The organism is Cupriavidus sp. IDO, assembly GCF_000812465.1.
In the GTDB taxonomy this organism is placed as follows: domain Bacteria; phylum Pseudomonadota; class Gammaproteobacteria; order Burkholderiales; family Burkholderiaceae; genus Cupriavidus.
In genome coordinates this window covers 1-55989 of record NZ_JWMA01000145.1, presented here as the reverse complement: position 1 = coordinate 55989, position 55989 = coordinate 1, and the positions used below count along the sequence as shown (strand labels likewise).

The 55989-nt window shown below is 65.5% G+C and carries 52 protein-coding genes and 3 pseudogenes; 31 read left to right on the top strand and 24 right to left on the bottom strand.

Going from position 1 to position 55989, the window contains the following annotated elements; all coding sequences use genetic code 11:
- The first annotated feature begins 148 nt into the window (after positions 1–148).
- Positions 149–1141: a Bug family tripartite tricarboxylate transporter substrate binding protein gene (locus RM96_RS29205; RefSeq protein ID WP_039015217.1), complete on the top strand. Its 993-nt coding sequence runs from the start codon at positions 149–151 to the stop codon at positions 1139–1141.
- 419 nt (positions 1142–1560) lie between these two features.
- On the opposite strand, the gene RM96_RS29200 is transcribed toward RM96_RS29205, so the two are convergent.
- Together RM96_RS29200 and soxC are read right to left on the bottom strand one after the other, a co-directional pair.
- The gene (locus RM96_RS29200; protein WP_039015216.1) at positions 1561–2124 is read right to left on the bottom strand and encodes a c-type cytochrome; all 564 of its coding nucleotides are present in this window, start codon (positions 2122–2124) and stop codon (positions 1561–1563) included.
- Positions 2111–3352: a sulfite dehydrogenase gene (gene soxC / locus RM96_RS29195; RefSeq protein WP_039015215.1), complete on the bottom strand. Its 1242-nt coding sequence runs from the start codon at positions 3350–3352 to the stop codon at positions 2111–2113. Before soxC ends, RM96_RS29200 begins: the two co-directional genes overlap by 14 nt.
- Before the next feature lie 213 nt (positions 3353–3565).
- Here soxC and RM96_RS29190 point away from each other — a divergent pair, with 213 nt between their 5' ends.
- From RM96_RS29190 to RM96_RS29165, 6 genes are read left to right on the top strand one after another with little or no spacing between them, the layout of a single operon-like run.
- Entirely contained in the window at positions 3566–4705 is a 1140-nt protein-coding gene (locus RM96_RS29190) for an ABC transporter substrate-binding protein (protein WP_082016761.1), read from the top strand.
- A 4-nt stretch (positions 4706–4709) separates the two neighbouring features.
- Positions 4710–5546, top strand: coding sequence for an ABC transporter permease (locus tag RM96_RS29185; protein ID WP_039015214.1), 837 nt, complete (start codon positions 4710–4712; stop codon positions 5544–5546).
- Positions 5547–5557: 11 nt separating this feature from the next.
- Entirely contained in the window at positions 5558–6358 is an 801-nt protein-coding gene (locus tag RM96_RS29180) for an ABC transporter permease (RefSeq protein ID WP_039015213.1), read from the top strand.
- A 26-nt stretch (positions 6359–6384) separates the two neighbouring features.
- Positions 6385–7218: an ABC transporter ATP-binding protein gene (locus tag RM96_RS29175; RefSeq protein ID WP_039015212.1), complete on the top strand. Its 834-nt coding sequence runs from the start codon at positions 6385–6387 to the stop codon at positions 7216–7218.
- 36 nt (positions 7219–7254) lie between these two features.
- Positions 7255–8214, top strand: a complete 960-nt coding sequence (locus RM96_RS29170; RefSeq protein ID WP_039015211.1) for a TauD/TfdA dioxygenase family protein — start codon at positions 7255–7257, stop codon at positions 8212–8214.
- A 23-nt stretch (positions 8215–8237) separates the two neighbouring features.
- The gene (locus RM96_RS29165; RefSeq protein WP_052279822.1) at positions 8238–9635 is read left to right on the top strand and encodes an LLM class flavin-dependent oxidoreductase; all 1398 of its coding nucleotides are present in this window, start codon (positions 8238–8240) and stop codon (positions 9633–9635) included.
- 303 nt (positions 9636–9938) lie between these two features.
- Here the strand turns inward: RM96_RS29165 and RM96_RS39545 are convergent, their stop codons facing one another.
- The 3 genes from RM96_RS39545 to RM96_RS40330 are packed head-to-tail and all read right to left on the bottom strand — an operon-like array spanning position 9939 to position 12633.
- Complete coding sequence (locus RM96_RS39545; protein ID WP_039015210.1) at positions 9939–10838, bottom strand: T6SS immunity protein Tli4 family protein; 900 nt, start codon at positions 10836–10838, stop codon at positions 9939–9941.
- The gene (locus RM96_RS40335) at positions 10835–11926 is read right to left on the bottom strand and encodes a GPI inositol-deacylase (protein WP_238587465.1); all 1092 of its coding nucleotides are present in this window, start codon (positions 11924–11926) and stop codon (positions 10835–10837) included. The genes RM96_RS39545 and RM96_RS40335 overlap by 4 nt, the downstream gene beginning before the upstream one ends.
- 44 nt (positions 11927–11970) lie before the next feature.
- Positions 11971–12633 carry a hypothetical protein gene (locus RM96_RS40330; protein ID WP_238587464.1) on the bottom strand — a complete coding sequence of 221 codons (663 nt, stop codon included), beginning with the start codon at positions 12631–12633 and terminating at the stop codon, positions 11971–11973.
- 388 nt (positions 12634–13021) lie between these two features.
- Here RM96_RS40330 and pdhA point away from each other — a divergent pair, with 388 nt between their 5' ends.
- The 3 genes from pdhA to RM96_RS29135 are packed head-to-tail and all read left to right on the top strand — an operon-like array spanning position 13022 to position 16220.
- Positions 13022–14104, top strand: a complete 1083-nt coding sequence (pdhA, locus tag RM96_RS29145) for a pyruvate dehydrogenase (acetyl-transferring) E1 component subunit alpha (protein ID WP_039015208.1) — start codon at positions 13022–13024, stop codon at positions 14102–14104.
- A gap of 19 nt (positions 14105–14123) precedes the next feature.
- Positions 14124–15101 (top strand): alpha-ketoacid dehydrogenase subunit beta, encoded by a 978-nt coding sequence (locus tag RM96_RS29140; RefSeq protein ID WP_039015240.1) that lies wholly within the window; start codon positions 14124–14126, stop codon positions 15099–15101.
- A 12-nt stretch (positions 15102–15113) separates the two neighbouring features.
- The gene (locus tag RM96_RS29135; RefSeq protein WP_039015207.1) at positions 15114–16220 is read left to right on the top strand and encodes a dihydrolipoamide acetyltransferase family protein; all 1107 of its coding nucleotides are present in this window, start codon (positions 15114–15116) and stop codon (positions 16218–16220) included.
- A 9-nt stretch (positions 16221–16229) separates the two neighbouring features.
- Here the strand turns inward: RM96_RS29135 and RM96_RS29130 are convergent, their stop codons facing one another.
- Positions 16230–16436 (bottom strand): DUF6494 family protein, encoded by a 207-nt coding sequence (locus RM96_RS29130; protein ID WP_039015206.1) that lies wholly within the window; start codon positions 16434–16436, stop codon positions 16230–16232.
- 176 nt (positions 16437–16612) lie between these two features.
- On the opposite strand from RM96_RS29130, the gene RM96_RS29125 reads away from it, so the two are divergent.
- From RM96_RS29125 to RM96_RS29110, 4 genes are all read left to right on the top strand, one after another.
- Complete coding sequence (locus tag RM96_RS29125; protein WP_052279821.1) at positions 16613–18217, top strand: phospholipase D family protein; 1605 nt, start codon at positions 16613–16615, stop codon at positions 18215–18217.
- A gap of 84 nt (positions 18218–18301) precedes the next feature.
- A complete protein-coding gene (locus tag RM96_RS29120; RefSeq protein ID WP_039015205.1) occupies positions 18302–18496 on the top strand; it encodes a CopG family transcriptional regulator in 195 nt (64 codons plus the stop codon).
- A gap of 197 nt (positions 18497–18693) precedes the next feature.
- Complete coding sequence (locus RM96_RS29115; protein ID WP_039015204.1) at positions 18694–19131, top strand: universal stress protein; 438 nt, start codon at positions 18694–18696, stop codon at positions 19129–19131.
- A gap of 75 nt (positions 19132–19206) precedes the next feature.
- A complete protein-coding gene (locus RM96_RS29110; protein ID WP_039015203.1) occupies positions 19207–19863 on the top strand; it encodes a peroxiredoxin in 657 nt (218 codons plus the stop codon).
- A 373-nt stretch (positions 19864–20236) separates the two neighbouring features.
- On the opposite strand, the gene RM96_RS29105 is transcribed toward RM96_RS29110, so the two are convergent.
- The 9 genes from RM96_RS29105 to RM96_RS29065 all read right to left on the bottom strand — a co-directional run bounded on the left by RM96_RS29105 (position 20237) and on the right by RM96_RS29065 (position 29120).
- Positions 20237–21667 (bottom strand): aldehyde dehydrogenase family protein, encoded by a 1431-nt coding sequence (locus tag RM96_RS29105; RefSeq protein ID WP_039015202.1) that lies wholly within the window; start codon positions 21665–21667, stop codon positions 20237–20239.
- Between the two features lie 119 nt (positions 21668–21786).
- Complete coding sequence (locus RM96_RS29100; protein ID WP_039015201.1) at positions 21787–22701, bottom strand: LysR family transcriptional regulator; 915 nt, start codon at positions 22699–22701, stop codon at positions 21787–21789.
- 38 nt (positions 22702–22739) lie between these two features.
- Positions 22740–23075 carry a ferredoxin gene (fdxA, locus tag RM96_RS29095; RefSeq protein WP_039015200.1) on the bottom strand — a complete coding sequence of 112 codons (336 nt, stop codon included), beginning with the start codon at positions 23073–23075 and terminating at the stop codon, positions 22740–22742.
- The gene (locus RM96_RS29090) at positions 23075–23848 is read right to left on the bottom strand and encodes an enoyl-CoA hydratase-related protein (protein WP_039015199.1); all 774 of its coding nucleotides are present in this window, start codon (positions 23846–23848) and stop codon (positions 23075–23077) included. Before RM96_RS29090 ends, fdxA begins: the two co-directional genes overlap by 1 nt.
- Positions 23845–25011 carry a CaiB/BaiF CoA transferase family protein gene (locus tag RM96_RS29085; protein WP_039015198.1) on the bottom strand — a complete coding sequence of 389 codons (1167 nt, stop codon included), beginning with the start codon at positions 25009–25011 and terminating at the stop codon, positions 23845–23847. The genes RM96_RS29090 and RM96_RS29085 overlap by 4 nt, the downstream gene beginning before the upstream one ends.
- 20 nt (positions 25012–25031) lie before the next feature.
- Positions 25032–26417 (bottom strand): FAD-dependent oxidoreductase, encoded by a 1386-nt coding sequence (locus RM96_RS29080; protein WP_039015197.1) that lies wholly within the window; start codon positions 26415–26417, stop codon positions 25032–25034.
- A gap of 34 nt (positions 26418–26451) precedes the next feature.
- Positions 26452–27291, bottom strand: a complete 840-nt coding sequence (locus tag RM96_RS29075) for an ABC transporter permease (protein ID WP_039015196.1) — start codon at positions 27289–27291, stop codon at positions 26452–26454.
- A complete protein-coding gene (locus RM96_RS29070) occupies positions 27291–28085 on the bottom strand; it encodes an ABC transporter ATP-binding protein (protein WP_039015195.1) in 795 nt (264 codons plus the stop codon). Before RM96_RS29070 ends, RM96_RS29075 begins: the two co-directional genes overlap by 1 nt.
- Positions 28086–28088: 3 nt before the next feature.
- Entirely contained in the window at positions 28089–29120 is a 1032-nt protein-coding gene (locus RM96_RS29065) for an ABC transporter substrate-binding protein (RefSeq protein ID WP_039015194.1), read from the bottom strand.
- Positions 29121–29617: 497 nt separating this feature from the next.
- Between RM96_RS29065 and RM96_RS29060 the strand changes: the two genes are divergently transcribed.
- Complete coding sequence (locus tag RM96_RS29060) at positions 29618–30733, top strand: porin (RefSeq protein ID WP_039015193.1); 1116 nt, start codon at positions 29618–29620, stop codon at positions 30731–30733.
- 25 nt (positions 30734–30758) lie between these two features.
- Here the strand turns inward: RM96_RS29060 and RM96_RS29055 are convergent, their stop codons facing one another.
- The 3 genes from RM96_RS29055 to RM96_RS29045 form a co-directional block, all read right to left on the bottom strand.
- Complete coding sequence (locus RM96_RS29055) at positions 30759–31715, bottom strand: chemotaxis protein (protein WP_039015192.1); 957 nt, start codon at positions 31713–31715, stop codon at positions 30759–30761.
- A 174-nt stretch (positions 31716–31889) separates the two neighbouring features.
- Complete coding sequence (locus RM96_RS29050; RefSeq protein WP_039015238.1) at positions 31890–32150, bottom strand: MoaD/ThiS family protein; 261 nt, start codon at positions 32148–32150, stop codon at positions 31890–31892.
- A gap of 11 nt (positions 32151–32161) precedes the next feature.
- On the bottom strand, positions 32162–33352 hold the full coding sequence (locus RM96_RS29045) for a glycosyl hydrolase (RefSeq protein ID WP_238587463.1): 1191 nt from the start codon (positions 33350–33352) through the stop codon (positions 32162–32164).
- A gap of 249 nt (positions 33353–33601) precedes the next feature.
- Here RM96_RS29045 and RM96_RS29040 point away from each other — a divergent pair, with 249 nt between their 5' ends.
- Positions 33602–33787: a hypothetical protein gene (locus RM96_RS29040; protein WP_152624234.1), complete on the top strand. Its 186-nt coding sequence runs from the start codon at positions 33602–33604 to the stop codon at positions 33785–33787.
- 161 nt (positions 33788–33948) lie between these two features.
- The gene (locus RM96_RS29035) at positions 33949–34572 is read left to right on the top strand and encodes a hypothetical protein (protein ID WP_052279820.1); all 624 of its coding nucleotides are present in this window, start codon (positions 33949–33951) and stop codon (positions 34570–34572) included.
- A gap of 39 nt (positions 34573–34611) precedes the next feature.
- On the opposite strand, the gene RM96_RS29030 is transcribed toward RM96_RS29035, so the two are convergent.
- On the bottom strand, positions 34612–34815 hold the full coding sequence (locus tag RM96_RS29030) for a hypothetical protein (RefSeq protein WP_039015190.1): 204 nt from the start codon (positions 34813–34815) through the stop codon (positions 34612–34614).
- A 467-nt stretch (positions 34816–35282) separates the two neighbouring features.
- Between RM96_RS29030 and RM96_RS29025 the strand changes: the two genes are divergently transcribed.
- Positions 35283–36665 (top strand): NCS2 family permease, encoded by a 1383-nt coding sequence (locus RM96_RS29025; RefSeq protein WP_039015189.1) that lies wholly within the window; start codon positions 35283–35285, stop codon positions 36663–36665.
- 125 nt (positions 36666–36790) lie between these two features.
- Here the strand turns inward: RM96_RS29025 and pdxR are convergent, their stop codons facing one another.
- On the bottom strand, positions 36791–38227 hold the full coding sequence (gene pdxR / locus RM96_RS29020) for a MocR-like pyridoxine biosynthesis transcription factor PdxR (protein WP_238587462.1): 1437 nt from the start codon (positions 38225–38227) through the stop codon (positions 36791–36793).
- 149 nt (positions 38228–38376) lie between these two features.
- Here pdxR and RM96_RS29015 point away from each other — a divergent pair.
- Positions 38377–39084: pseudogene (locus RM96_RS29015) on the top strand (GNAT family N-acetyltransferase); the annotation flags it as partial.
- A 626-nt stretch (positions 39085–39710) separates the two neighbouring features.
- Positions 39711–40022 carry an H-NS histone family protein gene (locus tag RM96_RS29005; protein WP_039015186.1) on the top strand — a complete coding sequence of 104 codons (312 nt, stop codon included), beginning with the start codon at positions 39711–39713 and terminating at the stop codon, positions 40020–40022.
- Between the two features lie 90 nt (positions 40023–40112).
- On the opposite strand, the gene RM96_RS29000 is transcribed toward RM96_RS29005, so the two are convergent.
- Positions 40113–40571: a hypothetical protein gene (locus tag RM96_RS29000; RefSeq protein ID WP_338011439.1), complete on the bottom strand. Its 459-nt coding sequence runs from the start codon at positions 40569–40571 to the stop codon at positions 40113–40115.
- 396 nt (positions 40572–40967) lie between these two features.
- Positions 40968–41144, bottom strand: a complete 177-nt coding sequence (locus RM96_RS39540) for a hypothetical protein (RefSeq protein WP_193752547.1) — start codon at positions 41142–41144, stop codon at positions 40968–40970.
- A gap of 53 nt (positions 41145–41197) precedes the next feature.
- Here RM96_RS39540 and RM96_RS39535 point away from each other — a divergent pair, with 53 nt between their 5' ends.
- Together RM96_RS39535 and RM96_RS28990 are read left to right on the top strand one after the other, a co-directional pair.
- Positions 41198–41350 carry a hypothetical protein gene (locus RM96_RS39535; protein WP_193752546.1) on the top strand — a complete coding sequence of 51 codons (153 nt, stop codon included), beginning with the start codon at positions 41198–41200 and terminating at the stop codon, positions 41348–41350.
- A 59-nt stretch (positions 41351–41409) separates the two neighbouring features.
- Positions 41410–41889, top strand: coding sequence for a helix-turn-helix transcriptional regulator (locus RM96_RS28990; RefSeq protein ID WP_082016758.1), 480 nt, complete (start codon positions 41410–41412; stop codon positions 41887–41889).
- 142 nt (positions 41890–42031) lie between these two features.
- Here RM96_RS28990 and RM96_RS28985 read toward each other — a convergent pair whose 3' ends face one another.
- Positions 42032–43252, bottom strand: a complete 1221-nt coding sequence (locus RM96_RS28985; protein WP_039015183.1) for an NnrS family protein — start codon at positions 43250–43252, stop codon at positions 42032–42034.
- 245 nt (positions 43253–43497) lie between these two features.
- Between RM96_RS28985 and RM96_RS28980 the strand changes: the two genes are divergently transcribed.
- The 9 genes and pseudogenes from RM96_RS28980 to RM96_RS37875 form a co-directional block, all read left to right on the top strand.
- Positions 43498–44778, top strand: coding sequence for an MFS transporter (locus RM96_RS28980; RefSeq protein ID WP_152624233.1), 1281 nt, complete (start codon positions 43498–43500; stop codon positions 44776–44778).
- Between the two features lie 36 nt (positions 44779–44814).
- Positions 44815–46200, top strand: coding sequence for a NarK family nitrate/nitrite MFS transporter (locus RM96_RS28975; RefSeq protein ID WP_039015181.1), 1386 nt, complete (start codon positions 44815–44817; stop codon positions 46198–46200).
- Between the two features lie 186 nt (positions 46201–46386).
- Positions 46387–50136 carry a nitrate reductase subunit alpha gene (locus RM96_RS28970; protein ID WP_039015180.1) on the top strand — a complete coding sequence of 1250 codons (3750 nt, stop codon included), beginning with the start codon at positions 46387–46389 and terminating at the stop codon, positions 50134–50136.
- Positions 50133–51683: a nitrate reductase subunit beta gene (gene narH, locus RM96_RS28965; RefSeq protein ID WP_039015179.1), complete on the top strand. Its 1551-nt coding sequence runs from the start codon at positions 50133–50135 to the stop codon at positions 51681–51683. The genes RM96_RS28970 and narH overlap by 4 nt, the downstream gene beginning before the upstream one ends.
- A gap of 29 nt (positions 51684–51712) precedes the next feature.
- The gene (gene narJ / locus RM96_RS28960) at positions 51713–52378 is read left to right on the top strand and encodes a nitrate reductase molybdenum cofactor assembly chaperone (RefSeq protein WP_039015178.1); all 666 of its coding nucleotides are present in this window, start codon (positions 51713–51715) and stop codon (positions 52376–52378) included.
- 48 nt (positions 52379–52426) lie between these two features.
- Positions 52427–53110, top strand: coding sequence for a respiratory nitrate reductase subunit gamma (narI, locus tag RM96_RS28955; protein WP_039015177.1), 684 nt, complete (start codon positions 52427–52429; stop codon positions 53108–53110).
- Positions 53111–53141: 31 nt separating this feature from the next.
- Positions 53142–53894, top strand: coding sequence for a peptidylprolyl isomerase (locus tag RM96_RS28950; RefSeq protein WP_039015176.1), 753 nt, complete (start codon positions 53142–53144; stop codon positions 53892–53894).
- A 32-nt stretch (positions 53895–53926) separates the two neighbouring features.
- The gene (locus tag RM96_RS28945; RefSeq protein WP_052279819.1) at positions 53927–54682 is read left to right on the top strand and encodes a carbonic anhydrase; all 756 of its coding nucleotides are present in this window, start codon (positions 53927–53929) and stop codon (positions 54680–54682) included.
- Positions 54683–54763: 81 nt separating this feature from the next.
- Positions 54764–55246: pseudogene (locus tag RM96_RS37875) on the top strand (c-type cytochrome); the annotation flags it as partial.
- Positions 55247–55275: 29 nt separating this feature from the next.
- Here RM96_RS37875 and RM96_RS28940 read toward each other — a convergent pair.
- A pseudogene (locus RM96_RS28940) lies at positions 55276–55929 on the bottom strand (transposase); the annotation flags it as partial.
- Positions 55930–55989 lie beyond the last annotated feature (60 nt).

Here is a 55989-nt window from a genome sequence, read left to right as displayed (position 1 = left end):
CGGTTATCGCACAATGCATGGATAGCGCCCGCAATTCAGGCGCTTACTCCGTAATCCCTCGGTTCGCGCTCCCCCATAATCGTGGTGCCGGAACAACCGGCCGCAGAAGGCCCCGAAAAAGGGGCATGCGAAGAGACCATGGAAGGAGATGTCGTTGATTTTCAAGAATCGTGCACCGCGCGCCGCGCGTTTGATGGCCGTGGCCATTGCAGGGCTGATCGCCGGCCACACCGCTGTCGCTGCCGAAGCATGGCCGGCCAAGCCGATCAAGGTGATCGTGCCCTATACCCCCGGCGGGTCGACCGACACCGTGTCGCGGGTCGTTTTCGAGAGCGTCTCGAAAAAGCTTGGCCAGCCGATCATCATCGAGAACAAGCCCGGCGCGAACAGTACATTGGGCGTTGGCATTACCGCGCGTTCAACGCCGGACGGGTACACATTCGTGTCCGTCCTTGCGGCCTACAGCGCGAACATGTCGCTGTACTCGAAGCTGAGCTACAAGCCCACGGACCTGGTACCGGTAGCGGAAATGGCGGAACTGCCGCTCTTCCTGTTCTCGAGCAAGAAGCTGCCAGTCAAGACCGTCGCCGAACTTGTCGACTACGGCAAGAAGCACCCCGACACGCTGACCTTCGGCTCCAGCGGCGTCGGCAGTTCAGCGCACCTCACGGGCGAGCGGCTGGCGATGGAGTCGAAGCTCAGGATGACCCATATTCCGTACAACGGAAGCGCCCCGATACTGCCCGCGCTCGTGGCCGGCGAGGTCTCCGTGGCATTCGATCCGCTACTGGTTCCGATGCCGCATGTGAAGTCGGGAAAGATCAACGTGCTCGCGGTGGCGTCAGCGAAACGCTGGCCGGGCGAGCCGAATATCCCGACCATGGAGGAGGCAGGCTTTCCGGGCTTTGTGATGAGTTCCTGGACGGGGCTTCTGGCGCCCGCCGGCACCCCGCAGCCGATCGTCGCCCGCATGGCCAGGGAAATCGCCGCGGCAACCCGCAGCCCCGAGGTCGCGAAGAAGCTCACGGAGCTGGGCTTCGTACCGGTGGGTGGAACGCCCGACGAGTTCCGCAAGCTGATCGAGCGCGATACGGCACGCTATGCGGAAATTGTGAAGGCGGGCAAGATCACGCTCGACTGACGCTGGAGCCCGGCGACAGGATCCGGACATGAGAACGGCGAGCCCCCAGTGCTCGCCGTTTTTATTGGTTCTTCGCCGATTTGTGGGGCTGGGATTTTGGAGGGGCTGTTGCTGACGGGCCCGGGGTAGTGGCTGCGGCTTGACGCTGTCGATGGTTCGACGGCCCTGGCTTCGTACTTCGGTGCCTGCGGCTGGCCTCTGTCGAAGGCTCGACGGCCCCGTTTCGCCCTGCCGGGCGACTTCCTTTTTGACGGCGCCAAAAAGGAAGCAAAAAGCGCTTTCTTGAAGGCGCCTTTTGCCTCCTTTTGGGCGCCGTCCCAAAGGAGGTCGCCGGCTACGCCGGCGAAACAGCAGCGCATCCAAGAACCCATGTCCCGCAATCCGGCGAAGAACCTTTTTATTGCGCTTATCGAACCGCCCTATGGCCTGCCCACGCATCCGCTGCGACACGCCACATTCCCCGTATCCGGCCGCGTATCCGGCACGAAGCCGTCGCGGTTCGGCATCCGCACCTTCGGCAGCGTACGGGCATCCAGCACCGCGTCCGCCGGCAGGATGCCGTTCTGATGCAGCAGCCACGCCGTCACCGCATAGACCTCGTCCGGAGTCAGGCTCTGCGGCGCGTTGTACGGCATCGCGCGGTTGATAAAGTCGAAAACGGTGGTGGCATAGGGCCAGAAGCTGCCGATGGTCTTGACGGGGTCGGTTCCCTGCAGCGTGCCTCGCCCGCCGACCAGCGCATCGGCCGGCTTGCCCTCGCCATTGGCACCATGACAAGCCGCGCAGTGCTGCGCATAGACCAGCTTGCCCTGGGCCACCGAGCCTTTGCCGGGCGGCAGGCCCGCGCCGTCCGGCGTCACATCGATGTTCCACGCCGCCAGGTCGCGCTCGCTGGCTGCCCGGCCAAGACCAAACGTCTGCGCCATCGCGGGCGCTGCGGCTACCATGAGCACCACCGCGATCGTTCTCTTAAGCGCGCGCATTGGCAATGCTCCCGTCCGCGGCCACGTTCCAGCGCTGGATCGCGTTGTAGTGATAGGTCGATGCAAAGCCCCGCGCCGCCACCAGCTGGCCGGGTGTGGGCTGCACATTGCCCGCTTCGTCGATGGCGCGGCTCTGCAGCGAAGCGATCCCGCCATCCCAGCGCCACGGCAGCCGGAATCGCACCAGCGCGCGGTCGAGCACCGGCTCCTGCAACTGCGCTTCGCGCCAGCTGCGGCCGCCGTCGACCGACACCTCGACGCGCCGGACGCGTCCGTGGCCCGACCAGGCCAAGCCGGAGATCTCATAGAAGCCGGGCTCGCGCAGCCGGTGGTCCGGCGCCGGGAAGGTGATGACGGACTTCACGTCCATCAGGAACGTGAACTGCCGCGCCGAACCGTCCGGCAGCGAATCGGTGTACTTGGATGTCTCTTCACGCGACATGAAAGGCTCGCGCCCCAGCTTCAGCCGGCGCAGCCATTTGATGCTCATATTCCCTTCGTAGCCGGGCAGGAACAGGCGCAACGGGTAGCCGTGTTCGGGCCGCAGCATCTCGCCGTTCTGCGCATAGACGAGCAGCGCATCTTCCATCACCTTGGCAAGCGGAACGCTGCGCGTCATGGCGGCGCTGTCGGCGCCTTCGGCCAGCACCCAGGCAGCCTCGGGCGCTACGCCTGCCTCATCCAGTACCACCGACAATGGCACGCCGGTCCACTCGCAGCATGACAACAGGCCGTGGCTGATCTGCACCGACTTCGCGCTCGGCGCCTGCCACTCCCGGCCAGTATTGCCCGAGCATTCCAGGAAATGGATGCGCGACACCGACGGCAGCCGCACGATGTCGTCCAGCGTGAAGATGCGCGGGCGCGCCACCAGCCCATGCACCGCCAGCCGGTGCTGCGCGGGATCGATCAGCGGAATGCCGGCGTGATGGCGCTCGAACACCAGCCCGGTCGGCGTGATGATGCCGCGCAGGTCCTGCAGTGGCGTCATCGATGAATTGGCGCCGGGCATCGGCGCGGCGCCGCGGCTGCGGCGCACCACGTCTTTCTCGAAGAGAGACGGCTGGCCGTAGGCGTGCCAGAGCACCGGTTCACCGGGGGTGCGCGTCCATGGCGCTACTGTCAGCGGCTCTGCGCGCGCGGCAGCGCTGGCGCCCGCCATGGCGGCGCCCAGCATCGCGCCACGCCGCAGAAAGCGCCGACGGTCGGAGGGATTGTGTTTGCTCATGGGGATAGATCGGCCAGGGTGCGCAGACTGTAGGACAGCGCGGGCAGCAAGAGAACGAAGAAGTTCGCATGCCGATATGCCGCCGCTGCCGCGCCGTGGAAGCGGCCGCGCCATATGCGCGCAGCCAATAACCAATGCCGGAATCATTCGTTCAGTACGCGCAGCCGTGCCGCTTATCGTGGAGCCGTCCTCAATTCCACCAAGGTCCGTACGATGACAACGCAGCGCCCCCATGCAGGTCTTTCGCCATCGCCACTGCGCCTGTCGCGCCGCGAGATGCTCAGGTGCGTGGCATGGTCCGGGCTGGGCGCGGCTGCATCGCTTTGGCCGCTGAGCGCATTCAGTGCCAGTCCCTCGGCCCGGCCTGACGTCATCCGCATCGGCGTGGCCCAACCCGCTACCGGCACACCACCGACGTTTGCAGGCAGCTCGCTCTCCATCGCCCATGCACGCGGCTGGCTGGAGGAATCGTTCAAGCCGTCCGGCACGCGCGTAGAGTGGTACTTCTTCAAGGGCGCCGGCCCCGCCGTCAACGAAGCGCTGAGCAACCGGCAACTGGACTTCGCATTGCAGGGCGACCTGCCTTCCATCGTCGCGCGCGCGGCGGGGCTGAAGACGCGGCTGGTGCTGGCCACCGGCGTACGCGCCAATATCTACGTGGGCGTGCCGCCCGATTCGCCGCTGAAGACGATCGGCGACCTGCGCGGCAAGCGCGTATCGCTGTTCAAGGGCACCAATATGCATCTGCCCGCGCTGCGCCTGCTGGAGGCCAATGGCCTGACCGACAAGGACCTGCGGCTGCTCAACCTGGACACGGCCGGCTACCTGGCGGCACTGACCACGCGCGACATCGACGCCGCCATCGGTGCCATGGATATCCTGCGCCTGCGCGACAAGGGCGCGGTGCGCATTCTCTACTCCAGCAAGAACCAGTCGCCGATCTACACGCGGCAAAGCCACGTGCTGGTTTCGGACGAATTCGCCGGCCGCTACCCGGAGGCCACGCAGCATCTGGTCAGGAGCGCGGTGGAAGCGGCGCGCTGGGCCTCCGACGAAAGTCACCGCGAGGAGGTGCTGCGCACCTGGGCGCGCGCCGGCACGCCCTACGAGCACTGGAAGGAAGACTTCGACGGCGAACCATTGCGCGTGCGCCTGAACCCGAACTTCGACCCCTTCCTGATCAGCCGCTACAAGGACGCCGCCGAGCAGGCCTACCGCTTCAAATTGTGCCGTGCGCGCTTCGACGTGGACCAGTGGATCGACCAGCGCTTCCTGAAGAACGCGCTCAACGACCTGAGCCTGCAGAGCTACTGGCCGGTGTACCAGTCCAACGGCAAGATTCTTGGAGCCTGACGCCATGTCCGCCGCCGATTCGATTGCCCTGCCTGCCGGCGCGCCGCTTTCCGCCGGCTTCGCACGAAAGCCGCCGCGCTGGCGCGAGGCCACGTTATGGCTGCTGGCATGGCCGGTTCCGCTGACGCTGCTGCTGGTCTGGTACGTGGCGTCGCGCCATGAGTGGATTCCACCCCAGGTGCTGCCGTCGCCGGAAGCCGTGGCCCGGACGCTGGCCGACCTCTGGCAAAGCGGAGAACTGCAGGCAAACCTGACCATCAGCGCGCTGCGCGTGGCCGGCGGCTTTGCGGTGGGCCTGGCCGGCGGAATCGCGCTGGGCGCAGCGATGGGCCTCTCACCCACATTCCGCGACTACGTCTATCCGACCTTCAAGGCCTTCAGCCAGGTGCCGGTGCTGGGCTGGCTGCCGCTGCTGATGCTGCTGGTGGGCATCGACGAAGCTCTCAAGATCATCCTGATCGCCAAGGCTGCGCTGGTGCCGATCGCGCTGAATACCTACAAGGGCATCGGCAATGTCCCGGTGCGCTACCTGGAGGTGGCACGCGTGCTGCGGCTCACGCGCTGGCAGGTGCTGTCGCGCGTGGTGCTGCCGGCAGCAGCGGCGCCGATCTGGAACGGCATCCGCTACGGGCTGACGCATGCATGGCTGGCGCTGGTCGTGGTGGAGCTGCTGGCCTCGTCGGAGGGGCTCGGTTACATGATCGTCTACGGCCGCCAGCTGTTCCAGCTCGATATGGTGATTGCCGCCGTGGTGGTGGTGGGCGCAGTGGGCTTTGCGCTTGACAAGGTGCTGGCGCTGGCCGAGCGCGCGGTGCTGCGCTGGCGCAAGCCGGGCTTCTGAGGGGGGACGAGATGACTACGCAAGCCATTCCGCCCCGCCGCGCCCTGGTGCCTCGCGCATTGCGCGGCTGGCTACTGCCGCTGGCACTGATCGCAGTGTGGTGGGCTGCCGTGCGCTTCGGCTGGTCCACATCCCCATTGCTGGTCCCGGTGTCCGGCGTCTGGGACCGGGCCGTGCAGCAGGTCGCCAGCGGCGCGCTCACGGTCTCGCTGGCCGCCAGCCTGTGGCGGGACCTGGCCGGCTTCGCACTCGGCGCCACTGTCGGACTGGTGTTCGGTGCGGCGCTGGGCCTGTCGCGGCTGTTCGAGCGGCTGGTCGGGCCGACCTTCCACACCGTCAAGCAGATTTCGCTGTTCGCGTGGATTCCGCTGATCTCGGTTTGGTTCGGATTGGGCGATGCGGCCAAGGTCGTGTTCCTGTCGCTGGCCGCATTCTTCCCGGTGGTGCTCAACACCTTCGAAGGCATCCGCGCGGTGCCGCCAGACCTGCTGGAAGTGGCCCGCGTGCTGAAGTTCACGCGCAGGCAGACGCTGTGGCGCGTGGTGCTGCCGTCGGCCTCGCCGTCGATCTTTGCCGGCATCCACCTCGGGCTGATCTACGCCTGGCTGGCAACGCTCGGCGCCGAGTACCTGCTGGTATCGGGCAAGGGCATCGGCAACACCATGATCGACGGACGCGAGAACTTCTGGATGGATCTGGTGATTTTCGGCGTGATCGTGGTAGGCCTGGTCGGCTTCACGCTGAACTGGATCGCCAGCCGCATCGAACAACGTTTGCTGGCCTGGCGCGGACGCTCCGTGGCCGCTGGCTGACCCTTCAAGCCTTACCGGAGAATCCAATGCCCCATGCCGGCACGCTCAGCATCGCGCACCTGCACAAGCAGTATGAAGTCAAGGGCCAGGCCCTGCCCGTGCTGGAGGACATCACGCTGTCCATCGCACCGGGCGAGTTCGTCAGCATCGTCGGCGCCAGCGGATGCGGCAAGTCCACGCTGCTGCGGCTGGTGGTGGGACTGGAAGCGGACTACCGCGGCGAGATCGTGCTCGACGGCCGGCGCGTGGTGGGCACCAGCCTGCAGCGCGGCATCGTGTTCCAGGAGCACCGGTTGTTCCCGTGGCTGACGGTCGAGCAGAACATTCGCCTGGCGTTGCTCAACACGCCGGGCAGCGATGCCGATAAGCAGCGCAATGTGCAGGAGCACATCGCACTGGTGGGCCTGAGTGGCTTTGAGCAGGCCTATCCGCACCAGCTGTCCGGCGGCATGTCGCAGCGCGTGGCGATTGCCCGCGCGCTGGTGACGCGGCCCGAGATCCTGCTGCTCGACGAGCCGTTCGGCGCGCTCGACGCGCTGACCCGCGCCTACCTGCAGCAGGAATTGCACCGAATCTGGCAGGCCGAAGGCATCACCATGATCATCGTCACCCACGATGTCGAGGAAGCAGTTTACCTCGGCGACCGCGTGGTGGTGATGGAGCCACGCCCGGGCCGCATCCGCCGCATCGTGCCGGTCGGCCTGCCGCATCCGCGCGACCGCGCCGCCCTGCCCTTCGCGCAGGTACGCGACGACGTGCTGAAGGAATTCACCGGCCGCCTCGCCGAACTGGCCGAGCCGCCGGTGCGGCCCGAGCCCGTTATTGACCGCCTGCCACCCACCTTCCAGTTTGCTGTCTGACTTCCATCGCCTGCCATTCCTTACCGGAGCCCTCTCATGACCCAAGCGCAACAAGCCCAGCAGATCCAGCTCGATATCCATCCGGTCGCCGGCCGCATCGGCGCCGAAATCCGCGGTGTGGTATTGCACGGCGATTTGCCCGCTGCCACCTTCGCGGCCATCCGCGCCGCCCTGCTCAGGCACAAGGTGTTGTTCTTCCGCGACCAGGTGCATCTGGACGATACGGCGCAGGAGAGCTTCGCCAGGCTGTTCGGCGATCCCGTACCGCATCCGACCGTGCCCTCGCGCGACGGCACGCAATTCCTGCTCGAACTTGATTCGGAGCACGGCGGCCGCGCCAACTCCTGGCATACCGACGTGACCTTCGACCTGGCCTATCCGCAGGTGTCGGTGCTGCGCGCCGTGACCATCCCCGCTGCCGGCGGCGACACGGTGTGGGCCAATACCGCGGCGGCCTACCAGGACCTTCCCGAAGCGCTGCGCGAACTGGCGGACAAGCTGTGGGCGCTGCATACCAACGACTACGACTACGCGGCGACGCGGGTGAACGCCAGCAGCGATGCGCTCAAGCGCTACCGCGAAGTCTTCACCTCCGCGCTGTACGAGACCGAGCATCCGGTCGTGCGCGTGCATCCGGAGACCGGCGAACGCACGCTGGTGCAGGGCCACTTCGTCAAGAAGCTGCTGGGCTATTCATCGGTGGATTCGGCGCATCTGGTCTCCGTGCTGCAAGGCCACGTCCATCGGCCGGAGAACACCGTGCGCTGGCGCTGGCGCGCGGGCGACGTTGCGATCTGGGACAACCGCGCCACGCAGCACTACGCGATCAACGACTACGGCGACGCAAAGCGCGTAGTGCGCCGCGTCACCATTGCCGGTGACGTGCCGGTGAGCGTGGATGGCCGCCGCAGCGTCGCCATCAAATCGGGCGTGCGCCGGATTGACGGCGAACCAGCCAACCAACCGGCCGGCGCCGCTGCGTCGCGAGCAGCCTGACCCGGTCCGGGGAGCGTGAATCCATGTCAAAGCACTCTTCGCCACGCAAGCTGCACCTCGGCGCCTTTGTCCAGGCCACCGGCCACCACGTCGCCGGCTGGCGCCACCCTGACGCGCAGGCCGATGCCGGCCGCAACCTCGCGCACTACATCGCGCTTGCGCAGCGCGCCGAAGCCGCGGGCTTCGATGCCCTGTTCCTCGCCGATGGCGTGGCCATCCGCGGCATGGACGATGCCACGCTGCCCCGCACCGCGCGTGCCGCCACGTTCGAACCGCTGACGCTGCTGTCCGCGCTTGCGGCAGTCACGCAGCGGATCGGGCTGGTGGCGACCGCATCGACCACGTACAACGAGCCCTTTCACGTGGCGCGCAAGTTCGCTTCGCTCGACCACCTGAGCGCGGGCCGCGCCGGCTGGAACGTGGTCACCTCGTGGTCCGACGCCGAGGCCCGCAACTTCAGCCTGGATCGCCATCCCGAGCACGCCGACCGCTATGCGCGCGCGGAGGAGTTTGTCGACGTGGTGACCGGGCTGTGGGACACATGGGAAGACGACGCCTTGCTCTATGACAAGGCCAGCGGCGTGCACTTCGACGCGGACAAGCTGCACACGCTGGACCATCGCGGCAGGCACTTCCAGGTGCGCGGCCCGCTCAACGTCTCGCGCCCGCCGCAAGGCCATCCGGTCATCGTGCAGGCCGGATCGTCCGAGGCCGGCCAGGACCTGGCCGCGCGCACCGCTGAAGTCATTTTCACGGCCCAGCAATCGCTGGCCGACGCGCAGGCTTTCTACAAAAGCCTGAAGGGACGCCTGCCACGCTACGGGCGCACGCCCGACCAGCTGAAAATCCTGCCGGGCGTATTCCCGGTGGTCGGCCGCAGCGAGGCCGAGGCGCAGGAGAAATTCGAAGCACTGCAAAGCCTGATCCATCCGACGGTAGGACTGGCGCTGCTATCGCAGCACCTGGGCGGCGTTGACCTCGGCGGCTACCCACTCGATGGCCCGCTGCCTGACGGGCTGGCCGAGCCCAACGGCGCCAAGAGCCGCTTCCACCTGGTCACCGGACTGGCGCGGCGCGAAGGGCTGACCATCCGCCAGCTCTACCTGCGCGTGGCCACCGCGCGCGGCCACTGGTCGATCCATGGCACACCGCAGAGCATTGCCGACCAGTTGCAGGCGTGGTTCGAAGGCGAAGCGGCGGATGGCTTCAATATCATGCCCCCGTGGCTGCCAGGCGGGCTCGATGATTTCATCGAACTGGTGTTGCCAGAGTTGCGGCGGCGCGGGCTGTTCCGCGAGCGGTATGAAGGGACGACGCTGCGTGAGCATCTGGGGTTGCGGCGGCCGGAGAATCTGTGCCGCCAGGGATATTTACAAGATGCCGACCGACGATATGGGTCTTCCATCCTTCCTTCATGCTGACTCCCTCTTTTGCCATTGTGCCTGCCTGGCAGTCACTCAACGACAATGACACCTATCAGTCAGGAATTCCTCGCGATGAAAAGGGCGGCTCAAATGCATGCCTCGCTGGCGCGATGGCAGCACGATCACCTATCTCATTGCGCATTTGATGACCGGAGGGGAAGACCTCCTCGCGCAAGTAGCGCATGGCCTCATTCACCGAAATGGCGCGGCGCCTCGAGAACGAAATGCTGGGATTCAATATAGACGCAGTCGCGGCTGCCAGCATCAGGAGCGCATGTCGGCGGAACGGCTGACGCAGACTCATACGGCCCCCGGACGCAGACGCAGGGAGCCCACGACGGCATCCCACAACTCCAACGCTTCGTCGTCACTGGCAAACGATTCCTTGTTGGTGAGATAAGCGCTTTCGCCAAACTGCAACGAGACATTCAGATTGGGCTCCGCAAGTGAGTCGGCCATGCCCGGTGCCTCCCACTTGAAGCCATAGGTCCGCTTGCCGTACTGCGTACCTGCGACAAGAATCTCGTCGGCCTGGATCGAGCCGACTGAGCGCTCTCGGTTACGAAGTTGAGTGAAACCGGCCACTGTGTCCAGCAATCCGGCCAGAAGACCGCCTGCCCGCTTGCGTAGCCCGGGCTCGACGGTGCGCTGTGTATAGGCGGTGATCTTGAATGACACGTCTGGCTTGTCGGGCAACAGAATTATCATGCGCCAGCTTTCGAGGTTTAGATCCCTATCTGCCAAAATTGCGTCGGCAACCACGTAGCCAATGCCAATCGGCATTTCTCCGGGCGGAATCTCACGCCATTCACCGGACATTTCTTCGCAAACGGCTAGAGCGGAGGCCTTGCGGCTCGGTGAGACGTCCCCTGAATACTTCAACGTTCTCGACCCTGCCTGGAAGTAGGTATCGAAGTAATAGAATATCTCCGACTTCGGTCGCTTCCACGAGATTAGCGTCACAGAACCGTTGGCATGCAATACGCGCTCAATGAACATGCTGCCATGTCTGGCGTGTCTAGCAGCGCGCAGTGCCTGTTCCCGCAGGGATACCAGTTGGTCGAAATCTGATTTCGTGTTAATTGACTGCAGCGGCTCAATAACGTCTTCGTTATACGAATAGCTCTCGATAGTTTTCGCGTCGCTCGGCAGGTCTACCAGATGCCGGCCAATGGCGCGAGTTTTCCATCCTTCTTTCATGTTGACTCCCTCTTGTGCCATTGGGCTCGTTGAGCAATCTTCACGATCGCGTACATCGTGGCGTAGAGCGTGCGCTTGTGCATGTCCCCGTAACTACCCTGATGGTCATAGCAGAAATGTTTGTCCTCCTTTCCCGCTCCGTCGTGCCCGTGCGCAAAGCTCAGCTCGATGCCGGAATTGCCAGGCGCGGCCCCGGATTGCACCGGCACTGTGCCGTCCCCAGGGCAGTCGGGTTGGCTGAGCGCTAGGCTGAACCCCTCCGGGGTTCTCAGAGTGCCGTTGCCATCGTCGCCGGTGATAGTGATCTTGTCAGGATCCAGTGTGTGAACGCCCGTCCCCTCCCACGCAACCTCTCCCCAACTGAACCGATCTTTTTCCGCCATCAGCCCCGTCCCAAATAAACCACCGATGTCCTTTTCTGTATCGCGCTTTCCTTGCGCTCCATAGTGAGCGTAAGTAGGGGCCTTGTATCGCTTCTCGATCGACTCGTGAAAATCTTGAACCGTTTCAATAGCGTCCATCAGACTCTCGCGCGGAGAACGCTTGGATTTCTTTCTGGGCTGCGAATCAGTCTTCGAATACGAACACGGATCTAATCCCCCAGGACTGATCAACCCCAGATTGCGATCTGGCACCAGCCCATACCAAGCCGACGACAGATAGATCTCGCTATAAGGATCGCCATTCTTCGGCAACGCCAGCGTCTCCTTGCCACCCTTGCGCTCCCGCACCTTGAGCCAAGGCTTGCCGTCGTTGTAATCGGCCGTGGGCAACAACTCCAACCCACCCGGCGCCTGCGACAGAATGCCAACCACCTCCGCCGCATTCCGCCCCAGAATCACTTGCTCCACCCCCTCGAATCCCGCACGCATGCGCTTGTACGTGGCCGGTGCACCCGTGGCCGGCTGCACACCGTGCGAGACGCCCAGCACCTTGTCGCAATGGTGAATCTCAGTTAATGCACGGCTCACCAGGCCGCCCATCGAGTGGGTCACCACGATTACCCTCTCGGCCAGCGGGCGGCCCGGCTTGTGGCGCTGGATGCTGCATTGATTGCTGCCTTCGCCGTCGGGCGTGTCCTTGACCATGACCGTCTTGCCCTCGTTGTAGTACGGCAGGATCGTGTTCTCGATCAGATCCTGAATGGCTGCACCGGAGTCACGATTGCTCTGCAGCCAGTTGTAGCCACCGGCCCAGACATCGAACTGGTAGTTGGCTGCGTGCAGGATCTCCTCCGCCTCAGTGCCTCACCGCCGCCCGCGCCCCAGTCGGTCGGCGGAGACTGCCCATGCTCGGCAGCCCAGTTCTTCAGGTCGGCTTCGCAGCGTTCGAAATCGTATTCGGCCAGCGAATTCAGGTGATGTTGCAGTTCACCCATGAACGGATGGTAGGACGAGCGCATCAATGCTCCCCAACCGCGAGCGACCAATACGTTCTTCGGCAGTGCGCCCTGGCCATCATCGATCGGCCCACTGGGATCGATCTCTACCGTAGCCGTAGCCAGGTCATTGGCTCGATCCTTCGCGTTCTTGAACAAGTAACTGAAGAGCTGAGCAATGGCATCGGCCGCGCCCCGCAGATCCGTATTGGGCGGACGCCAGGCAATGTCCTTGCCCTCCTTCTTCCTGAGATTGGTTCCCATGATCCCCGGCAGGAAGAGGACCGGGATCACGTAAGGCTTGACAAGGATGATTTTCTTGCGCTGATCTTCCGTCGCCGTCAGCGTCGCTGAGACATATTGATCGCCGTCCTTGTCGACGATGCTGTGATAGAGGACCCGGGTCGATTCCGCCATGGTGATTTTGGAGGTAATGGTTACCCGGGTTAGCCCAATCACCGGATACCCTGTGGGAGACACCATGCATGGCTCGATGCATGGTCCTGCGCCCCGCACATTAGTTGCTTCCCCTAACGCCGCAAAGCACCGCGCGACAGCTCTCACACGTGCTTTTCACCTGGATCAACGTTTGGGTGAATACAGAAAACTCGGACGCCGGCCGCACGTCTGTCGTGCTAGCCCCCCGGGTCGCCGCCGCGACGGCCAGATCGAAGCCGAGAATCCTGTACGCCACCCCACACACCACATTCCCCTTCATGCCCTAAACTCAATCCACCACCGAAAGGACCGCGGGCCGCCCAAAAGGCCGCCCACGGTCACAAACACGCACATCGGAGACCACCACATGGGCACGGTTGCGAGCTTTGACATCGGCTTTACCCGGTATCTCGATGTACCGGGCGAGACTCCCATTTCTTCTTCTCCACCTCCCCTTGCCAGCGATCCGGACGCCTTGTTGCCGCTGTATCGCGCCATGACCCTCACCCGGCAGTTCGACCTCAAGGCCATTGCACTGCAGCGAACCGGCAAGATCGGGACGTTTGCTTCGGCTCTGGGCCAGGAGGCGGTTGGCGTGGGCGTGGCGAGCGCGATGCGGCCTGAGGACGTGCTGGTGCCTTCTTATCGTGACCATGCCGCGCAGTTTGTGCGGGGCGTCACGATGACGGAGAGCCTGCTGTACTGGGGTGGGGACGAGCGCGGCAGCGGTTTTGCGGCGGCGCCGCATGACTTTGCCAATTGCGTGCCGATCGGCACCCAGGTCTGCCATGCGGCCGGGGTCGCGTATGCGTTCCGGCTGCGCAACGAGGCACGAGTGGCGGTGTGCCTGCTGGGCGATGGCGGGACCTCGAAAGGCGATTTCTACGAAGGCATGAACATGGCCGGAGCGTGGAAAGCGCCGCTGGTGATTGTCATCAACAACAACCAGTGGGCGATCTCGATGCCGCGCAGCCGCCAGACCGCCGCGCAGACGCTGGCGCAGAAGGCCATTGCGGCGGGCATTCCGGGCGAGCAGATCGACGGCAATGACATTGTCGCGGTGCGGCACAGGGTTGGTGAAGCCATCGAGCGCGCACGCGCAGGAGAGGGTCCCGCGCTGATCGAAGCTGTCACCTACCGGCTGGGCGACCACACCACGGCGGACGATGCCTCGCGCTATCGCGACGAGGAAAGCGTGAAGGCGCACTGGAAGCACGAGCCGTTGCTCCGCTTGCGCGAACATCTTGTACGGCTGGGCGCGTGGGATGCAGGGCGCGAAGAACAGCTCGTAAAGGCTTGTTCGCAGGAAGTGGCAAAGGCGGTCGACGCCTACCTGGCACTGCCACCACCGGACCCCAGCGCGATGTTCGACTGCCTGTACGCCACCATGCCAGCAGCATTGCAGGAGCAACTGGCCATTGCGCGGCGCTACGCCGCGCCGCATGCATAGCAACCAGGGCGAGCACACCATGGCTGAAATCAATCTGGTCGAAGCGGTCAACCAGGCGCTGGCCTATGCGCTGGAGCACGACCCTGACGTGCTGCTGCTGGGCGAGGATATCGGCGTCAACGGCGGCGTATTCCGCGCGACGGTCGGGCTGCAGGCGCGCTTTGGCGAGGCGCGCGTGATGGACACCCCGCTGGCCGAAGGCGGCATCGTCGGCGCGGCGATCGGCATGGCGGCGATGGGGCTGAAGCCGGTGGCGGAGATCCAGTTCACCGGCTTTATCTATCCCGCCATCGACAACATCATCAACCACGCCGGCCGCATGCGGCATCGCACGCGCGGGCGGCTGCGCTGTCCGCTGGTGGTGCGTTCGCCGTTCGGCGCGGGCATCCACGCGCCGGAGCATCACTCGGAAAGCCCGGAAGCGATGTTCGCGCATATGCCCGGCATCCGCGTTGTCATTCCTTCCTCACCCGCGCGCGCATACGGGCTGCTGCTGGCGGCCATCAACGATCCGGACCCGGTGATCTTCCTGGAGCCCACGCGGCTCTATCGCCTGTTCCGGCAGGAAGTGCCCGACGACGGCGCGGCGCTGCCGCTCGATGCCTGCTTCACCCTGCGTGAGGGCAGCGACATCACGCTGGTGAGCTGGGGCGCGATGCTGCAGGAAACGCTGGGCGCTGCCGACCAGCTGGCGGAGGAGGGCGTATCGGCCGCGGTGATCGATGTGGCCACACTCAAGCCGCTGGACATGCAGACAATCCTTGAGTCGGTCGGCCGCACGGGCCGCTGCGTGATCGTGCACGAAGCACCGCGCACGGCGGGCTTTGGCGCGGAGATTGCCGCCGGCCTGGCCGACGCGGGCCTCTATTCGCTGGCCGCGCCCGTGCAGCGCGTGGCGGGCTTCGATACCGTCGTGCCGCTGGCGCGGCTCGAATATACCTACCTGCCGAGCGTGGCGCGCATTGTCGATGCCGCGCACAAGGCGCTGGCCGCCTGAATGGGAACGACGATGAAAGTCTTCAAGCTGCCCGACCTGGGCGAAGGCCTGCAAGAGGCCGAGATCGTGTCATGGCATGTCAAGGTCGGTGAATCGGTTGCGATCGACCAGCCCCTGCTGTCCGTGGAGACGGCCAAGGCGATTGTCGAGATTCCATCGCCCTATTCCGGCACCGTTGGCAAGCTGTTTGCACAGCCGGGCGACATCGTGCACCTCGGGGCGCCGCTGGCGGGCTTCGAAGGGGCCGGCGACGATGCCGACGCGGGCACCGTGGTTGGCGCAGTCACGGTTGGCACGCACGTAGTTGCCGAAACCGCGGCGCCACTGACACCGGGCGCCGGGGCGGGAATCAAGGCCACGCCGGCGGTACGGGCGCTGGCGCGCAGGCTTGGCGTCGACCTGGCGATGGCAAGTCCCTCCGGCCCCGATGGCGTGGTGACGGCAGCGGACGTGGAGCGCGTGGCTTCCACGCTGGCCGAGATCGGCCCGGCCGAGGTACTGCGGGGTGTGCGGCGCGCGATGGCGCAGAACATGGCGCGTGCGCAGCAGGAAGTGGCAGCCGCAACCGTAATGGACGATGCCGACATCCACGCGTGGCAAGGTGCCAACGACGTAACGATTCGCCTGGTGCGCGCGCTCGTGGCCGGATGCCGTGCGGAGCGCGGCCTCAACGGCTGGTACGAAGGCCAGACCGGTCGGCGCCATGTGCTGGAGAAGATCGATGTCGGCATTGCCGCCGACCTGCCAGAAGGCCTGTTCGTCCCGGTGCTGCGCAACGTGGGCAATCGCGATGCCGCGGACCTGCGCAACGGGCTGGACCGCATGCGCGCCGATATCCGCGCGCGCACCATCGCGCCCGAGGAAATGCGCGGCAATACCATCACGCTGTCCAACTTCGGCATGATCGCCGGGCGCTACGCCGCGCCCATCGTGATGCCGCCCACGGTGGCGATCCTGGGTGCGGGCCGCATCCGCGAGGAGGTGGTGGCCGTGGCCGGCGCGCCGGCCGTGCATCGCGTGATTCCGCTGAGCCTGACCTTCGACCACCGCGTGGTCACGGGCGGCGAGGCCGCCCGCTTCCTCGCCGCGGTGATCGCGGATCTTGCCCTGCCGTCCTGAAGAAAATCGTCAGGCCAGCCGGATCTCGCCGTCGAATTTGGCGGTGAGCTTGAGTGCGCCGAGTTCCAGCGTCATCACCACCGGCAGGATCTCATTGCCGGCCAGAGCGCCGCTGGCGAGCGCCGCGTCCACCGCCTGCTCGATCTCACGCTGGGAGCTGACGCCCACCACCTTGAGAAACTTACGGATGCTCATGTTGAAGGTGTCCTGGTCCATGATGGTCCTCCGGGTGAGGTGTGCTGCGCCATGATCATGCCTGCCAGGGCCCGCGGCCGCGGCGCATGTGGCCGCCATGCCTGATCTTAGTCCAGATGGCCCGCCGGGCCGCAAGGACTGGTGCGCCAGCCCGAAACGCGCTACACAGTAGGCTTGCCGTCGGAGCGGGAGAGGCAATGTCGGGGCAAAGGGACGAACTTACCGGGTCGCGTAACGTATTCAGCTGGCTGGGCGCACTGGCCGCTGCGTTGCTGCTGGCCGCCTGCGCCAGCCTGCCGCCGCAGTCGGGGCGCGTCGAATCGCACGTGATTGCCAACACCGCCGACACGCAGCTGGGCCGGACGCTGGCGCCGATGCTGGCGCGCCATCCGGGCGAGTCAGTGTTCTATCCGCTCTCCGGCGGGCCGGACGCGCTGGTGGCACGGCTGGCCCTGGCGCGCACGGCGCAGCGCAGCCTCGACATGCAGTACTACATCTTCGATGCCGATGCCACCGGCAAGACGCTGATGGCTGCAGTGGTGGCCGCAGCCGACCGCGGCGTGCGCGTGCGCCTGCTGCTCGATGACCTGCACATGGCCGGGCAGGACCGCGCGCTGGCGGCGCTGGACAGCCATCCGAACATCGAAGTCCGTCTGTTCAACCCGTTCGCCAGCCGCGGCCTGCGCGCACCCGAAATGGCGTTCGAGTTCAGCCGGCTGGACCGGCGCATGCACAACAAGTCGATGACCGCGGACAACCAGCTCACCGTGGTGGGCGGGCGCAACGTGGGCGATCCGTACTTCTCGGCGGATGCCGGCTCTGACTTTACCGACCTCGACCTGCTCGCCGGCGGACCGGTGGTGCCGCAGGTTTCTGCCGTGTTCGACGACTACTGGAACGGCGCCGCGTCCTATCCGGTGGCAAGCCTGATCAGGCCCCCCGAGGACGCACCGGCCGAACTCGCCAGGCTGCGCCGGTACCTGGATGAACACGTTGCCGAAGCGCGCAGCACGGCCTACGCGCGGGAGTTGGTCGGTTCGGGCCTTGCAAGGGCGCTCGAGGGCGGCAAGCTGCCTGCCTACTGGGGCGCCGCCACGGTGATCGCCGACCAGGCGGCCAAGGTCACGCTGCCGCCCGCGGACAATGCCAGCCATGCCATTCCCAAGCTGGCAGCGCTGCTGGGCACGGCGCAGCGCGAACTCTCGCTGGTCTCGCCCTACTTCGTGCCTGACCGCAAGGCGGCGGACTGGCTGACCGGCATGGCCCGGCGCGGCGTGAAGGTCCGGATCCTGACCAACTCGTTCGCCGCCACCGACGTGAGCGCGGTGCACGCCGGCTATTCGCCATGGCGCAAGGAATTGCTGGAAGCCCGCATCGAGCTGTATGAGCTGAAGCCCTCCGCTTATGCGGAACTGGCGCACGGCGAGCACGCCCGCCGCAGCCTGATCAGCAAGAGCCGTGCGAGCCTGCACGCCAAGAGCTATATGGTGGACGGCCATCTGCTGTTCGTCGGCTCGCTCAACCTCGACCCGCGCTCGGCCCGGCTCAATACCGAGATGGGCGTGGTGGTGGACAGCGCCGACCTCTGCACGCTGCTCGGCAAGGCCCTGGACGAGCGGCTGCTCGACGTGGCATACAAGCTCATGCTCGAACCCGATCCGTCCGGCGGCGGCTCGCGGCTGGTGTGGGTCACGCGCGAGGATGGCCTGCTCAGGACGTACGACAGCGAGCCGGGCATGGGCTTCTTGCAGCATCTCGGGCAAGGGATGCTGCGGATACTGCCGCTCGAGAGCGAGCTCTGACGCCCCTGTGAAGCGCCGGATCCGGCGATTTCGCGCTGGTTATAATGCGAATCCGATCGCCGCCGCGCGTCGCCGAACACCTCCATGGAATCCAAGACCGCCCGCCTCACCGTCTTGATCGATCCGGTCAAGAAGCAAGCCTTCGAAGCCTTGTGCGCGTCGCAGGACCTCACGCCTTCGCAGGTGGTTCGGCAACTGATCCGCGAATACCTCGCGCAGCATGGGGTGGAGTACGCCACCAAGCCGCGCGCTGCCGGCTCCGGCAGGCAGAAAAAGTAGGCATCCCCGCGGCGGGTCGGTTTCCCGCCCTGCAGCCCCGCCGAGGTGATTTCCGCCCCGGGCATCTGCTGCCGCGGCAGGCCTTTGCGCGCCCTATTGTTATCACGCAGCAGTTCCTATACTGGATTGGCCCGCCCGGCCGGTTCGGAGGCGTGGACCTGGCGGATTGCGCCGATCTCCTGCGAACGGAGGAAACTATGTTCAAGCACCTCCTGGTCCCTACGGACGGATCCCCGCGTGCCGAAGCCACGGTGGCACGCGCCCTGGCATTCGCCAACCGCACCGGGGCCCGTGTGACCGGCCTGCATGTGATTCCGGAATATCACCTCCTGACCTACCGGCTGACCAGCCTGCAGGACACCCGTGAAACCTTTGCCGCCGAGGCGGCGCGCCATGCCGACGAGTTCCTGGCCGCCTTCAGCCATGCCGCGGCCGATGCCGGCGTGCCATGCGACACGGTCACCGCCACCGACGACCACCCGTGGCAGGCCATCATCCAGACCGCCAAGCAGCGTGACTGCGACCTGATCGTCATGTCGTCGCACGGGCGGCGAGGCTTGCAGGCACTGCTGATTGGCAGTGAAACGAACAAGGTTCTGACGCACAGCGAGATACCGGTCATGGTGTTGCGCTGAGCGACGCATTGCCGTGCGGCCGCAGGGCGGCACGGTTCCTCCACCATCCACGCAATTAATGCAAGGAGCCCGATCATGACGATTCGACTAGGCGAGGAAGCCCCCGACTTCACCGCCGACACCACTGAAGGCAAGATTCGCTTCCATGAGTGGATCGGCGACAGCTGGGCCATCCTCTTTTCGCACCCGAAGGACTTCACGCCTGTCTGCACGACCGAGCTGGGATACATGGCCAGGCTCAAGCCGGAATTCGACAAGCGCAATACGAAGATCATCGGGTTGAGCGTCGACCCGGTTTCCGACCACGAGCGCTGGGTCAAGGACATCGAGGAAACGCAAGGCCACGCAGTCAACTATCCGATGATCGGCGACGCCGACCTGACGGTGGCCAAGCTGTACGACATGATCCACCCGGCCGCCAGCGGCGGCGGTCCGCGTACTGCGGTGGACAATGCCACCGTGCGCTCGGTGTTCCTGATCGGCCCGGACAAGAAGGTCAAGGCCATGCTGGTGTATCCGATGAGCGCCGGGCGCAATTTCGACGAAGTGCTGCGGCTGCTGGACTCGCTGCAGCTCAACGCCAAGCACACCGTCGCAACCCCGGTGAACTGGAAGCCCGGCGAAGACGTCATCATTCCGACTTCGGTCTCGGACGAAGACGCCAAGAAGAAATATCCGGGCGGGTTCAAGACCCTGAAGCCCTACCTGCGGGTAGTACCTCAACCGAGGTAGGTGCATCGGCCGCAAGACCGGCGGGGCTGCCGCCGGTCTTTAAACGCGCGCTTCAGACGAGCTGCCGACCGGCTGTCCCTGATTCTCAAACTATCCACAGGAACAGTGGATATCCACCCTCTTGACAACCGCATAAGGCGCGCCGGCCTTGGGACTGACTGGAATGCCTAATTTCTAGGCAGCCACACCGCCTGGGGGAATGCTTGCGGCCGCAGCCGTTTTGTGCCTGAAGCGTGACAAGGCAATCCGCACGCGCTCGAGCGGGGCCGGCCTGTCCTGGCTCCCGCGGAACCTGCCCGCGCGAGCCGGGACAGGCGCGGCCGAAGTGCCTCGCCCCGTCCTGGCGCAGGCGCCCGGGCCGGGGCGGCCTGGTTCAACCCGCCACGTAGGCCGTTTTCACCGTTGTATAGAACTCGGCTGCGTAGCTACCTTGCTCGCGCGGACCCAGGCTGGAGCCCTTGCGACCACCGAATGGCACGTGATAGTCAACGCCCGCAGTGGGCACATTGACCATCACCATGCCGGCCTGCGCATGCCGCTTGAAGTGCTGCACGTGCTTGAGCGAGGTGGAGCAGATGCCAGTGGCAAGGCCGAACTCGGTGTCGTTGGCAAGCTCGAGGGCATGCTCATAATCTCTGGCCGGGATCACGGCAGCGACCGGTCCGAAGATTTCTTCGCGGCAGATGCGCATCGCGTTGCTGCAATCGGCAAAGATGGCCGGCGTCAGATAGTGGCCCGGCGTGGCGCGCGTTACCGCCTCGCCGCCGCACACCAGGCGGGCGCCTTCCTGCTGCCCGATGGCGATGTAGCGCAAGTCCTGCTCGAACTGGTCGCCGCTGGCCACGGGGCCGATATCGGTGCCGGCAGTGAGCGCATGGTCGATCCTGAGCGCCGCCGTGCGCTCCTCCATGCGCTTGAGGAAGCGCGCGTAAATGCCTTCCTCCACGATGAGCCGGCTCGATGCCGTGCAACGCTGGCCGGTGGAAAAGAAAGCACTCTGCACCGCGCATTCGACTGCCACGTCCAAGTTGGCGTCATTAAGCACTACCATCGGGTTCTTTCCGCCCATCTCTAGCTGGACCTTAGCCATCCGCAGCGCAGCGGCCTGCGCTACGCGGGTGCCGGTGGCAACCGAGCCGGTGAACGAAATCGCGTCGATGCGCCGGTCGTCAAGCATGGCCTGGCCGACTTGCGAGCCGCGGCCCATCACGAGGTTGAATGCGCCCGCGGGCAACCCGGCACGGCTGATGATTTCCGCCAGCGCCCAGGCACAGCCCGGCACCAGTTCCGCCGGCTTGAACACCACTGCGTTGCCGAATGCCAGCGCGGGGGCGATCTTCCAGGCCGGGATTGCCATCGGGAAGTTCCAAGGCGCGATGATCCCGACCGTGCCCACCGGCTCGCGCGTGACCTCGATCTCCACCCCGGGGCGTACCGAGGCCAGCTTGTCGCCACGCTGGCGCAGGGCTTCGCCGGCAAAGAACTTAAAGATGTTGCCGGCGCGCGTGACCTCGCCGATCCCCTCCGGCAAGGTCTTGCCTTCCTCGCGCGACAGCAGCGCGCCGAGTTCTTCGCGGCGTGCCAGGATCTCGCTGCCGATCTTGTCGAGCGCGTCGGCGCGTTGCTGCGGCGTGCTGCGCGCCCACAGCGGCGCGGCCGCGTGGGCGGCCGCGATGGCTTCGCCCGCCTGGGCAGCGTCGGCCTGCGCATAGTAGTCGATCACGTCCGCGGTGTCGGACGGGTTGATATTGGCGACGCTGGCGACGCCCTCCAGCCATTGGCCGGCGATATAGTTGTGCTTCATTCGGATATCTTTACTGCTTCGGATGGATGGATCGGACGAAAGCCGTCCCCTTTCCCGCCTGCGCGGGAAAGGGGATAACAAGTCGGACTGGATTGATGTGCCGGATTGAGGTCCGGCGCTCAGGTATCGAGCAAGGACAACTCCACCTGCTTCAGGCGGTGCGCGATGCCTCTGACGAACTCATGGGTGACGTTGGACAGCGCGCGCTGGTTCGGTACGATGATGCCAACTCTGAGCGCGTTGATATTGGGCTCGTCGAACGGACGCCAGACCACTTCGCCCTTTTCGATTTCTTCGAGGAAGGCCAGCTTCGAGAAGAACGAAATGCCGCGCCCCGAGGCCACCAGCCGCTTGAGCAAGGTGGTCGAATTGCAGGTGACGCTGGGCGTCAGCATCTCCCAGAACTCGGCAAACCTGGGCGACACCACGCCCTGCATTGGCGAGCGTCCCTCCAGACGCAGGAAGGCATGGTTGCGGCAGTCGGCAAAGCTCAGGCGCTCCAGCTTGGCCAGGGGATGCGAGGAGGCCATCACCACGCCAGGGGGCAGCGCCACCTGCGCCACCACGTCCAGTCCCGCGGGCAGCTTGGCGATGAAGGTGACGCCAACATCGTATTCGCCGCCCAGCACCTTGGGCGCCACGTCCCACGGCGTGACCGCTGCGATAGCGTATGTCACCGCGGGGTAGAGTTCGGAGAAGTCCTCCACCGCGGCGGGCAGGAAATCGACAAACAGCGAATCCATCGCCGCCACCGACACGTGGCCCTTGCGCTCGTCCTTGAGTTCGTCGAGTTCGCTGCGCATCAGGTGGAAGTCGTTCAGCGTTGAGCGGATATGCTGCAGCATCCGTTCCCCCGCAGCATTCAGGCGGATGCCGTTGGGCAGGCGGTCGAACAGGTCAGTGCCCATTTCGGCTTCGAGCTTGAGGATCTGCCGGTTGACTGCGCTCGACGCGACGAAAAGATTCTGCGCAGCCTTGCGGATCGACCCGCAGCGGGCGACCTCGACAAAGTACTTCAGAATACTGGCGTGCATGTCCTGTTCTCTCGAATTACGCTGCCGGCGCGATTGGCTTACCCGCCCGTCCTGGCCGGATACGCCACCACCAGCGGATGGTCACAAGCCAGCGGGCCGACATAGTCGGCGCCGCCGGGCGAGCCGATGCCGCTCACCCCGCTGGCGAAGAAGTCACGGTTGACGGCGGCAAATGCCGCCTCGGCCGGCGGCAACTCCACATCCTCGTAGATCGCTTCAGTCGGGCACACCGACACGCACACCCCGCAACCGATGCATTCGTCCGGGTGGATATAGAGGGTGCGCCCACCTTCATAGATGCAATCGACCGGACAGCATTTTACGCAGGCGCCGTCCTTGACGTCGATGCAGCCCGAGGCAATGACGTAGGCCATCAGCAACCCCGCCACTGTGGCTTGCGTTTTTGCTGGAAGGCCCGCACGCCTTCGTGCGCGTCTTCGGATTGCAGCGCGGCCACCAGCGCCGGCAGGCGCAGTGCCTGGGCATCGGCGGGCGACAGCGTCGAGGTGCGCCGCACCACCTGCTTGATGGCCTGTTGCGACAGCGGCGCGCAGGCCAGCAGCGCGTCGACCCAACGCTGCACCGCCGCATCCAGCCCGGCGCGCGGCACCACCTCGTTGATCAGGCCGATCTCCGCGGCTTCCCGTGCCGGCATGCGTTGTCCCGTTAGCAGCATCGCCATCGCCTTGCGGAAGGGGATCTGGCGTTGCAGCAAGGTCATGCCGCCATCCAGCGGCATACGCCCGACCAGCGCTTCCGGCAGGCCGAAGCTGGCCTCCTCGCAGGCCACAACGATGTCACAGCCCAGCACCATCTCGAAGCCGCCGCCGAGCGCGAAGCCATTCACGCGGGCGATGACCGGCACGTTCAGCGACTCGCGCAAAGCAATGCCGCCGAAGCCGCCGGGACGCGCCGCGCCCCAGTACTCCAGGCCGGTGGTGGAAGGATTCTTCAGGTCGGCGCCGACGCAAAAGGCACGTTCCCCCTCACCGGTCAGCACCACCACGCGCACATCGCGGCGGCCTTCCAGCTCGGTCCAGATGCGCTGCAGTTCGGCCTCGGTGGCGAGGTCGATCGCATTGAGCACATCGGGGCGCGACAGCGTCACCGTGGCAACGTAGTTCTCGACTTGCAGATGGACGCTCATGCTGCCTCCACCTTTGCGCTGACCGGCGCCTGCGACAGTTCGCCCAGCACTTCGTCATTGTGCTGGCCCAGGCGCGGCGGGGCCCGGCGCAGGCTGACGCGCGCGCGCGACATGCTGATCGGGCTGCCGATGAACCGGACCGGCCGCCCCTCGCCCTGGCCTTCCAGCAGGATCTGGTTGTGCAGGGTCTGCGGGTCCACCAGCGCCTCGCGCAGGTCGCGCACCGGCGCGCAGAGGATGTCCTGCGCTTCCAGACGCGCCAGCCAGTGCTCGCGCGTATTGGCGGCAAAGCGCTCGCGCAGCATGGCCTGCAGCGTGGCCTTGTTGCGGAACTGCTGGTTCAGGTCGCAGTAGCGCGGATCGGCCGACAGGTCTTCGAGCTCGAGCGCGGCGCAGATGTCGCGCAGCGGATTCTCCTTGAAGGCGCCGACCATGACCAGCGGTCCGGTCTGGGTGTCGAACACGCCGGACAGCGGCATGGCGGCCCAGTTGACCTCCGAATCCTCCATCATGATCATGGCCGCCTCCTGCATCTGCATGGCCAGCATGGAGTTGTACAGCGATACGCTGATCTTCTGCCCCTCGCCGGTACGGGCGCGGTGCAGCAGGGCCAGCAGCACGCCCTGCACCATGTGCATGCCAGCCGAGTAGTCGGCCAGCGCCGTCGGGTAGACCGAGACCGGCACTGATTCGTCGGCGCGGCGCGCCATCACGCCGCTGACGGCTTGCGCCAGCACATCCTGCCCGCCCTTGTGCGCGTAAGGCCCGCTCTCGCCGAAGCCGGTGCCGACGGCGTAGATGATGCGCGGGTTGAGTTCGCGGCATGCCTCATAGCCCAGGCCCATGCGCTCCATCACGCCGGCTCGGAAGTTGTTGACGACCACGTCCGCGCCGGCGATCAGCGTTTTCACGTGCGCCATCGCGGCCGGATCGCGCAGGTCTAGCGCGATGCTGCGCTTGTTGCGGTTCAGGCTGCAGAAAATCGGGTTGTCGGCGCCCGCCACCGGCTCGAAGGTCGAGCGGCTCAGGTCGCCTGCGCCCTTGCGCTCGATCTTGATCACATCGGCACCGTAGTCGGCCAGCGTCTGCGTGCAAACCGGACCCATCATGACCTGGGTGAAATCGATCACCCGGATGCCCGTCAGCGGCATGTCTTGCTGCATATTCCCTGTCTCCAATTCGTTCATGCTGCCTGTGCCTGCGGGATATAGGCGGCCAGTGCCGGAATATCGGCGTTGCGGCCTGCCTGGTTGCCGGGATCGGCACCCTGGGCGCGCAGGGCCTTCTGCACGCTGCCCACCTCCACATTGCGCACTGACACGCCGGCATTGAGCGCCAGCGCAGCGGCGACGCCGGCGGCTTCGCCCATCGCCATGCAGGGCGGTATCTCGCGCGAGATCTTCTGTGCCTGCGAGGTGGCCGAGTAGTGGCGGCCGGCCACCAGCAGGTTGTCGACCTGTTTGGGCAGCAGCACGCGATACGGCATGTAGTAGTCGCGGCCGCGCGCGATGCTGTCGTCGAAGCGCACGCGCTGCGCCACGTCCTCCTTGCTCATCACATACTCCCCCTCGAGCAGGCGGGTCTGGCGCACGCCCGTCTGCGGCGCGACGTCGATCACGAAACATTGCTCGAAGCCAGGCAGCTTGTCGCGCACGAACTCGACCACGGCGTGAATATGCTGGCGCCCCTGGATCTCGGCGCGGGTCAGGTCTTCCGCCTTGAGGCCATCGATGCCGGCCATGTGCGGGCAGTTGCACCACACCACCCCGGGCAGCGGCGTCTTGAGCCACCACATGCCCCAGGAGCCGCCGAGAATGCGCTTGATCTGCCGGTCGAGCTGCGCGTACCCCTCCGGCTCTTCCCGCTCGAAGCGTTCGGCGGCTTCGGTATCGACCCCGCCAAGGCGGAACACCGTGGTGGTGATATAGCTGCCGCCGACGTGCGGCGCGCCGGCCGAGGCGGCCACGTCCAGGTCGCCGGTGGCATCGATCACCACGTCGGCCAGGATGGCTTCGCGCCCGCTCTTCGTTTCGCAGATCACGCCCTTGACCTGTCCGTCCTCCACCAGGGCCTGCGAGAACCAGGAGTGCAGCCGCAGCTGGATGCCGGCTTGCTGCACCATGTCGAGCGCAACGCGCTTGTAGGCGTCGGGATCGAAGGCCGCGGCAAAGCAGACCGGATGCGGCGTCTTCTGGCTGTGGAAGTCGAAGGTGCCCCAGCGGCCCCAGCGCCGGTACGCGGCGGGATCCTCGCCCCACTCATTGGCGCGCGGGAACCTTGCCAGGCCCAGCGCGGCCATGCGCTCGATCATGGTCAGGCAATTGCCGCGCACCGAGATTTCCTGCAGGTGGCTGTCCCACATATCGTCCAGCACCAGCACCATGCCGCCCGAGGCCAGGCCGCCCAGGTGGTTGTAGCGCTCGAGCAGGATGGTCTCGGCACCGTTGCGCGCGGCCGCCAGCGCGGCCGACAGGCCCGCCGGGCCACCACCCACCACCACCACGTTGGCCTTGGCCGCGACGCGCACGTCTTGGGCTGGCTGGCGGATCCAGTCACTGATCTTGGTCATTGTTATCCTCGAATTTGTTGTTGTGGTGCCGTGCTCAATGGGCGTTCTCGGGTTGCCACTTGATGAGCCAGCGCTCGGTCGCCGCGATCACCAGGAAGAAGGTCCCGGACATCACGGCGCACATGACGATTGCCGCGTACAGCAGGGCGGAGTCGAACGCATAGGTGGCCTGGATGATCATGGCGCCGATGCCTTCGGTGGCGCCGACCCATTCACCGACCACCGCGCCGATCACTGACATCGACGCAGCGATGCGCAGCGCGGAAAACAGATAGGGAAGCGAGTTGAACAGGCGCAGCTTGAAGAAGATCTCGCGCTTGCTGGCCGACAACACCTGCATCAGCTCCAGCGACTGCGGATTGACCGCCTCCAGCCCGCGCACCATGTTCACCAGCGTGGGGAAGAAGCACACGATGGCGGCGATGGTGATCTTCGGCTCGATGCCGTTGCCCATGATCAGCACCAGGATCGGCGCCTTGGCCACCACCGGGATGGAATTGATCATGACCGCGACCGGGTAGAAGATCTCCTGCAGCGTCTTGTTGTGGACAAAGACCGTTGCCAGCAGGATGGCAAGCAGATTGCCCAGCAGGAAGCCGCCGGCCGCTTCGATGGCGGTGGGGGCCAGGTTTTGCAGCAGCACGTCGCGCTTGTCGAACAAGGTCTGCAGCACCAGGCCGGGAGATGGCGCGATAAAGGGCTTGATGCCGAAGCCCACCACTACCGCCCACCAGGCGAACAGTAGTCCGGCAATGCCCAGCGCGGGCATTGCACGCGCGCGCCAGATACGGCGGCGGCGGCTGGCGAACCAGGCGTCGGCTTCGGTGTCCGGGCCTACGCCTGGCAGATCAAGCTTCATTTCCGATGTACTCATCAGCAGGTCTCCAGCACGCGCCGCAGATGCGCGCTAAGTTGTACGAATTCAGGCGTCTCGCGGATATCGAGGGTGCGGTTCTCGGGCAGGGTGACCGGCACGATCTCCTTGACCCGGCCTGGATTAGCCGCCAGCAACAGCACGCGCTGGCCGAGGAACGCGGCCTCGTGGATGCTGTGGGTCACGAACAGGATGGTCAGCCCCATTTCCCGCCAGACCCGGCGCAGTTCCTCGTTGAGCCGGTCGCGCGTGATCTCGTCGAGCGCGCCGAACGGCTCGTCCATCAGCAGCACTTTCGGATCGCTGACCAGCGCCCGGGCAATCGCCACGCGCTGGCGCATGCCGCCCGACATTTCGTGCGGGAAGGCATCCTCGCGCCCCTTCAGGCCGACCAGCTCCAGCAGTTCGCGCGGCGTCGCGCGGCCGGCACGCGCGCGGCCGTTGGCAACCTCGAGCGGCAACTCCACGTTCTGCAGCGCGGTGCGCCATGGCAGCAGTGCCGCATCCTGGAACACGAAGCCGATGTCGCGCCGCGCCCGCGCCACCTGCGGCGCCGCGTCGAGCACGCGGATCTCGCCACGACTGGGCTTGACCAGGTCGGCCACCACGCGCAGGAAGGTGGACTTGCCGCAGCCGGAGGGGCCGAGCAGCGTGAGGAACTCTCCGCTGGCCACGTCAAGGCTCAGGCCCGCAATGGCGGTTGTGCTGCGACGGTCGGTGAAGAAGCGGACGTTGATATCGCGGCAACTGATCGACAAGGCCGCACGCTCGGAATTGGATTGAGTGGCTAGCATGGGTTACACCGGCAGTCGGTAGGACTTGGTGGCCTGCAGGATGTCCAGCGTCATGACATCCTCCAGCCTGGGCGCGCGCGCACGGAACTGCCCGAGCTGCGCGTACAGCGAGATCTGCTCCTGCCATACGGCCGGGTCCATGGCGCCCCACCCCTGGGTGCCGCTTTCCTTGTTGAAGGCATAGCCCATCAGTGAGTCGATCGAGGCGCGCTCGTCCGCGTGGTTCAGGCTGGGGTAATCCTTGAGCAGCAGATCGACCGCCTGGTCACGGTTCTTGTTGGCGTAGAGCCAACCGCGCGCGGTCGCGCGCAAGAAGCGCTGCAGCACCTCCGGATGGTTGCGCAGGGTGTTGGTGTGCGCGTAGTACGGCAAGGCGTACAGGCGCACGCCCGAGTCCCACAGGCTCAGGTCGACGCGGTCCGCACCCAGCGCCTTGAGCGCCGAAACGTTGGTCTGCCAGCCGGTCACCGCATCGACCCGCCCGCTCAGCAGCGGCATCATGTCGGCACCGATCGGCACGATGTTGACCTGGCTCTCCGCGATCTTGTGCTTGGCGAGCAAGGCCTTGAGCAGCACCAGCCCGGTGGCCTGGATGCCGATCCGCTTGCCGATCATGTCCTGCGGGGAACGGATCGGCGTTTTCTTGAGAGAGAAGAAGGCATAAGGATGCTGCTGCAGGCCGACGGCGAAGCATTTGACCGGCAGCCCTTCCGACACCGCCAGCATCACCGAAGGGCTGGAAGAGATCTGCCCGACCTCGCCGCGCCCCGAGGCCACGATGGCTACCCCATCGATATTGGGGCCGCCGGGCTGGATCTTGAAGTCGATGCCCTCCTGCTCGTAGTAGCCGAGGCGCTTGGCCACCACCTCAGCCACCTGATTGCCGCCGGGCACCCAGCCCAGCTGCATGCTGACCGCAGCGCGCTCGGTGGCGAGGGCGCGCACCGACAATAACGCACCCGAGGCAGCCAGCCCGCCCGCCAACAAGGACGTTTGCAGCACACGGCGGCGACCAGGATTTTCTAATCGTGGCATCTCGAACTCCTTTAATAGCTGTCTCATTGCGCTGGCCTGGCAGTGCCAGCGGGATCTCGTGTTGAGGCCATTTTGAGGTTGGGGTGGCGCTCTAACAAGAACTGATTTTAGAGCGCTACCGATGCCAAAATTAGAGCACTATTTCCGTGCGCGACCCGCACCAGAAGGGCGCAACGGTACGCCAACCTGGTGCATAAAGCTGAGCACCACTAGCCACACCGAGCGAATAATTCGCTCGGCGGTGACAAAAATCGGTGCTTCCTGCGGCGGTTCTTCTGCATGGAGAATGCCCTTCAAATCTCACTGATAAAGAGATTCGAGAGGAAGAAACATGACAAGAGCATTTCGCCGCATGGCTCCGCCGTTTCGTGGCTTGATCCGCGCATAGCGGCCGCGTCCCTCTCTCCCAATCCAGCTCCCGTCTCTACCTGATCCCTGTGCACCCGGTGCACATTGGGGAGGGCTGTGCTTATTCATCACTCGACAGGAAAGTCACCATGAAGCGATGTGTCATAGCTGCCGCCGCCATGCTGCTGGCGTGCCCGGCATCCCATGCAGAAAGCGGCGTGAATCTGTATGGCCTGATTTCGACCGGCATCGTGTATGCCAACAACCAGAACGGCCATTCCCAGGTGCAGCTGGCGAACGGCCCGATGCAGACGCCGCGCTGGGGCCTGCGGGGAACGGAAGAGCTGGGGGGCGGGAACACCGCCTTCTATACGCTGGAAGGCGGCTTCGCCATCGACACCGGCACCTTGTCGCAAGGCGGCCGCCTGTTTGGCCGGCAGGCATTCGTCGGCATGTCGTCGCCGGTCCTTGGCACCATCAGCCTGGGCCGGCAGTACGACCTGTCCGCAGCGACATTGTGGTCCTATGAATCGGCCACGCAGTTCGCCGCCTTCGGCACGCATATCGGCGATAGCGACAACGTCTTCAACACCTTCCGCGTCAACAACACGATCGCCTACAAGAGCCCTTCGTACGGGGGCCTGCAATTCGCCGGCATGATGAGTCTTGGCGAAAAGCCGGGCGACTTCCGCTCCAACAACGCATACAGCCTCGGCGTCTCCTACAAGCGCAATGATCTTTCGCTGGGCATTGCCTATGAGGAACTGAACACGCCCAACAGCGCTGGCAACCAGTCGGGCGCGGTGGTTGGCGACTATGGCTTCTCTTCCCCGTTCGTGACGAGCAAAGCAAGCGGGGCCAAGGTCGACCATCAGCGCATCTTCGGCGCTGGAGGCGCCTACCAGTTTGGCAAGGTGGGGGTATCGGCGCTGTACACCAATGTACGCTTCGACTACCTGGACAATACGCGGCTGACGGTCAACAACGGAGAGATTTCCGTGACCGACTACATCACACCCAACCTGCTGCTCGGCGCCGCCTATATCTATACCTGGGGCGAGTACCAGCCCGGCGGCAGCCAGCCGAAATGGCACCAGGTCAACCTTGGCGCGGATTACTTCCTGTCCAAGCGTACCGATCTGTTCCTGGTTGGCATCTATCAACGGGCGGCCGGCGACGCCACCTACGCGCAGATCTATACGCTCTCGCCGTCATCGACCAGATCGCAGGTCACTGCGGTAACGGGGATCAGGCACAAGTTCTGAGTTGCGCCTTACCCCAGGGTCCAGGTCAGCGCGTCAGCACTTCGCGAATCGTATCGGCGAGCTCCTTGGCCACGAACTTGGCCACATAGGCGTCCGCTCCCACCTTGCGCACATGCTCCTCGCTGGCCTCGCCCGACAGGGACGAATGGATCACCACCGGCAGCGACTTCAGGCGGGCATCCGCCTTGATCTTGCGGGTCAGCGTAAAGCCGTCCATCTCCGGCATTTCCAGGTCGGTCAGCACCAATGCCACTTCGTCCTGCACCGACCTGCCCTGGCTGGCGGCCTCGATGGCAATGCTGTCGAGCATGTCCCAGGCTTCCTTGCCGGTCTTGGTCATCACCACCGGCGCGCCCAGCGCCTTGAGCCCCTGCTCGATCAGTCCGCGCGCCAGCGCGGAGTCGTCCGCGGCAATCACCTTTGCCCCGGGGCGCAGGTTCAGGCCGGGGCCCACCGATCCGGGGTCGACATCGGGCTGGCGCGCCGGCAGCACATCGCGCAGGATCTGCTCCACGTCCAGCACCTGCACCAGCCGCGCCTGGTCCGTGCCCGCATCGAGCTTGGCGATGCTGGTCACGTGCCCGGTACGCACGCTGGCTTCAGCCGAATGCACCTGGTTCCATTCCAGGCGCACGATTTCCTCCACCGCTTCCACGGCAAACCCTTGCGTGGAGCGCGCGTACTCCGTCACCAGCAGGATGCCGAGCCCATTGCGCGGCTTGCATCCGACCAGGCGCGGCAGGTCGATCACCGGGATCACCTGGCCGCGGATATCCGCCATGCCGAGGATGGAAGGCTGCGCGCCCACCACGGTGGTCACCGGCGGCATCACCAGGATCTCGCGAACCTTGAACACGTTGATGCCGAACAACTCGGACTGGCCCGTGTGCTCGGCGTCGCCAAGCCTGAACAACAGCAGCTCGAACTGGTTGTTGTTGGTCAGGTTGGTCCGTTCATCGATATCCCTCATCGAACTGCTCATGCGTCGCTCCCGTGCTGTGCATTGTTTGTTCTGCTTGCTTCCTGCGGCCTGGCGGCGAGTTGGCTTGCAGGTATTCACGACGGAATAACGGCAGCGGGAAGGGGATTCTGAATAAGAGGAACGGGCGGAAACGGGGTGTGTCCGGAGTAAAGACGACCTTAGGCAGGACGGGGGCTACCCGCCCGCCAGCGCCTGCAGGATATGCACCTCGTCCCCCGCCTGCAGCGGTGCATCCAGCCGCATCAGCTGCACCCGGTTCACGAATACGCGCACATACGGGCGCAGCTTGCCCTGCTCATCGACAATCCTGAATCGCATGCCGGGGTACTGGCGGTCCAGGTCATCCAGCAGTTCGCCGATGCTGGCGCCGCTGGCTTCGACTTCCGGCTGCTGGCCCGTGTATGAAAGCAGTGGGGTGGCGATATGCACGAGCATGCCGGCCACCTTCAACGTGACGCCGGCCGCGCCACCTGCACCGCATAGATATGCGGCAGATGGCTGGCAATGCATTGCCATGCCTCGCCTTCGTCGGTGCTAGCCCAGACTTCGCCGCCCGTCGTGCCGAAGTACACGCCAACCGGCCCGTGGGCGTCGGCGGCCATGGCCTGTCGCTTGACCGTGAACCACGCCTGGCTGGCGGGAAGGCCGCGGTCCTTGCGCTGCCAAGTCTCGCCGGCATCGCGGGTGACATACACCGCGGGCTTGCCCTCGGGGCTGACGCGTGGCCACACATCGGTGCCGTCCATCGGGAACACCCACACGGTGCGCGGGTCGCGCCGGTGCGCGACGATCGGGAAGCCGATATCGCCCACATCGCGCGGCATCGCGTCGCCGATCCGCTTCCACACGCCCTCGCGCCGGTCCATCCGGTAGATGCCGCAGTGATTCTGCTGGTAGAGGATGTCGGGCGCGGCCGGATGCTGCAGCACGCAGTGCGGATCCTGCCCGTATTCGGGATTGGGATCGGCCAGGAAGTTGGCGACGCTGCCGCGGTTAAGGGGCTTCCAGTCCGCGCCGGCATCGGTGCTTTCGAATACGCCGCCGCTGGACATGCCGATGTACAGGTGGCGCGCATCGCGCGGATCGACCAGGATCGAATGCAGCTTGGGGCCATCGGGGGTGCCGTCCTGCTCGCCGCCGGTCCAGGTCCGCCACATCGGATGATCGTTGAACCCGGCGACCGGGTCCCAGGTGTCGCCATTGTCCGTCGTGCGGAACAGGCCCTGCGGCGAAGTGCCGGCGTACCACGCGCCCGGCTCGCTGGCATGGCCGGGCGTGAGCCAGAAGACGTGGTCGACCACGCGGCCTTTCTCGCCTTCGGGCGCTTTAGGGAATGCAGGGGGCCGGCTGGCTTCCGTCCAGTTGCGGCCGCCGTCGGTGCTGCGGAACACGGTCGGTCCCAGGTGCCCGGTGCGTGCCGCCATCAGCATCAGGCCCGGATCGCGCGGATCCTGCACGATGTGATGGATGGTATGGCCAAGGAAGACCGGCCCGTCGAGCGTCCAGGTCTTGCGAGCGTCGTCGCTGGTCAGGAACCAGGCACCCTTGAGCGTGGCGATCAGCAGGCGGACCGGGCCCGTGTCGGGTGCCGGAAGGTCGGGGGCGGGGGATTGCGGTGCCGTGTTAGCAGTCATCATGACTCCTGCTGGTTGGCCGGGGAACGGTGCTTCCGAGTCTAGTCTATGTAGACAGTGTTCACAATTATGCAGCGCAACATGGATGAAATTCGAACTCAGGTGATCACTGAGGTTGATGACAGTTAGCGCAGGATAAAAGCAGGATACCTAGACAATGTCTCAGTAATGTGGCATAAGACGCTTTCCCCTGCCGCTCGAATTCATGGCGAATTTGCCATGCCGAAGCCGGCACCGGGGAATGCCAAACCAATGCCAATGCCGCTGTCGCGCCGCACCTTCGCCCCGCACCGTCATGCCATGCATGATGCGTCCGCGCGCGCACGCGGACAGCGCCTGAGCCCCGCCGCCTCCGACCTGACCGCCGCCTGGCTGGTCCGCCGCGCCGTGCTTTTCCTGGCCGTGCGGGCCGCTCGGGACACCATCATCTGGACCTGAGCTTTCCCGCACGGCACATAGCGTGCAGATGCCGAACCGGCATCTGCTGTGAATCGTGCATCCAGGAAAAAGCCCATGTCCCCGATCTACCTCCAGACCTTCTGCGCCATGGTGGCGCTTGCCGCGCTCTACGTCCTGCTCAACGGCTGACCGGGACCGCTATGACACCAGTCCTCAACCTGCCCTGGCCGGGGCAGGCATTACTGCGCGCGCTGGAGCTGCGCATCGATGTCAGCCACGGCCCGGCCGAACTCGAGCGCGAGCTCGCCGCCATCCATGACCGCATCCGCCGCCCCGGCGACCGGCTGCACGCCATGCCGGCAGTGCCGGCGGGCGTGCCGGGACTGCGCCTGCGCTACCGCGAAGCCGACGGCGAGTACTACGTGTATGTGGAAGACGCCGCCCGCGGGCGGCTGGCCGGCTACACGGTCTTCAACCGGCTGACCGAAGTCGGCCGGCGCGCTGACCCGTGCGTGCGTGCCCCTCATTCGAAATACGCGGCGCCGTATCAGCGCCGCGGCCTGGCGACGGCGCTCTACCGATGGGGACTCGATGCCGGGCTGTGCCTGATGAGCGGGGCGCGCCAGTCGGCTGGCGCCAACGCGCTGTGGCAGGCGCTGGCCAGGCACTACACGCTGGGCTATGTCGACTTGCGCCAGAAAACGCTGACGTACCTGGGAAGTTCGGTCAGCGACGAGGTGCTCGGCGACCTGCACACGCGCATGGTTCTGCTCGGCCGCGGCTGGACGATGACATCGTTCAGCCAGGCCACAGGCATGTACTGACGGATTGCCGGCCACGGCGGCCGGCCGATGCGCGATGGCTCAGAGGTACGTCAGCGGCGCGGCGGCACGGGCGTTGTCCGCGTAGAGCGTCCAGCCGTGCGCAAAATATGCGCGCACGCAGGCGGCCAGCGAACGTCCGCTGCCCATGCGGGCGTAGTGAGACACATCGCGGGCAGCTTCGGACGTTGCCTTGACCGGAGCCTTGGAAGACGGGCGGTAAAGCGTATCGGCAAGCACTTGCATGGATGACCTTCCTGTTTTTGTCAGTGGGGCCCGCGGTGCACTTCTCGTACATTTCTGATGCGCGCGAGGCAGAGCCGAGGGTTATCCCTAGTATATAGAAGTTATCTCCCAGGCATCCGGGTCAGCCCCTATAGGCCGCATATCAGCTGCGTGATAATGCCAGGCTGCTTTCCGCGCCAAGGTCGGCAAGACGTTCGCAAGACGTGCCATTTAGCGCACATTCGACATTCCGATGCCGGCATACCGCGCATTGTTGCCGGGTGATGAAGAGTTTCCCGGACTCACCTAGCCTTCAGCCTTGCCCAGATCACGCCCGCGCAGAAGGCCGTCGACAGCCGGCACACCGATAAAACCGGGAAAGATTGCTTCCGCGCTCTGCCCCGATACCTAGAACCATGTGAGACAAGCAAGCCTGACGACGCGCCGCACGCCGGACGTTGCAGAGCCCTGCAAGGAGACAGTTCATCATGATCGAACAGCCCTATCCGTCAGCAACGGAAGTCGATACCGCGCGCCCCGAAGTCAAAAACAAGCTCGACGCGTATTTCCAGATCAGCGCGCGCGGCAGCACCCAGCGGCAGGAAGTGGTGGCCGGCGTGACCACCTTCATGGCAATGGTGTACGCGGTATTCGTGGTGCCCGGCATGCTGGGCAAGGCCGGCTTTGACACCAGCGCCGTGTTCGTCGCGGTGTGCCTGACCACCGCCTTCGGCTCGCTGCTAATGGGTCTGTGGGCCAAGCTGCCGATCGCGATCGGCTGCGCCATCTCGCTGACGGCATTCATGGCCTTCGGGCTGGTGCTCGGCCAGGGTCTGTCGCCGGCCGTGGCGCTGGGCGCGGTGTTCCTGATGGGCGTGGTATTCACGGCGATCTCGGTGACCGGCGTGCGCTCATGGATCCTGCGCAACCTGCCGGCGGGCGTGGCCCACGGCGCGGGGATCGGCATCGGCCTGTTCCTGCTGCTGATTGCCTCCAACGAAGTCGGCCTGGTGGTCAAGAATGCCGGCGCGGGCCTACCCGTCGCGCTGGGCAAGATCACCTCGTTTCCGGTGGTGATGTCGGTGCTGGGCCTGGCCGCGATCTTCGGCCTGGAGCGCCGCCGCGTGCCTGGCGGCATCCTGCTGGTGATCATCGCCATCTCGGTGCTGGGCCTGATCTTCGATCCTGCTGTGAAGTTCACCGGCGTGTTCGCCCTGCCCTCGCTGAGCGCCCCGGGCCATGAATCGCTGATCGGCGCGATGGACATCCGCGGCGCGCTGACCGCCGCCGTGCTGCCGAGCGTGCTGGCACTGGTGATGACCGCCGTGTTCGACGCCACCGGCACCATCCGCGCCGTGGCAGGCCAGGCCGGCCAGCTCGATGCAAGCGGCCGCATCCACAACGGCGGCCGCGCACTGACGGCCGACTCGGTCAGCTCGATCTTCTCTGCCATGTTCGGTGGCGCACCGGCTGCCGCCTACATCGAATCGACCGTCGGCGTGGCCGCGGGCGCCAAGACCGGCCTGACCGCCGTGGTGGTGGGCCTGCTGTTCCTGGCCGTGATGTTCGTCTCGCCGCTGGCCGGCCTGGTGCCGTCGTACGCCACCGCGCCCGCGCTGATGTACGTGGGCCTGCTGATGCTGTCCAGCGTGAGCCGCCTGCATATGGACGACCTCGTCGATGCGCTCGCTGGCCTGGTCTGCGCCGTGTTCATCGTGCTGACCTGCAATATCGTCACCGGCATCATGCTCGGCTTCTGCACCCTGGTGGTGGGCCGCATCGTCGCGGGTGAATGGCGCAAGCTGAATATCGGCACGGTGGCTATCGCCATCGCCCTGGCCGCGTTCTACGCGGGAGGGTGGGCGATCTGATGCCCGTCCCGGCACGCCAGCCTAGCGTGCCGGATGCCATGCCATAGCAAGAATGTCTCCTCCGCCGCCAGTCCGGTGGATTTCAGCCCGGGGCTCCTGCTTTCCCGGGCATTCTTTTTTGGGGGTCAGCGCAAGCCCTGCGCGAGCTTCGATAAGCGCCTGACCAGCGCATCAAATCGCTCCGCCGCCGTATTCCCGTACCCCAGCACCAGTCCGTTGTCCTGCGGCAGCGCCCGCAGCGAGAAACGCGACAGCGCCGCCGGCAACATGCCGTGCCGGGCCGCCGCAAGCGCAATCTCCGCATCGGGATATTGCGCCGGCAGGCGCACCGTCAGGTGCATCCCCGCATCGCCTCCTGCCACCTCGTGCGGCACCTCGAAGTGCTGCGCCAGCGCCGCGCGCAACACGAGCTGACGCGATCGGTACAGCCGCCGCATGCGTCCCAGGTGCCGGCTGAACTGCCCGCTTTCGATGAACTCCGCCAGCGCCAGCTGTTCATGGCGATGGCCGCCACGCAGGAATTCCTCGAGCGAGGGCCGCACGGCATCCGCCAGCTCGGCCGGCAAGACCACGAAGCCCACGCGCAAGGCCGGAAACATGGTCTTGCTGAAGCTGCCGACATAGAGCACCGGCGCGCCCTCCACCAGTCCCTGCATGGCGCCGATCGGATCGCCGGCGTGGCGGAACTCGCTGTCGTAGTCGTCCTCGATGATCCACGCGCCGTGACGGCGCGCCTGCGTGATCAGTTCGAGCCTCCTCGCCGCAGACAGCACCGCTCCGCACGGGTACTGATGCGAGGGCGTGGTGTAGATCAGGCGAGGCGGATGCGCCTGCCAGTCGGCATCTGTCCAGCAAAGGCCGCCCTGATCGACACGCACCGGAACAATGCACAGGTCACCGCCGCGCATCGCTGCCTTGGCGCCGCGATAACCGGGGTCTTCGACCCATGCGGTCTCGCCGGGGTTCGACAGCAGGCGTACGCATAGTGCGAGGGCTTCCTGCGCGCCCTCCGTGATGACGACCCGGGCCGCTTCGCAGCGCACGCCCCGGGCGAAAGCCAGATGCCCGGCAATGGCAGCGCGCAGGCGAGGCTCTCCGGCCGGATCGCCGTAGCCGAGCGCCAAAGGCCCGGTCTGGCGGATGGCGCGATCCAGTGCCCGCTGCCAGGCGGCCAGCGGAAACTGCGAGAGCGCCGGCACGCCGGGGCGCAGAGCGGTCTCTGCGCCGGGCGGCAGCACCGCCGGCGGGATCGTCCGCAGGCGCAGCGCTGTCGCGGGCGCAGGCACCGGGTCCTTTGGCTTGCGTTCAGGCATGCCGTGCGCAAGCCGTGCCACCCGCGTGCCTTGCCGGCTCGGAAGCACGTACCCCTCCACGCCTAGCTGCTCATACGCAGCGGTGACGGTATTGCGGGCAATCGACAAGGTCTCCGCCAGCACTCGCGAGCCCGGCAGCCGGCTTCCGGCCGGAAGCGCGCCGTCGAGGATGGCCCGCTTGAGGCGGTGGTACAGCTGCGCCTGCATCGAGCCTGCGGCCTCGTCACGGCGAAGGGGTGCGTCAAGCATTGCCTGCGTCACTTCAGGAAATTCAGGAAATGCGTTTGGCGTCATTGCGGTCACCCGTGGCTCCATGAATTAGCCAAACTCTGGCTCTTTCTCAGGAGCCACGTGACAGTTACTGTAGCACTGCCCCCTCCTCTCCCAGGACACGAACCATGGTTTCCACAAACGCCTTCCAGCAACCGGTCGGTGAACTGCTTCCTGAATGGACCGCGCGTGCGTTGCCGCAGCGGGCGCCGCTGCCGGGCCGCTACTGTCGCCTCGAGCCGCTGGACGCGCAACGCCACGCACAGGACCTGTTCGCCGCCTACAGCCAGGCCGCCGACGGCCGCGACTGGACCTACATGAATGCCGGGCCATTTGGCGACGTGGCCAGCTACAGGCAGCACGCCGAGCGCGCAGCGGCCAGCACCGATCCCCTGCACTATGCCGTGATCGATTCGGCGACGCAGCGCGCCATTGGCACGCTGGCCCTGATGCGCATCGACCCGGCCAATGGCGTGATCGAAGTCGGGCACGTTGCGTTTTCACCGCTGCTCCAACGTACGCGTGCATCGACAGAAGCGCATTTCCTGTTAATGCGCCATGTGTTTGAAGGCCTTGGCTATCGGCGCTGCGAATGGAAATGCGACAACCTGAATGGTCCGTCGCGCCAGGCGGCGGCCCGGCTGGGCTATCGCTTCGAAGGACTTTTCCGCCAGGCGATCGTGTACAAAGGCAGGTCGCGCGACACCGCGTGGTTTTCCGTCATCGATGGCGAATGGCAAGGCTTGCGCTCAGCCTTTCAACAATGGCTCGATCCCGCGAATTTCGATGCACAAGGCATGCAGCGCGCATCCCTGACGCAAATCCGTGATCAGCAGCCCGAATACGCCTGAGTACGGATTCGCAAATCGGCAGGGGCCCATGCCGGGCTTCCTGCCGTTTCGTAACCATACATAAAGCCCAGGTCCATTGGCGCTTTATAGGTATTCCCTCCGACCTGCCCTGCCGCACTGACCGGTTCATCCACGCACACGCGGCGCTGCGCTGAAAGACGGACCAGCACTTCCGTTGAAGGTGCAGGACTTTTCCTCGGTCAGCAGACATCATGAAGATGTCTTCTCTGATGATCATGCAGGTCGCGGCCTCATCGTGAATTGCGGATTGAAGCTGAAGCCGAGGCTGCTAAAGAACGCAATCGACTTATCCAGATTGCGGACTGGCGGATGCACGAAGACCTGTTTGTTCATGCTTGCCTCATGAAGTAATTTCGGCGCCGGCTTTTTTCGCCAGGGCAGGAAAATCATCCATCAGGATCGGAATCCGAAGCCCGATATACAAGTCTCCGAATTCCTGGAATCGGCGCGCGTCCCGCTCTTCCCGCCCAATCCCGCACCGTTTCCACTTCTGCGTGCATTTTCTCTTATTTTTTTGTAACCTTTTTATGTCACCCGATGCATGAAGTTCTAGTACCATGCAGCAACCAATTTGCGAAGGGGATATAAGAATGGCGACATACAAGCAACTTCTGGCCGAAAAGGAAGCGCTGGAAGCCAAGCTGAATGAAGTGCGGGCAACGGAAGTCGCCGGCGTTATCGAGAAAATCCAGAGCCTGATGGCCGAGTACGGCCTGAGCGTGGACGATATCGCGCCCAAGCGTCGCCGTGGCCGCCCCGCGGGGACCGGTGCTGCGAAGAAGGCAGCTTCGTCGCTCCCCCCCAAGTACATGGATCCAAAGACCGGCAAGACCTGGTCCGGCCGCGGCCGCGCTCCGGCGTGGCTGGGCAAGCGCCCGGAACGTTTCCTGATCGAGTCGTAACCGGTACCTGAACGGCCGGGCTGCAACAGCCGGCTGTTCGCGCCTGCCGTCATGTCCCGCGGCAGGCCTGCCTCACCCTTTCCGGCGCCGTCAGCGCGCCTGGCAGACGTATTCCTTCCTCAGCGCACGAAAGCCTTGCTGGGTCGGCTCGGGTCCGACCATCGCCCCGCCATCGGCCAGCGGCCGCAGGCGCACCACCTGCGCCGAGCACTGGCTGGCCGTCTCGTCACGCCGGTAGCGGATCTCGTACTGGCCGCCGGCTTCTGGCACGAATGACACGCCCGCGGCGCAGCGAAGCTCCGGCAACGGCGGCGCGGCCATCGAGGTCACCGCCACGTAGATGCGCTTGCCGGCTTCCACCCGGCGCTCGCGCGTACGGGCTGGCGGTTCGGGCGATTTCCCTGCCATGTCCAGGGCGGGGTCGCGGCCCATTGCCGACAACTGCTTGCCGGTCCCGGCCAGCACGGCCGGCCTGGCGGGAACCGGGCATTTGGCCGGATCGACTACAGCGAAGGTGGTGTTATCGTCAGTGCCAGTGAGTAATCGCACACTGGCTGCCGGCGCGCCGTCGGGCACGCGGTACCGGGCGACGCACCCGCTCAGGGCTGCGGCAGCGGCCATCGCCGCAAGAATGGGTACCGCGGACCACCGGTCATTGCGCATAGCTGGAAGGCTGGGACAAAGCCGGCATGACCAGGCCGGGCCGAGCCGGCAGTGGAAAGCCGCAGGAAGAAGGCAAGATGCAGGCAGTAGGCCGGACTAACCTACGCAGATCGCCCAGCATACCTGTTTCCCACCTGTCCCGTGCATGGGGCAAACCCATGTTGAAAACTTGTCCGGGATATCCACAGAATCTGTGGATATCCTCGCAGCACCTCCCCGAAAGCCCCTGTCTGTGCGTCACCGCACCGGAGTGCCCAAAAAATAAGCAACCGGTTGCACGGGTCATGACACCGGCGCCGGTGCCGGACAGCCCGCCAGCAGTTCGCTCGGCCGAGGGGGCTGCTCCAGCGCGGCAAGTTCGCCCTGCTCGATGATGCGGGGAATCCTCGCGGTATCGAACAGCCAGATGCGCTGGTCGAAATCCGGCATCTCCTTCGAAATGACACGGCGCGAATGCAAACGGTAACGCGCTGCTCGATGTGCGCGCTGCCGAATGCAACGCGCAGGCGCGCGTGGACCAGATCGGCGTCGCGCAGGCCGAATCGTTCCGCATGGAAGCCGAGGCGGTGGCAACAACGCGGCGTTGCGCGCTTGCTTCACCCGATCGGGGGCAGGATGGCCATTCCCTACGCACGCGCCTTGATGCGCATGCCGCTGCAGCGTAATCTCAGATCACCGGGGGCTGCACTGGCGGAGTCCGCCAACCTGCTAGCCGAGAACGACAATGTCATCACAAGAGCCAATCCAGGCCGGGCCGTTGTCTCGCGACCTGCCGCACGCGCTGCGTGAAGGTGGTTACGACGTGTCCGCGCTCGCGCAGCGCGCCGGAAATGCCCCCGCGCATGACTCCATCGCCGACGTGCGGACCGTAGTGCAGCGGCTGGCGAACGACCGCGCGCTCAGCCTCGCAGCCGTCGCGCGCCAATTGTGCGTCAGCGAACGTACGCTCCAGCGCCGGCTGGCAGCCGCAGGCACAGGCTTCCGGGAACTGTGTGACGACGTGCGACGCGAGCTGGCCAGGCAATACCTGGCAGACTCGACGCAATCGCTGGGCGAGATCGCATTCCGGCTGGGCTTTGACGATGCGAACTCCTTCTTCCGCTCGTTCCGCCGCTGGACCGGCACCACGCCAGGCAGCTTCCGCAAGTCAGCCGAGTCAGCCGATAGTGGGCGGGCGGCGGATACGATCACGGACCGGGGCTGACTGCGCTGCCGTGGATCGCGCCGCTGGCCGCACTGATGGTGGCGCTGCTGAGTGTACGAATGGCGCAGGAGGAGGGGAACGTTCCGGTGACCGCCGCAGAACCGCGCTGAACTCAGCACGGCCGATATCCAGGGCAAGCCCTTCAACCCGGCTTGCCGTCCACCCGCGGGCGCGCCAGCCGCGGCGCATACGTCAGGGCATAGAGCGCAAACCCGGCTACCCAGCACGCAGCCGCGCCATAGAGCCAGTGCAGGTAGCCGGCCGGCCAGAACAGTGGCCCCGCCACGCGCAGCATCGCGGCGGCAGCCACCAGCCAGTACGCAACCGTCTCGGCGCGCCCCGCCACCAGCATGCGGCCGGTATGGCCCAGCGCCGTGCGCGTGATCATCGCGATGATGGCGCCGCCCAGCACACCCACCGTGAACGCATGGGTGGCAATGCCGGGCATCCACTGCCCGAGCACCGCACCGGCCTGCAACGCGAATGCCAGCGGCAACCACGCATAAGCCAGATGTAGCACCCACAGCAGCGGCCGGTTGCCGACCGCGTAGCCGCGCCAGCCCCATACGCGTATGCCCAGCACCAGCGCCGCCAGAAGCGAAAACGCCGCGGCCAGCCAGCCGGGCAGCGGAAGCAGCCCCGCCGCCAGCCCCAGCACGCTTGCCGGCACCACCGCGCGGTCGACCTGTTGATACTGCCGCAGGCGGAAGCCGGGAATCGCGTTGGTCGTGAACATCGGAATGACCCGCCCGCCGATCACGACCACGAACAAGGTGATGAGCGCCACGCCGGCCTGGCAGGCGCGCAGCGCGCCATCGGCATGGCCTTGCATTTGCAGTGCGAGACTCACGATGTTCGCCGCGGCCAGCAGCCACAGCGCTAGCGCCAGCGGGTAGTTGCGCCGGTTGCCGCCCATCACCAGCGTGCGCGTAAACGCCAGCGCGGCCAGCGGCAGGAACGCACCGTCGATCACCGGCGCCGCCGCGCCCGAAGCGGCCCACATTGCAATCCGCCCCGCCAGCCACAGCAGGAACAGGCACGCCAGCAGCGGCCCGGTCGGGGTCGGCTGCCCGGTCCACGCGCGTCCGGCGGTGAACAGGAAGCCGATCACGATGGCTGCCGCAAAGCCAAACACCATTTCATGCGCATGCCACAGCATCGGCGGCAACGATGCCGATGGTCCCACGCCGGGGATGCCCGCCAGCATCGCGGCCCACACCGCAATGGCAACGGCGCCGAATATCGCGCCGCCCAGATAGAAGGGCCGGAAGCCCAGCGCGAAGAGGGCAAAGCCGCGCGGCGGCGGACCGGCCTCCGGCGATTTGCGCGGACCGCGCGCGGGCAGGATGGGAATGGTTTCCATGATGGGAGGAGCTCCCCGAACGTTGATGCCGGACAAAGTCCGGTCAGGAAACAAAGCGCCTCACGGAGGCACAAAGCTGGCAGCAAGCACGATAGCACCGCGGCGGGACGGGCGACCTCCCTCCGTGGAACTAGCTCTACCGGCAGGTTTCATCACGCCCGTTGCTGTGCTCCCGGCGAATGTTCAAGCGATGTGGCGGCCCCTACGCTGGCAGCACCCGTCAAAGTTGACACAGGAGCATGGCCATGGCCACCCCACATCCCGCACGGGAACCGATCCCGCCCGGTGCCTATACAACGCTGGCATCCAGCACCTTCGCCTTCACCATCTGCTTTGCCGTCTGGATGCTGTTCGCGGTGCTCGGCATTCCGCTCAAGAAAGAACTTGGCCTGAACGACACGGAGTTCGGCCTGCTGGCGGCAACGCCGGTGCTGAGCGGCTCGCTGATCCGTGTGCCCCTTGGCATCTGGACCGACCGCTACGGCGGCCGCATCGTCTTCTTCGTGCTGATGCTGGCCACGGTGATCCCGATCTGGCTGATCTCGTACGCGCACAGCCTCTGGCAGCTGCTGGTGCTGGGCCTATTCGTCGGCCTGGCCGGCGGCTCGTTCTCGGTCGGCACGCCTTACGTGGCCAGATGGTTCCCGCGCTCGCGCCAGGGCCTGGCAATGGGCATCTTCGGCGCCGGCAATTCGGGCGCGGCGCTGACCAAGTTCGTCGCACCCGCGCTGATCATCGCCGCCGGCACCTGGGAAATCGTGCCTCGCGTGTACTCGGTGGCGATGCTGGTCACCGCCGTGCTGTTCTGGGTATTCTCGCGCAGCAATCCGGCGCACCTGGTGAAATCGAGCGCCGGCTGGCGCGAGCAGCTCGCGGTGATGCGCGATCCGCGCGTGTGGCGCTATTCGCAGTACTACTCCGTGGTGTTCGGCGGCTACGTCGGGCTGTCCCTGTGGATGACCAAGTACTACATCGGCGAGTATGGCTTCGACATCAAGATCGCCGCCTTCCTGGCCGCCTGCTTCTCGCTGCCGGGCGGCGTGCTGCGCGCCATCGGCGGCTGGATCTCAGACCGCTACGGCGCGCACCGCACCACCTGGTGGGTGATGTGGGTGAGCTGGGTGGGGTTCTTCCTGCTGAGCTACCCGCAGACCGATTTCATCATCCAGACCACCAGCGGGCCCCAGGGCTTCCGCATCGCGCTGACGCCCACGGTGTTCACCATCCTGCTGTTCGTGGTGGGCATCGCCTTCGCCATCGGCAAGGCTTCCGTCTTCAAGTTCATTTCCAACGACTTCACCCACAACATCGGGGCGGTCTCGGGCGTGGTCGGCCTGGCCGGCGGGCTTGGCGGCTTCGTGCTGCCGATCCTGTTCGGCATGCTGGCCGACCTCACCGGCGTGCGCAGCAGCTGCTTCATGCTGATGTACGGCACCGTGTGCGTGAGTCTCGTCTGGATGCATTACAGCCACCGCGCCGAACGCCGGCGCAAAGAACAGGCCGTCGGCCTCACGCAGGCCGCCTGACGGCCGCGGTCACGCAAACCACCAAGGCACACTGTCATGTCATCTTCCGTACTCACCCGCTGGGAGCCCGAGAACAAGGCCTTCTGGCAAGACAAGGGCGAGCGCATCGCCTATCGCAACCTGTGGATCTCGATTCCCGCGCTGATGCTGGCCTTCGTGGTCTGGATGCTGTGGAGCGTGGTGGCGGTCAACCTCGACCGCGCCGGCTTCCAGTTCACCAAGAACCAGCTGTTCTGGCTGACCGCGCTGCCGGCGCTGTCCGGCGCCACGCTGCGCATTTTCTATTCCTTCCTGGTGCCGGTGTTCGGCGGGCGGCGCTTCACTGCGATCTCCACGGCGCTGCTGCTGATCCCCGCGCTGGGCATGGGCTTCGCGCTGCGCGATCCATCCACCGGCTACCCCACGCTGCTGGCACTGGCGCTGCTGTGCGGACTGGGCGGGGCCAACTTCAGCTCGTCGATGGCCAATATCAGCTTCTTCTTCCCGAAGGCGAAGAAGGGGCTGGCCACCGGCCTGAATGCCGGCATCGGCAACCTGGGCGTGTCGGTGGTGCAGTTCGTCACGCCGCTGGTCGTGTCGGTGGCAATCTTCGGTGCGCTTGGCGGCGAACCGCAGCAGTACCAGGCCAACGGCGCGACGCACAACCTGTGGCTGCAGAACGCGGGCTTTATCTGGGTACCGTTCATCATCATTTCGGCGCTCGCCGCATGGTTCGGCATGCATGATATCGCGGATGCCAAGGCGTCCTTTGCCGACCAGGCCGTAATCTTCAAGCGCAAGCACAACTGGCTGATGTGCTGGCTGTACGTGGGCACCTTCGGCTCGTTCATCGGCTTCTCTGCCGGGCTGGCGCTGCTGACCAAGTCGCAGTTCCCCGGCGTGAATCCCACCGCCTACGCCTTCCTGGGGCCGCTGGTCGGCGCGCTGACGCGCCCGGTGGGCGGCTGGATCTCCGACAAGCTGGGCGGCGCGCGCGTCACGCTGTGGACCTTCGTCGGCATGATCGCCGCGGTGTTCGCGGTGCTGGCGGCCCTGCCGCATGATGGCACAGGCGGCAATTTCACCTGGTTCCTCGCCGCCTTCGTCACGCTGTTCGCCTTGACTGGCATCGGCAACGGCTCGACCTTCCGCATGATCCCCGTGATCTTCCTGACCGAGCGCCAGCGCGCTGCCGCCGGCAAGGGCGACGTGGCGCAGAAGCAGGCCCTGCAGGAAGCCGGCAAGGAATCCGCTGCCGTGCTGGGCTTCTCCGGCGCGATCGGTGCATACGGCGGCTTCTTCATCCCCAAGAGCTTCGGCACTTCGCTGGAACTCACGGGCGCGCCGGATGCGGCACTGTACTGCTTCATCGCCTTCTACATCAGCTGCGTGCTGGTGACGTGGTGGTACTACGCGCGCCGCAACGCTGTCATGCCCTGCTGACGGTTGCCGGCCGGCCTAGTTCGACAGAACTAGCCCCGCAGCCGGCACCTAGCCCGATCGCCATGCGGCGCCTGTTCCACCAGCGAATTGGCTGCCGCCCCCCTCCCCCATAAGCTGAGAGCGTCCCTGCAATAGCTCCGCAACGGCCGGAGCACCCGCAGAAAAGTACTCGCGGAGAACAAAGCAATGAGTCATTTCCTGGATCGACTGAAGTTCATGTCGCGCGTCAAGTCCACCTATGCGGACGGTCACGGCGCGGTGGTGAACGAAGACCGCAAGTGGGAAGACGGCTACCGCAGCCGCTGGCAGCACGACAAGATCGTGCGCTCCACCCACGGCGTGAACTGCACCGGCTCCTGCTCGTGGAAGGTCTATGTAAAGAACGGCCTGATCACGTGGGAAACCCAGCAGACCGACTATCCGCGCACGCGTCCGGACCTGCCCAACCACGAACCGCGTGGCTGCCCGCGTGGCGCCTCGTACAGCTGGTACGTCTACTCCGCCCAGCGCGTGAAGTACCCGATGATCCGCGGCCGCCTGATGGAAATGTGGCGCGAGGCCCGCAAGACCATGGACCCGATCGCCGCGTGGGCATCGATCAGCCAGGATCCGAAGAAGGCGGTGCGCTACAAGAGCGTGCGCGGCCAGGGCGGCTTTGTGCGCGCCGACTGGAACACCGCCACCGAGATCATCGCGGCGGCGAACGCCTTTACCGTGAAGAAGTTCGGACCCGACCGCGTGATCGGCTTCTCGCCGATCCCGGCCATGTCGATGGTGTCGTACGCCGCCGGCGCACGCTACCTGAGCCTGCTCGGCGGCGCGTGCCTGTCCTTCTACGACTGGTATTGCGACCTGCCGCCCGCCAGCCCGCAGATCTGGGGCGAACAGACCGACGTGCCAGAATCGGCCGACTGGTACAACTCCACCTACCTGATGGTGTGGGGCTCCAATGTGCCGCAGACCCGCACGCCCGATGCGCATTTCTACACCGAGGTCCGCTACAAGGGCACCAAGACCGTGGCGGTGTCGTCCGACTTCGGCGAGATGGTCAAGTTCGGCGACATCTGGCTGGCGCCGAAGCAAGGCACCGACGCGGCACTGGCCATGGCCATGGGCCACGTGGTGCTCAAGGAATTCCACGCCGGCGGCAAGTCCGCCTACTTCCGCGATTACATCAAACAGTACACCGACATGCCGATGCTGGTGCTGCTGCGCAAGAACAACGATAGCCAGGGCACGCTGGTGCCCGACCACTTCCTGCGCGCCTCGCACCTCGCCGACAACCTCGGCGAAGCCAACCATCCCGAGTGGAAAACCCTGCAGATCGACGACGCCACCGGCGAGATCGTCGCACCCAACGGGTCGATTGGGTTCCGCTGGGGCGAAGCCGCCCACAATGGCGGCGAGAAGGTCGGCCGCTGGAACCTGGAAATGAAGGATGGCGGCAACGGCCGCGCCATCGATCCGCGCCTGTCGCTGCTCGGCAAGGAAGACGAGGTGGTGGAAGTCGGCTTCCCCTACTTCGGCGGCGAACACGACGAACTGCTGCGCCGCCGCGTGCCGGCGCGCCGGCTGACGCTGGCCGATGGCAGCACCGCGCTGGTGGCCACCGTGTACGACCTGCAGATGGCCAACTACGGCGTGGACCAGGGACTCGGCGGCCCCAACGTCGCCGCCTCGTTCGACGACGACGTGCCCTACACGCCTGCCTGGCAGGAAAAGCACACCTCTGTTCCGGCCCGCCTGGTGACGCAGGTAGCGCGCGAGTTCGCCGACAATGCCGACCGCACGCAGGGCAAGAGCATGGTCATCGTCGGTGCCGCGCTGAACCACTGGTACCACAACGACATGATCTACCGCGGCATCATCAACCTGCTGATGATGTGCGGCTGCGTCGGCAAGAGCGGCGGCGGCTGGGCGCACTACGTCGGCCAGGAAAAGCTGCGCCCGCAGTTCGGCTGGGCGCCGCTGGCATTCGGCCTGGACTGGTCGCGCCCGCCGCGCCAGATGAACGGCACCTCGTTCTTCTACAACCACACCAGCCAGTGGCGCCACGAGAAGCTGGCCGTCGACGAGATCCTGTCGCCGACCGCCGACCGCAAGCGCTACGACGGCCTCTCGCTGCTGGACCTGAACGCACGCTCCGAACGCATGGGCTGGCTGCCGTCCGCGCCCCAACTCAGTACCAATCCGCTTGATGTGGTCGATGCAGCCGAACGCGCCGGCCAGGATCCGGTGGCCTACAGCGTCGAGCAACTCAAGTCCGGCAAGCTGCAGTTCGCCTGCGACGATCCCGACAACCCGGCCAACTTCCCGCGCAATATGTTCGTGTGGCGCTCCAACATCCTCGGCAGCTCGGGCAAGGGGCATGAGTACTTCCTGAAGTACCTGCTGGGCACGCAGAACGCCGTGTTCGGCGACGAAAACGACGCCATCAAGCCGAGTGAAGTCAACGTGCGCCCGGCCGCCGAAGGCAAGCTCGACCTGCTGACTGTGCTGGACTTCCGCATGAGCACCACCTGCCTGTACGGCGACATCGTGCTGCCCACGGCCACCTGGTACGAGAAGGACGACCTCAACACGTCCGACATGCACCCGTTCATCCACCCGCTGTCCGAAGCCGTGCAGCCGTTGTGGGAAAGCAAGACCGACTGGGAAATCTACAAGGCCATCGCGAAGAAGTTCAGCGAGATTGCCGGCCCCTACCTCGGCACCCGCAAGGACCTGGTGTGCACGCCGCTGCTGCACGACACCCCGGGCGAACTCGGCCAGCCGTTCGAACCGAAGGACTGGAAAGCCGGCGAATGCGACCTGATTCCCGGCAAGACCGCACCGTCGATGACCGTGGTAGAGCGCAACTACGCGGACATCTACAAGAAGTTCAGCTCGATCGGGCCGCTGCTGGACAAGCTCGGCAACGGCGGCAAGGGCATCAACTGGGACACGCGGCATGAGGTGAAGGAAATCGGCGCGCTCAGCAAGACCGTGACCGAGCCCGGCGTGAGCCAGGGCCGGCCGAAGGTGGAAACTGCGATCGACGCCGCCGAGATGATCCTGACCTTCGCGCCCGAGACCAACGGCCACGTCGCCGTCAAGGCGTGGGAAGCCCTGTCGAAAATCACCGGCCGCGACCACACCCACCTGGCCGAGGGCCGCGAGCACGACAAGATCCGCTTCCGCGACGTGCAGGTGCAGCCGCGCAAGATCATCTCGGCACCGACCTGGTCGGGCCTGGAATCGGAAGAGGTCAGCTACAACGCCGGCTACACCAATGTGCATGAGCTGATCCCCTGGCGCACGCTGACCGGCCGCCAGCAGTTCTGGCAGGACCACCGCTGGATGCTGGACTTCGGCGAAGGCGCGTGCGTCTACAAGCCGGCCATCGATACCAAGACCGTGGCGCCGATGCTGGGCAAGAAGCCCAACGGCAATCCGGAGCTGGTGCTGAACTGGATCACGCCGCACCAGAAGTGGGGCATCCACTCCACCTACTCGGACAACCTGCGCATGCTGACGCTGTCGCGCGGCGGCCCGCACGTCTGGATCTCGGAAGCCGAGGCCAAGGCCAACGGCATCCGCGACAACGACTGGGTTGAGGTGTTCAACGTCAACGGCACGCTGACGGCCCGCGTGGTGGTGTCGCAGCGCGTGCCCAAGGGCATGTGCCTGATGTACCACGCCCAGGAAAAGATCGTGAACGTGCCCGGCGCCGAGACCAGCGGCATGCGCGGCGGCATCCATAACTCGGTCACGCGTGCCGTGACCAAGCCCACCCACATGATCGGCGGCTACGCGCAGCTGGCCTACGGCTTCAACTACTACGGCACCGTGGGCAGCAACCGCGACGAGTTCGTGATCCTGCGCAAGATGAAGAGGGTCGACTGGCTGGAAGGCCCGCTCGTGGAAAAGACAGTGAAGGAAGGAGACAAGCAATGAAGATCCGTGCCCAGGTGGCCATGGTGCTGAACCTCGACAAGTGCATCGGCTGCCATACCTGCTCCGTCACCTGCAAGAACGTCTGGACCAGCCGCGACGGCGTCGAGTACGCCTGGTTCAACAATGTCGAGACCAAGCCCGGCATCGGCTATCCCAAGGAATGGGAGAACCAGGACAAGTGGCAAGGCGGCTGGAAGCGCAATGCCGACGGCACCCTGGAGCCGCGCCAGGGCGGCAAGCTGAAGATTCTGGCCAACCTGTTTGCCAATCCGAACCTGCCGCAGATCGACGAGTACTACGAGCCGTTCACCTACGACTACGAACACCTGCAGAAAGCGCCGCTGGTCCAGACTCCGCCCACCGCGCGTCCGGTGTCGGTGCTGACCGGCCGCAAGATGGAAAAGATCGAGTGGGGCCCGAACTGGGAAGACGACCTCGGCGGCGAGTTCAGCTCGCGCGGCCGCGACAAGCTGTTCGACGACGTGCAGAAGGAGATGTACTCGACCTTCGAGAACACCTTCATGATGTACCTGCCGCGCCTGTGCGAGCACTGCCTGAACCCGGCCTGCGTGGCATCGTGCCCGTCCGGCTCGATCTACAAGCGCGAGGACGACGGCATCGTGCTGGTCGACCAGGACAAGTGCCGCGGCTGGCGCATGTGCATCTCGGGCTGCCCGTACAAGAAGATCTACTTCAACTGGCAAAGCGGCAAGGCCGAGAAATGCCTGTTCTGCTATCCGCGCATCGAGGCCGGTCAGCCCACGGTCTGCTCCGAGACCTGCGTCGGCCGCATCCGCTACCTCGGCGTCATGCTGTACGACGCCGACCGCATCGAGCAGGCGGCATCGGTGGCCGATGAGCGCGACCTGTACCAGTCGCAGCTGGACGTCTTCCTCGATCCGCACGACCCGGCGGTGCAGGCCGAAGCGCTGCGCCAGGGCATCCCGCAAAGCTGGCTCGACGCCGCGCGCAAGTCGCCGGTCTACAAGATGGCGTGCGAATGGAAGGTGGCCTTCCCACTGCACCCCGAGTACCGCACGCTGCCGATGGTCTGGTATATCCCGCCGCTGTCGCCGATCCAGTCGGCGGCCGAGGCCGGCCATATGGGCATGAACGGCGTGATCCCCGACGTGAAGAGCCTGCGCATCCCGGTCAGGTACCTGGCGAACCTGCTGACCGCGGGCGACGTAATGCCGGTGCTCTCCGCACTCGACCGCATGCTGGCGATGCGCGCTTACAAGCGCTCGCAAGTGGTGGATGGCGTGCAGGACCTGGGCGTGCTCGATCAGGTCGGTCTCACGCCTGCGCAGGTCGAGGACATGTACCAGACCATGGCCATCGCCAACTACGAGGACCGCTTCGTGATCCCGTCCTCGCACAAGGAGATGGTCGAAGACAGCTTCAACGACAAGGCCAGCTGCGGCTTCACCTTCGGCAACGGCTGCTCGGGCGGTGCCTCGGACGGCTCGCTGTTCGGCAAGAAGCCGCAGGGGAGTGTCCACTTCGCTGACATGCCCAGGTCACGCAAGAAGGCCGTGACGAGCTGAACCGCCCCACGAATCGTACGGAGAAGAACATGCCCCTCTATCCCATCCTCAGCGCCCTGCTCGGCTATCCCGAGCAGGAACTGCTGGACGCCCTGCCCGAGATCGACGCCGCACTGGCCGAATGGCCGCAGGCGCACGAAATGCTGGCCCCCTTGACCAGCCTGCTCCGCAACGAGCCGCTGATCGCGCTGCAGGAAAACTATGTCGCCACCTTCGACCGCAATCCGGCCCACTCGCTGCACCTGTTCGAGCACGTGCACGGCGAAAGCCGCGACCGCGGCCAGGCCATGGTCGACCTGATCGACGAGTACCGGCGCGACGGCTTCGAACCCGCGGCCTCCGAGCTACCCGACTATGTGCCGCTGTTCCTGGAGTTCCTCGGTGCGCTGGTGGCCGACGCCAAGGAAGCGCGCGCCGAGCAGCTGCTGGGCGATGCGATCCACGTGCTGGCCGCCATCGGCGACCGGCTGGCGCGCAATGAAAGCCCTTATGCCAGCGTATTCAACGTGCTGCGTACGCTGACCGATGTCCAGCCGCAAGCGCAGCAGGAGCCGCCGGTGCGCGACATGGACGAGGCGCTGGAAACCTTTGGCCCCGGCGCGGACGGCGTGGAACCGCTGCTGGCGCCAGCCACTGGCGCGCAGGTCGTGCGCTTCTATCCGCGCGGCACGGCTCCCGTACCGGCTGCCTGTTGAAGGGGCATGACGATGCAAACCGAACATCAGACAATGGGCTAACACACCATGGCAACGCTCCACCAATTCCTCTACGGCATCTACCCCTACATTGCCGCCGCCATCTTCCTGTTCGGCAGCCTGGCCCGCTTCGAGCGCGAGCAGTACACCTGGAAGACCGACAGCTCGCAGGTGCTGTACCGCGGCAACCTGCGCACGGGCAACATCCTGTTCCACGTTGGCATCCTCGGCCTGTTCTTCGGCCACCTGGCCGGCCTGCTCACGCCGGTGGCGGTGTGGGACACGCTGGGCGTCTCGCACAGCTTCAAGCAAGCCGTCGCGATGGCAGCCGGCGGCGTCATGGGCACCATGTGCCTGGCCGGCCTGCTGATCCTGCTGCATCGCCGCCTGACCAATGCCCGCGTCTCGGCCGTAACGCGCACCGGCGACAAGGTGCTGCTGCTGTGGCTGCTGGTCACGCTGCTGCTCGGCCTTTCCACCATTTTTGAATCCGCCGGCCACATGGACGGCCACATGATGGTGCAGCTGATGACCTGGGCCCAGCACATTGTCACGCTGCGCGGCGATGCGGCCAGCTATATCGCCGATGCCCCGCTCCTGTTCAAGGCCCATCTCTTTATGGGCATCACGCTGTTCGCGATCTTTCCGTTCACGCGGCTGGTGCACGTGTGGAGCGGCTTTGCCTTGGTCGGCTATCTCGGCCGTGCCTGGCAACTGGTGCGAAGCCGCTGAGCGCGAACCAACTCTGATACTGGAGAAAGCAATGCCCGTTATCGTCAACGGCGTGGAACTGCAGGACGCCGACATCGAACGTGAAATGGATCTCCATCGCGGCGCGCGCGATCCCGCGCGTCTGGCGGTGATCTCCGCCATCCTCCGCCGGCTGGTGCGCAGCGAGGCCGAGCGCCTTGGGCTCGCCAGCGCCAACATGGACGACGACACGCTGGCGCTGGCCGTACTGGCCCGCGAGGCGCCCGTCCCCGAACCCGATGAAGCCAGCTGCCGGCGCCACTACAACAGCCAGCCCGGGCATTTCCGCGAAGGCGAATGGGTCGAGGTGGAACACATCCTGTTCCAGGTCACGCCGCGCGTGCCGCTCGATGCCCTGCGCGAGATCGCGCAGCAGACCCTGGCGTTGATCAAGGGCAATCCATCCTCGTTCGCTGCGCAGGCGAAGGCGCTGTCCAACTGCCCGAGCAGCACTGGCGGCGGCCGGCTGGGCCGCGTGTTCCGCGGCGAAACCGCCCCCGAGTTCGAGCGCGCCGTCTTCGCCACGCATGCACAGGGCCTGCTGCCGCAACTGGTGGAAACGCGCTTCGGCCTGCACGTGGTCCGCCTCCTCGATCGCAGCGAAGGCACGCGCCTGCCGTTCGAAGCCGTGCGCGGCGAGATTGCGCGCGCACTGACCGATGCCGCGCGCGACCGCGCCTGGAAGCAGTACGCCAGCCTGCTGATCGGCCGCGCCCATATCGAAGGCATCGAGCTGGAAGGCGCCGACAGCCCGCTGCTGCAGTAGTGCGGCGTGCCGCCCCAAACGAGGACCCGGACATGCATCAGATTGAACGACTGCTGAGGGGCTTCGAGCGGTTCCAGCAACGGTACTTCGACGATGAACCCGAGCTGTTCGACGCCCTCAAGGCCGGCCAGCGCCCGCCAACGCTGCTGATCGGCTGCAGCGATTCGCGCGTTGACCCCGGCCTGCTGCTCGGCTGCGATCCGGGCGAGCTGTTCACCGTGCGCAATATCGGCAACCTGGTGCCGCCCTGCACCGGGCGCCACGAGGGCAGCCTGCACGGCGTCTCGGCCGCGATCCAGTTCGCGGTGGAGCAATTGCGCGTGGAGCGGATCATCGTGATGGGCCACGCAGGTTGCGGCGGTATCCGCACGCTGTTGGCACAGCCCGCTGGCGAAGCTGCCTGCGCGCATGCCCCAGACGACGCCGGCAACGACTTCATCGGGCCCTGGGTACGCATCGCGGCTGCCGCGCGGCAGCAGGTCGAAGAGACCCTGTCCGGCGCCAGCGCGGAGCAACGGCAGCGCGCCTGCGAACAGGCCGCCATCCTCGTTTCCCTGCGCAACCTGGAGAGCTTTCCCTTCGTCCGGGATGCACTCGCACAACAGCGACTCACGCTGCACGGCTGGTACTTCGACCTCGAAGCCGGCGCCCTGCTGGCCTATTCACAACGCGCGGACGGCTTCCTGCCGCTGGTCTGCCCGCTTGCCTCCAGTACAAGGAATCCGTGCACAACCATCCACCTGCCCATTGACGGCAGTCAACCCGGTCACGCATGTTCTTCCCCATGATCTGCGTGACGACCGGCAAGGCATCAGCACGCTTCGAAGGCCGGCACAACGGCATTCCCCAACTCGCTGAAGAACAGCACCATGAAAGCGAAATCCTGGATGTTCCCCGCACTGGCGGCCCTGCCGCTTTCCCTCTGGATCGGTCAGGTTCGCGCGGACACCGCCACGCCGCCCGCCGCTGCTACGCAAGCGGCAATGCCATCCCTCACACCCGCAGAGTTTGATCACGCAAGGCAGATCTACTTCGAGCGCTGCGCCGGCTGCCACGGCGTGCTGCGCAAGGGCGCGACCGGAAAGCCGCTGACGCCCGACATCACCCGCGAACGCGGCACCGAGTACCTGAAGACCTTCATCAAGTACGGCAGCCCCGCGGGCATGCCGAACTGGGGCACTTCCGGCGACCTCTCCGATGCGGAAGTGGACCTGATGGCGCGCTACATCCAGCTCGATCCGCCGACGCCGCCGGAGTTCTCGCTGGCGGATATCGAGAAGAGCCGCAAGGACATCGTGCCTGTCGCCAAGCGGCCCACGCGCAAGATGAACGCGTACAACCTCGACAATCTCGGCGCGCGTCAAGGTAGATGTCGCCTCATTCATGCAGCAAAACGCTGGTTTTCGGCGCCTGGCTTGATACTGGTGGGCACGGCAATCTCGCGCTCCGGATTGAGCGTGACCGTGTCGATTGGCGACCAGTCTCGAGTGTTGCATGACCAGCGACGCGGGTTGTGCTCACGGGCCTGAACATACAGCGCGTGGCGCGCGGCGAGAATCTTGTCGTCTTGTCCGGCGTGGCGCTGCGCCGGGCTCACGTAGCGGATGCCGCTGTGCCGGTGCTCATGGTTGTACCAGTGGACGAAGTGGGCCGCCCACGTACGCGCCGTGGCCAGATCGGCAAAGCCTGTAGACGGGAACTCCGGCCGGTACTTGGCCGTGCGGAAGAGGCTCTCGACGAAGGCATTGTCGTCGCTCACACGCGGGCGCGAGTACGAAGGCTTGACCCCCAGCCAGTGCAGCATCGCCAGCACCGTGGTGGCCTTGAGCGTGGCGCCGTTATCGCCATGCAGCACCGGCTTGGCCTCCATGGCATGGATGCCCTCGGCCAGCGCCGTGCGCTTGACCAGATGCGCCGCGTGGTCGGCGTCGTCACGGTCGTGAACCTCGAAGCCCACGATCTTGCGGCTGTACACGTCCAGGATGAGGTACAGATAGAACCAGCGCCCGGCGACCTCAGCCGGCAGTAGAGTAAGAGACAGGGCGTAGTCGGACTATTTCCCTGCCTCTCCTCTCCGAACCGGACTTGCGCCTCT

Bases quoted from the DNA above. Each gene is read 5' to 3' on its own strand.
- RM96_RS29205 (WP_039015217.1), top strand. From the start codon at position 149: ATGTCGTTGATTTTCAAGAATCGTGCACCGCGCGCCGCGCGTTTGATG.
- RM96_RS29200 (WP_039015216.1), bottom strand. From the start codon at position 2,124: ATGCGCGCGCTTAAGAGAACGATCGCGGTGGTGCTCATGGTAGCCGCA.
- soxC (WP_039015215.1), bottom strand. From the start codon at position 3,352: ATGAGCAAACACAATCCCTCCGACCGTCGGCGCTTTCTGCGGCGTGGC.
- RM96_RS29190 (WP_082016761.1), top strand. From the start codon at position 3,566: ATGACAACGCAGCGCCCCCATGCAGGTCTTTCGCCATCGCCACTGCGC.
- RM96_RS29185 (WP_039015214.1), top strand. From the start codon at position 4,710: ATGTCCGCCGCCGATTCGATTGCCCTGCCTGCCGGCGCGCCGCTTTCC.
- RM96_RS29180 (WP_039015213.1), top strand. From the start codon at position 5,558: ATGACTACGCAAGCCATTCCGCCCCGCCGCGCCCTGGTGCCTCGCGCA.
- RM96_RS29175 (WP_039015212.1), top strand. From the start codon at position 6,385: ATGCCCCATGCCGGCACGCTCAGCATCGCGCACCTGCACAAGCAGTAT.
- RM96_RS29170 (WP_039015211.1), top strand. From the start codon at position 7,255: ATGACCCAAGCGCAACAAGCCCAGCAGATCCAGCTCGATATCCATCCG.
- RM96_RS29165 (WP_052279822.1), top strand. From the start codon at position 8,238: ATGTCAAAGCACTCTTCGCCACGCAAGCTGCACCTCGGCGCCTTTGTC.
- RM96_RS39545 (WP_039015210.1), bottom strand. From the start codon at position 10,838: ATGAAAGAAGGATGGAAAACTCGCGCCATTGGCCGGCATCTGGTAGAC.
- RM96_RS40335 (WP_238587465.1), bottom strand. From the start codon at position 11,926: ATGGTCAAGGACACGCCCGACGGCGAAGGCAGCAATCAATGCAGCATC.
- RM96_RS40330 (WP_238587464.1), bottom strand. From the start codon at position 12,633: ATGGCGGAATCGACCCGGGTCCTCTATCACAGCATCGTCGACAAGGAC.
- pdhA (WP_039015208.1), top strand. From the start codon at position 13,022: ATGGGCACGGTTGCGAGCTTTGACATCGGCTTTACCCGGTATCTCGAT.
- RM96_RS29140 (WP_039015240.1), top strand. From the start codon at position 14,124: ATGGCTGAAATCAATCTGGTCGAAGCGGTCAACCAGGCGCTGGCCTAT.
- RM96_RS29135 (WP_039015207.1), top strand. From the start codon at position 15,114: ATGAAAGTCTTCAAGCTGCCCGACCTGGGCGAAGGCCTGCAAGAGGCC.
- RM96_RS29130 (WP_039015206.1), bottom strand. From the start codon at position 16,436: ATGGACCAGGACACCTTCAACATGAGCATCCGTAAGTTTCTCAAGGTG.
- RM96_RS29125 (WP_052279821.1), top strand. From the start codon at position 16,613: ATGTCGGGGCAAAGGGACGAACTTACCGGGTCGCGTAACGTATTCAGC.
- RM96_RS29120 (WP_039015205.1), top strand. From the start codon at position 18,302: ATGGAATCCAAGACCGCCCGCCTCACCGTCTTGATCGATCCGGTCAAG.
- RM96_RS29115 (WP_039015204.1), top strand. From the start codon at position 18,694: ATGTTCAAGCACCTCCTGGTCCCTACGGACGGATCCCCGCGTGCCGAA.
- RM96_RS29110 (WP_039015203.1), top strand. From the start codon at position 19,207: ATGACGATTCGACTAGGCGAGGAAGCCCCCGACTTCACCGCCGACACC.
- RM96_RS29105 (WP_039015202.1), bottom strand. From the start codon at position 21,667: ATGAAGCACAACTATATCGCCGGCCAATGGCTGGAGGGCGTCGCCAGC.
- RM96_RS29100 (WP_039015201.1), bottom strand. From the start codon at position 22,701: ATGCACGCCAGTATTCTGAAGTACTTTGTCGAGGTCGCCCGCTGCGGG.
- fdxA (WP_039015200.1), bottom strand. From the start codon at position 23,075: ATGGCCTACGTCATTGCCTCGGGCTGCATCGACGTCAAGGACGGCGCC.
- RM96_RS29090 (WP_039015199.1), bottom strand. From the start codon at position 23,848: ATGAGCGTCCATCTGCAAGTCGAGAACTACGTTGCCACGGTGACGCTG.
- RM96_RS29085 (WP_039015198.1), bottom strand. From the start codon at position 25,011: ATGCAGCAAGACATGCCGCTGACGGGCATCCGGGTGATCGATTTCACC.
- RM96_RS29080 (WP_039015197.1), bottom strand. From the start codon at position 26,417: ATGACCAAGATCAGTGACTGGATCCGCCAGCCAGCCCAAGACGTGCGC.
- RM96_RS29075 (WP_039015196.1), bottom strand. From the start codon at position 27,291: ATGAGTACATCGGAAATGAAGCTTGATCTGCCAGGCGTAGGCCCGGAC.
- RM96_RS29070 (WP_039015195.1), bottom strand. From the start codon at position 28,085: ATGCTAGCCACTCAATCCAATTCCGAGCGTGCGGCCTTGTCGATCAGT.
- RM96_RS29065 (WP_039015194.1), bottom strand. From the start codon at position 29,120: ATGCCACGATTAGAAAATCCTGGTCGCCGCCGTGTGCTGCAAACGTCC.
- RM96_RS29060 (WP_039015193.1), top strand. From the start codon at position 29,618: ATGAAGCGATGTGTCATAGCTGCCGCCGCCATGCTGCTGGCGTGCCCG.
- RM96_RS29055 (WP_039015192.1), bottom strand. From the start codon at position 31,715: ATGAGCAGTTCGATGAGGGATATCGATGAACGGACCAACCTGACCAAC.
- RM96_RS29050 (WP_039015238.1), bottom strand. From the start codon at position 32,150: ATGCTCGTGCATATCGCCACCCCACTGCTTTCATACACGGGCCAGCAG.
- RM96_RS29045 (WP_238587463.1), bottom strand. From the start codon at position 33,352: ATGATGACTGCTAACACGGCACCGCAATCCCCCGCCCCCGACCTTCCG.
- RM96_RS29040 (WP_152624234.1), top strand. From the start codon at position 33,602: ATGCCAATGCCGCTGTCGCGCCGCACCTTCGCCCCGCACCGTCATGCC.
- RM96_RS29035 (WP_052279820.1), top strand. From the start codon at position 33,949: ATGACACCAGTCCTCAACCTGCCCTGGCCGGGGCAGGCATTACTGCGC.
- RM96_RS29030 (WP_039015190.1), bottom strand. From the start codon at position 34,815: ATGCAAGTGCTTGCCGATACGCTTTACCGCCCGTCTTCCAAGGCTCCG.
- RM96_RS29025 (WP_039015189.1), top strand. From the start codon at position 35,283: ATGATCGAACAGCCCTATCCGTCAGCAACGGAAGTCGATACCGCGCGC.
- pdxR (WP_238587462.1), bottom strand. From the start codon at position 38,227: ATGCTTGACGCACCCCTTCGCCGTGACGAGGCCGCAGGCTCGATGCAG.
- RM96_RS29005 (WP_039015186.1), top strand. From the start codon at position 39,711: ATGGCGACATACAAGCAACTTCTGGCCGAAAAGGAAGCGCTGGAAGCC.
- RM96_RS28990 (WP_082016758.1), top strand. From the start codon at position 41,410: ATGTCATCACAAGAGCCAATCCAGGCCGGGCCGTTGTCTCGCGACCTG.
- RM96_RS28985 (WP_039015183.1), bottom strand. From the start codon at position 43,252: ATGGAAACCATTCCCATCCTGCCCGCGCGCGGTCCGCGCAAATCGCCG.
- RM96_RS28980 (WP_152624233.1), top strand. From the start codon at position 43,498: ATGGCCACCCCACATCCCGCACGGGAACCGATCCCGCCCGGTGCCTAT.
- RM96_RS28975 (WP_039015181.1), top strand. From the start codon at position 44,815: ATGTCATCTTCCGTACTCACCCGCTGGGAGCCCGAGAACAAGGCCTTC.
- RM96_RS28970 (WP_039015180.1), top strand. From the start codon at position 46,387: ATGAGTCATTTCCTGGATCGACTGAAGTTCATGTCGCGCGTCAAGTCC.
- narH (WP_039015179.1), top strand. From the start codon at position 50,133: ATGAAGATCCGTGCCCAGGTGGCCATGGTGCTGAACCTCGACAAGTGC.
- narJ (WP_039015178.1), top strand. From the start codon at position 51,713: ATGCCCCTCTATCCCATCCTCAGCGCCCTGCTCGGCTATCCCGAGCAG.
- narI (WP_039015177.1), top strand. From the start codon at position 52,427: ATGGCAACGCTCCACCAATTCCTCTACGGCATCTACCCCTACATTGCC.
- RM96_RS28950 (WP_039015176.1), top strand. From the start codon at position 53,142: ATGCCCGTTATCGTCAACGGCGTGGAACTGCAGGACGCCGACATCGAA.
- RM96_RS28945 (WP_052279819.1), top strand. From the start codon at position 53,927: ATGCATCAGATTGAACGACTGCTGAGGGGCTTCGAGCGGTTCCAGCAA.